Genomic DNA, 56,200 nt, shown 5'->3' with positions numbered 1-56,200 from the left:
GGGCGCTTCGTTTTCGGGCGAAGTTTTGCAAAGCTTTCCGGACGGCCGGGGAACGCCCACAAAAAGCCCGAATAATCTGTTGATGGAAAAAGATAAATTTGTTCCGGGCGATGCCTGTTGACGGGCGTTCCATTGCATGGCTTCCGCCGCCAGAATCGGCTAGAACGAAGCATATCTGGAAGACCCGGTCGCATAGGACCGCGCGTTGTCCGATCGGACGACGCGGCCTTGAAGACAATCCCCGCCACCTTCAGGTCATTCGGCCGGACGGCGGAGTAGTTCAGGAAGTTGAAGCCATTGGCTGACGAGACGAAGACACCAGACGGCCCCGAGCCGACCGACATCAAGCCGGTATCGCTCATCGAAGAAATGAAGCGCAGCTATCTCGATTACGCCATGAGCGTGATCGTCGCTCGCGCGTTGCCGGATGTGCGCGACGGCCTGAAGCCGGTGCACCGCCGCATTCTCTATTCGATGAGCGAGAACGGCTACGACTGGAACAAGCCGTATCGCAAGTCGGCGCGCGTGGTCGGCGACGTCATCGGTAAATACCATCCGCATGGCGACAGCTCGATCTATGATGCGCTGGTGCGTCTGGCCCAGCCGTTCTCGATGCGGTTGCCGCTGGTCGACGGGCAGGGCAACTTCGGCTCCATCGACGGCGACAGCGCCGCGGCCATGCGATACACCGAGGTGCGCCTCGAAAAGGTGGCGCAGGCGCTGACCGACGATCTCGACAAGGATACCGTCGACTTCAATCCCAACTACGACGGCTCCGAGCGGGAGCCGTCGGTGCTGCCGGCGCGCTTCCCCAATCTGCTGGTCAACGGCTCCGGCGGCATCGCCGTGGGCATGGCGACCAATATTCCCTCGCATAACCTCGGCGAGGTGGTCGACGCCACCATCCGCCTGATGGACAACCCGGACATCGACATCGAAGAGCTGATGGAGGTCATTCCCGGTCCGGACTTCCCGACCGGCGCCATGATCCTCGGCCGCTCCGGCATCCGTCAGGCCTTCATGACTGGCCGCGGCTCCGTCATCATGCGCAGCCGCGTCGCCATCGAGCAGATCCGCAAGGATCGCGAGGCGCTGATCGTCACCGAGATTCCCTATCAGGTGAACAAGTCGGTGATGGTCGAGAAGATCGCCGAGCTGGTGCGCGAGAAGCGCGTCGAGGGCATCGCCGACCTCCGGGACGAAAGCTCGCGCGACGGCATCCGCGTCGTCATCGAGCTGAAGCGCGACGCCGTCGCCGACGTGGTGCTCAACCAGCTCTACCGCTTCTCGCAGTTGCAGACGTCGTTCGGCGTCAACATGGTGGCGCTGAACGGCGGCCGGCCGCAGCTGATGAACCTCAAGGACGTGCTCTCCGCCTTCATCGCCTTCCGCGAGGTGGTGGTGACGCGGCGCACCCGCTTCCTGCTCGGCAAGGCGCGCGACCGGGCGCATGTTCTGGTCGGTCTCGCCATCGCCGTGGCCAACATCGACGAGGTGATCTCGGTCATCCGCAACGCGCCCGATCCGGGCGCCGCCCGCGAACAGCTGATGACCCGCCGCTGGGCGGCCGCCGACGTCGAGGCGCTGATCCGTCTCATCGACGATCCGCGCCACGAGATGAACGAGGACGGCACCTACAACCTCTCCGAGGAGCAGGCGCGCGCCATCCTCGACCTTCGTCTACAGCGCCTCACCGCGCTCGGCCGGGACGAGATTTCCGAAGAGCTCAACCAGCTCGCCGAGGAGATCAAGGGCTACCTCGCGATTCTCGCTTCGCGCGACCGGGTGCTGGAAATCATCCGCAACGAGCTGATCGAGATCAAGACGGCCTACGCCACGCCGCGCCGCACCGAGATCGTCGAATCCGACGCCGACATGGAGGACGAGGACCTGATCGCCCGCGAGGAGATGGTGGTCACCGTTTCCCACGAGGGCTACATCAAGCGGGTGCCGCTGTCGCAGTATCGGGCGCAGAACCGCGGCGGCAAGGGGCGTTCCGGCATGGCGACGAAGGAGGAGGACTTCGTCACCCGCCTGTTCATCGCCTCGACGCACGCGCCGGTGCTGTTCTTCTCCTCGCGCGGCATCGCCTACAAGCTGAAGGTCTGGCGCCTGCCGCTCGGCACGCCGCAATCGCGCGGCAAGTTCATCAAGAACATCCTGCCGCTGCAGGACGGCGAGCGCATCACCTCCATCCTGGCGCTGCCGGAGGACGAGGCAAGCTGGGCCGACCTCGACGTGGTCTTCGCCACCCGCCTCGGCACCGTTCGCCGCAACAAGCTTAGCGACTTCGCGCAGGTCAACCGCAACGGCAAGATCGCCATGAAGTTCGACGACGAGGCCGACGGCATCATCGGCGTCGAGACCTGCACGGAGGACGACGACTTCCTGCTGGTGTCGGCGCTCGGGCAGTGCATCCGCTTCCCGGTCGGCGACGTGCGCGTCTTCAAGGGACGCGATTCCACCGGCGTGCGCGGCATCTCGCTGGCCGATGGTGACGAGCTGATCTCCATGACCATCCTCCGCCACTTCAATGCCAGCCCGGCCGAGCGCAGCGCTTTCCAGAAGCAATGGGCGGCCGAGCAGCGACTGGCCGGCGACGAGGAGGCGGATGTCGCCGACGAGGCGGTGGTCGATGACGCGGAGGAGGAGGGTAACGGCAACGGCATCGACGCGCTGCCGCCCGAGCGCTTTGCCGAGATGATGCTGGCCCAGCAGTTCGTGCTGACGGTCAACGAGCAGGGCTATGGCAAGCGCTCGTCGTCCTACGAGTTCCGCACCTCCGGCCGCGGCGGCAAGGGCATCAAGGCCACCGATCAGTCGAAGCTCGACGAGATCGGCAAGCTCGTCGCCGCCTTCCCGGTGGAGGCGACCGACCAGATCATGCTGGTGTCCGATGGCGGCCAGTTGATCCGCGTGCCGGTCGATCAGATCCGCATCGTCTCGCGCGCCTCGAAGGGCGTCCGCATCTTCAATACGGCTGAAGACGAGAAGGTGGTGTCGGTCGAGCACATCTCCGACATCGGCGAGGAAGAGAACGGCGCCGAGGAGTGATCCCGGCGCCGGCACGGCTCTATTCGAAAAAGTTAGGGCGCAAGACGTTGGCCAAACGTCTTGCGCCCTTGCCGCATCTTGAGCGAGGCGCGCGGGAGCCTCGTTTGTCCGCCGCTTTCGGCGTCAGTCGACGATGGTGAGACCGGCCGCCACGGTGGTAACCGTGACGACGGCGCCGGTCTGCGCCTCCCGGGCGCACACCTTGAGGCCGTCGAGCGTTTCGACGGCGCAGTGGCCGATGTCCGACACCTGGTCGCCCCGTCCGACGTCCGGATAGATGGGCTCCGTGGCGCCGATCGACAGAACGGCAGCCGAAAGCCCGGCCATGACGAGGGCCATCTTCCTCAAACGCAGTACACGATGCTTCGTCATGTCAGTCCGCCTTCCTGTGCGAGACCTGCTGTGAGGAACAAGTTTCGGGCGGGATCGTTACGCAGCAGTTAACGTGATCCTGATGATTGGACGCATCGGGGTTAATGCTTAATGACCGGTTAATGCAACCAAATGCCCGGGGTTGCCGGACATTGCCATATCGCGATCGCTCCGGCGCGGCGCGGTTGTTAACGGCGGGCGAAACGGCTATTCAGGTGGCCATGACGACAGCCCTTTATGCCGGCTCCTTCGACCCGGCCACCTATGGCCATCTCGACGTGATCGAGCGCGCCTCGCGCCTGTTCGACAGGCTGGTGGTGGCCGTTGGCGTCCACCATGAGAAGAAGGGAGAGTTCGACGCCGCCGAGCGCGAGGCCATGCTGCGCGAGCTGGTGGTGCCGATCGCCGCCCGCACCGGCGGCCAGATCGAGGTGGTCACCTTCACCTGTCTCGTCGTCGACATCGCCCGCCAGCATGGCGCGCGCGTCATCGTGCGCGGCATCCGCAACAGCTCCGACCTCGACGTCGAGGTGGGCATGGCCGGCATGAACGCGGCGCTAGCGCCGGAGATCGATACCATCTACTTCGGCGCCTCGTCGGGCGTCCGTCACGTGGCGTCGAGCCTCGTCAAGCAGATCGCCCGGCTGGGCGGCGACGTCGCTGCCTTTGTTCCGCCGCAGGTGGCGGAGAAACTCCGCGCCCGCTACCCGATCCGCTGAGCGGTTACGACAACAATAGACAGGGAGATCGATGTGATCCGCAGAACCTTTCTCGCGGCGCTTGCCGCCACCGGCCTCGTATTGGCCAGCGGCGGTCTGTCCACTCGTGTCTGGGCGGCCTCGCCGGACAACACGCTGATCCTCGAGACCAGCAAGGGCAAGGTGACCATCGAGCTCAGGCCCGATCTCGCGCCCAAGCACGTGGCGCAGATCAAGACGCTGGTCGGCAAGCACTTCTACGACGGCATCATCTTCCACCGGGTGATCGACGGCTTCATGGCCCAGACGGGCGACCCCACCGGCACCGGCATGGGCGGCTCCGACCTGCCCGACATTCCCGCCGAGTTCTCCAAGACGCATTTCGGGCGCGGCACCGTCGGCATGGCGCGCGCCCAGGATCCCAACAGCGCCAACTCGCAGTTCTTCATCATGTTCGACGACGGCAGCTTCCTCGACGGCCAGTACACCGTCTGGGGCGAGGTCACCGACGGCATGGAGGTGGTCGACAAGATCAACCGCGGCGAGCCGCCGGCCAATCCGGACAAGATCGTCAAGGCGCGCCTCGCTTCCGATCCGAACTGACCGGTCGAACTTCCCGGCCGGCCGTGATAAGAGCACTGCCGGCAAACAGACCCGAAAGGAGGCCCGCGTGGCCGATATCAAGGATCCCGAGAACACCCTCGTCATGGAAACCACCAAGGGAACCGTCGTCATCGAGATGCGGCCCGACCTGGCGCCCAACCATGTGGCCCACATCAAGAAGCTGGTGCGCGAGAAGTTCTACGACGGCATCGTCTTCCACCGGGTGATCGACGGCTTCATGGCCCAGACCGGCTGCCCGCACGGCACCGGCACCGGCGGCTCGCAGTATCCGGATCTCAAGCAGGAGTTCAACGCCGAGCCGCATGTGCGCGGTACGGTGTCCATGGCCCGCGCCATGAATCCCAATTCGGCCAACTCGCAGTTCTTCATCTGCTTCGACGACGCCCGCTTCCTGGACAAGCAGTACACGGTGTGGGGCAAGGTCATCGAGGGCATGGACAACGTCGACAAGATCAAGCGCGGCGAGCCGGTGCGCGATCCCGACAAGATCGTCTCGATCGTCGTGGCGGCCGACGCGGCCTGATCCTCGCCTTTTTCGAACAGGAAAGCCCGCGCCGGTAAGTCGGCGCGGGCTTTTTCATGCGCGAAGCGGTGTTTCCGGTCAGACGAACAGGTCGACCAGCCAGTAGGCGCAGGCGGCGATGGCGGCGCCGGCCGGCATGGTGATGATCCAGGCGATGACGATGTTGCCGGCGATGCCCCAGCGCACCGCCGACACGCGCCGCGCCGCGCCGACGCCGACGATGGCGCCGGTGATCGTATGGGTGGTCGACACCGGTATGCCGAAGTGCGTGGCGATGAACAGGGTGATGGCGCCGCCGGTCTCGGCGCAGAAGCCCTGCATCGGGTTGAGGCGGGTGATCTTCGAGCCCATGGTGTGGACGATGCGCCAGCCGCCCATCAGCGTGCCGAGCGCCATGGCCGACTGGCAGGCGATCACCACCCAGAAGGGCACGTGGAATTCGCCGCCGAGATAGCCCTGCGAATAGAGCAGCACGGCGATGATGCCCATGGTCTTCTGCGCGTCGTTGCCGCCGTGGCCCAGCGAGTAGAGCGACGCGGAGACGAACTGCAGGTGCCGGAAGGTCTTGTCGACGGCAAAGGGCGTGCGCTTGACGAAGGTCCAGGACACCGCCAGCACCAGCATCAGCGCCAGGAAGAAGCCGAAGGCCGGCGACAGGAAGATGGCGCCCGCCGTCTTGATCAGGCCCGACCAGACGACGGCGCTGAAGCCGGTCTTGGCGAGGCCGGCGCCGACCAGGCCGCCGACGAGGGCGTGCGAGGACGACGAGGGAATGCCGGCCAGCCAGGTGACGACGTTCCAGACGATGGCGCCCATCAAGGCCGCGAACACCACGTGCGGCGTGACGATGGACGGGTCGATGATGCCCTTGCCGAGCGTCGTCGCCACGTGGAGGCCGAAGAACAGGAAGGCGATGAAGTTGAAGAAGGCCGCCCAGAACACCGCGTATTGCGGTCTCAACACGCGCGTCGACACGATGGTGGCGATCGAATTGGCCGCGTCATGCAGGCCGTTCAGGAAATCGAACAGCAACGCGATGCCGACCAGGCCGACGAGCAACGGAAAGGCGAGCGTCTCCATCAGACGTTCTCGATCACGATGCCGCTGATTTCCTTGGCGACATCCTCGAAGCGGTCGAGCACCTTCTCGAGTTCGCCATAGATCTGGCTGCCGATGATGTAGCCCATGGCGTTGCCGGTGCCATGGCGGCGGTAGAGGTCTTTCAGGCCGTTCTCATGCAGGAAGTCGGAATGGCCTTCGACGCGGGTCACTTCTTCGGACAGCGTCGTCAGGCGGGGGGCATTGTTGCCGACGTTCTTCAGCAGCGGTATCGCCTCGGCGACCAGCTTGGCCGCCTGGATGATGTCGAGCCCCATGTCGCGCATGCCGGGATCGAAGGCGCGCTGCTCGAACAGCAGGATGGTCTTCACCACGCGGTTCATGGTGTCGATGGTGTCGTCCATCGACTGGATGAGATCCTTGATGTCGTTGCGGTCGAAGGGCGTGATGAAGCTCCGCCGGACGGCCAGCAGCACTTCGCGGGTGATGCCGTCGGCCTTGTCCTCGAGGGCGACGATCTCGGCGATGCGCGCGTCGCGGTCGTCGCCGGACAGAAGGGCGTTCAGCGAGTGGGCGGCGGCGACCACGGTTTCGGAATGCTGGGCAAACAAATCGAAGAACTGCTCTTCGTGCGGAAGGAGCTTGCGGAACCACTCGAGCATGGTTGGTCCTTGTTTTTGGACTTTTCGGCTCGCGGTTTATCCGATGAGTCCCGCAGGCGCTAGTCGCAGTTCCCGTGGGGGACGAGTTTTTAGCCGGTTATCCTTCGAGTTCTGCGCGCCGGGGCGGGCTGATCTGCATTTTGCGACCGATTGGACGGGCAATCTTCGGCGGCCCTCGCAAAAGCCGACAGCGGCGTTACGCCCGGCCTGTCGTCCGTCAACCGCGCCAGGTTCGGGCTTCTCCGGCAATCGCCGTTGCCTTTCCCGCCTTGTCGTGCCTAAGGGAGGGGCATGCAAGTTTCAGCTTTCGATTTCGATCTGCCGCCCGAGCGGATCGCCCTGCGTCCCGCCGTTCCGCGCGATGCGTCGCGCCTGTTGGTGGTAAAGCCCGGCCAGCCTTTCGAGGACAGGCAGGCGCTCGATCTCGCCGACCTGCTGTCGCCGGGCGACGCGCTGGTGTTCAACGACACCAAGGTGATCCCCGCCCAGCTCGAGGGGCGGCGCGACCGTTACGGCGCCGAACCGGTGCGCTTTTCGGCGACGCTGCACATGCGCGAGGCGCCGGATCGCTGGCGGGCTTTCGTCAAGGGCGCCCGCAAGCTGCGCGCCGGCGACCGCGTGCGGTTTTCCGGTGCCGATCCGGCCGCTGCTGCCCTCGGTGCCGTGGTGGCGGAAAAGGGCGAGGATGGCGAGATTGTGCTGGCCTTCGACCGCGCCGGCCCCGATCTCGACGTGGCCTTGATGACGGTTGGCCACATCCCGCTGCCGCCCTATATCGCGGCCCGCCGGGCCGAGGACGAACACGACCGCGCCGATTACCAGACGGTCTATGCCCGCGAGAGCGGCGCGGTCGCCGCGCCGACCGCCGGGCTCCACTTCACGCCGGAGCTCTTCGAACGCCTCGATGCGCGCGGCATCGGTCGGCATTTCGTGACGCTGCACGTCGGCGCCGGCACCTTCCTGCCGATGAAGGTGGACGATACCGAGGCGCACAAGATGCACGCCGAGATCGGCCATGTGTCGCCGGAGACGGCCGAAGCGCTCAACGCGGTCCGGGCGCGCGGGGGCAGGGTGGTGGCCGTCGGCACGACGTCGCTGCGCCTTCTGGAAAGCGCGGCCGGCGAAGACGGCCTCGTTCGGCCGTTCGCCGGGGCGACCGACATCTTCATCACGCCGGGCTACCGCTTCCGCGCCGTCGACCTGTTGATGACCAACTTCCATCTGCCGAAGTCGACGCTGTTCATGCTGGTGTCGGCCTTTTCCGGCCTCGACACCATGCGCGCCGCCTACGCCCATGCGATTGCCGGCGGCTATCGCTTCTACTCCTATGGCGATACGTCGCTGCTTCACCCGTCGGAGGAAAGCCGGCTGACGAAGAATAGCTGACGCAGCCGGCCGGAAAGATCAGTAGCGGCGCATCAACGCCACCAGGCGGCCCTGGATGCGCACCCGGTCGGGGCCGAAGATGCGCGTCTCGTAGGCCGGATTGGCCGCCTCGAGGGCGACCGAGGCGCCCTTGCGGCGCAGGCGCTTCAGCGTCGCCTCCTCGTCGTCCACCAGCGCCACGATGATGTCGCCGGAATCGGCGGTGTCGGACTTCTTGATGACGACGGTATCGCCGTCGAGGATGCCCGCCTCGATCATCGAGTCGCCGCGCACTTCGAGCGCGTAATGCTCGCCGCCGGCCACGAGGTCGATCGGCACATGCAGGATATGCGACTGGTTCTGGATGGCGGCGATCGGCACGCCGGCGGCGATGCGGCCCATCACCGGCACCGGCACGGTGTCGCGGCTGTCGAGCGACGGCGCGGACACGTTGGCCGGCGGCGCCTTGCGGCCGCCGTCGCCTTCGATGACCGCCGGCGCGAAGCCCTTGCGGCCGCGACCGATGCCCGGCTGCATGGTTTCCGGCAGCTTGATCACTTCGAGCGCCCGCGCCCGGTTGGGCAGGCGGCGGATGAAGCCACGTTCCTCGAGCGCGGTGATCAGGCGGTGGATGCCGGATTTGGACTTGAGATCCAGCGCGTCCTTCATTTCGTCGAAGGACGGTGGCACGCCCGATTCCTTCAGACGCTCATGAATGAACATCAGGAGTTCGAGCTGTTTGCGCGTGAGCATCGTCTGGTCCCCGCTGGTCGGCCGGCGCGTCGGTGGCGCCCAAACGCGATTCGGTACAAATCACGAACAGAGTTAACATGTTCCGTGTGTGTTCCGCAATGGGGGATTGCCGGATCGGATCCCGGATCGGCCGGGAAAGCGCGGAAATCGTAGGGATACTGGGCCGGCAACACCAAAAAGGGTGTCACCGGCGAGGCGCCGGCCGGACAAGCGGAAAACAATGCCGCTGCGGCGGTGGTCAGGCGAGCGTCTTCTTCACCGCGTCGACGACGTCGGTCGCGTAGAGCTTGCAGACGCCACGCTTGGCGACCGGCTCGATCTTCAGCGCCTCGATCGCCTTTTTCACCTTGGCATCGGAAACGCCGAGCTCCTTGGCGATGACGCCGACGGTGACGGTTGCCTGTTCGGTCAAGATGGGTTCTCCGGGCTGCAAGTCCTTGCCGGCGAAGGGTAGGCAGTTGCGCCGGCCCGGTCAACGGCGGCGAGGCTCGAGACGCTCCGGTGAACTGCGTAGGAGGGCGATGTCGCCGTCCTCGCAATCGCCCGTCCGGAAGGGCCGGCGGTTTCGTCCGCCGTGCCGTCAGCCGAAGGTAGAATCCGTCGATGTCTTAAGAGTTTCGTCCATGGAATTCGTGGATGCAGCCATTCCCGCGAGGACATCCGCCACCTAGGCTGTTTTTCGCCGCACACGATCGTCCCTGCTTGTCGGGCGAAAGGCGCGGCGCGACCGGTCCGGCCGGCGGTAGGATGGCCGCCGGAAGGAAGCGTGCCAGCCGAAAAGGCGGCGGGACGGGAGAAGGACGGTATCTGGAGGAGGCTTTCGGCCGGTTCGTCCGGGATCGTCGGACGCGTCCGGCCGCGATCTTTATCCGATTCATCGCCGTTTTCCGAGGCGCATGGCCGCCGTGCGTCCCGCCGGCATGGAAAGTCCAGGCCAGCCCGCGATGGCAAAGGCCGGGAATCGTCCATGGCGGATGTCGGCCGGTTCCGCCGGAAGGTCGCCTAGGGCATCGGACCGAAAAGTGGAATCCGGTTTTCGGAAAAATCCGATGCGATAACAAAAACTAGATCGTCACTCTGCGTCCGCCAGGACGCACGACGATCTAGGTAGCGAAAGGCGCGCCGCATCGGCGAGCGATCGTTGAAGAGAAAATGGAGGAAACGCCATGCTTCGCATTCTGAAGAGCTTCGCCGCCGTCGGCATCGCCGTCGGTGCGCTGACGGCGGCGGCCCACGCGGCCGACGTCAAGATCGGCTTCGTGGTCAAGCAGCCGGAGGAACCCTGGTTCCAGGACGAGTGGAAGTTCGCCGACATCGCCGCCAAGGAGAAGGGCTTCACGCTGGTGAAGATCGGCGCCGAGGACGGCGAGAAGGTTCAGTCGGCCATCGACAACCTCGGCGCCCAGGGCGCGCAGGGCTTCATCATCTGCACGCCGGACGTCAAGCTCGGACCGGGCATCGTCGCCAAGGCGGAAGCCAACGGTCTCAAGCTGATGACCGTCGACGACCGCCTGGTCAACGCCGACGGCTCGCCGATCGACAGCGTGCCGCACATGGGCATCTCGGCGCTGAAGATCGGCGAGGCCGTGGGCACCGCCATCGCCGACGAGATCAAGAAGCGCGGCTGGGACATCGCCACGGTCGGCGCCGTCCGCGTCTCCTACGACCAGCTTCCGACGGCCGTCGACCGCGTCGAGGGCGCCATCACCTCGCTGAAGGCGGCCGGTTTCCCGGAGGCCAACATCTTCGACGCGCCGCAGGCCAAGACCGACACCGAGGCGGCGCTGAACGCCGCCACCGTGGTGCTCAACAAGCATCCGGACGTGAAGCATTGGGTGGCCTTCGGCCTCAACGACGAGGCGGTGCTCGGCGCGGTCCGCGCCTCCGAGACCGTCGGCATCACGCCGGACAACTTCATCGGCGTCGGCATCGGCGGCGCGGATTCGGCGATCAACGAGTTCAAGAAGCCCGCCGCCACCGGCTTCTTCGGCACCGTGATCATCTCGCCGAAGCGCCATGGCTACGAGACGGCGCTCAACATGTACGACTGGGTCGCCAACGGCAAGGAACCGCCGGCGCTGACGCTGACCGCCGGCGAGCTGGCGCTGCGCGACACCTATGTCGACGTCCGCAAGAGCCTCGGCATCGAATAAGCTGCCGAACTAGCTGATGGACCGCTCGACAACCGGCCGGCGGCGGCGAGCCGCCGGTCACCCAAGACGAGGCGCGCGCACTTATGGCCGACTTTCTGAGCTTCTCCCACATGTCCAAGACCTATCCCGGCGTCAAGGCGCTGTCGGATGTCTCCTTCGGGGTGGGAAAGGGCTCCGTGCACGGGCTGATCGGCGAAAACGGCGCCGGCAAGTCGACGCTGATCCGCATCCTCTCCGGCGACACCGCCGCCGACACGGGCGAGATCGCCATCGACGGCGTGACGCAGCATTTTTCCTCCACCCGCGACGCCTTCGCGGCCGGCGTGGTGGTGGTGCACCAGGAACTCCAGCTCGTTCCCGGTCTGACGGTGGCCGAGAACCTGCGCCTCGGCCGCTTTCCCAACCGGGCCGGCATCATCGATTTCCGGTCGCTCAAGGCCGAGGTGAACCGGCGCCTCCAGGAGATCGGCCTTTCCATCGACGCCGACACCAAGGTAGCGAGGCTGTCGCTCGGCGAGCGGCAGATGATCGAGATCGCCAAGGCGATCATGCTCGACGCCCGTATTATTGCTCTCGACGAGCCGACGTCGTCGCTGTCGTCGCAGGAGAGCGAGGTGCTGTTCCGGATCATCGGCGAGCTCAGCGCCGCCGGCAAGGTGATCATCTACATCTCGCATCGCCTCGACGAGATCTTCCGCCTGTGTGACGGCTGCACCGTGCTGCGCGACGGCAAGCTCGCCGCCCACCATCCGTCGATGGCCGAGGTGACGCGCGACAGCCTGGTCGCCGAGATGGTCGGCCGCGAGATCTCGGACATCTGGGGCTGGCGCGGCCGGCCGGCCGGCGAGGTGCGCCTCAAGGTCGAAGGCATCACCGGCGCCAAGCTGCCGCGCCCCATCGATTTCGAGGCGCGGGCCGGCGAGATCGTCGGTTTCTTCGGGCTGGTCGGCTCCGGCCGTTCCGAGCTGATGCGCCTCGTCTACGGCGCCGATCCCCGCCATTCCGGCAAGGTCGCCATCGACGGCGCCGACAGCTCGGGCGCCAGCCCGCGCCGCTCCATCCGCGAGGGGCTGGTGCTCTGCTCGGAGGATCGCAAGTTCGACGGCATCGTCCAGGGCCTTTCGGTGGGCGAGAACATCGTCATCTCGGCCCGCCGGCATTTCTCGCCCTTCGGCGTGCTGAGCCTCAGGCGCGAGGCGGACACCGCCGCCGAGTTCATCAGGCAGTTGAGGATCCGCACGCCGTCGGCCAGGCAGAATATCGTCAACCTCTCCGGCGGCAACCAGCAGAAGGTGCTGCTGGCCCGCTGGCTGGCCGAGACCGGCGTCAAGGTGCTGATCGTCGACGAGCCGACGCGCGGCATCGACGTCGGCGCCAAGGCCGAGATCTACGAGTTGCTCTACCACCTCGCCGAGAAGGGGCTGGCCATCGTCGTGGTCTCCAGCGAATTGCCGGAGGTGATGGGCATTTCCGACCGCATCCTCGTCATGTGCGAGGGGCGGATCGCCGCCCGCTACGACCGCGCCCAATTCAACGAACACGCCATTCTCGCCTCGGCCCTGCCGGACCGGACCGCCGGCGAGCCGAACAAGAAAGCATCGTGATGGCCTTCCTGAAACGTCTCCTGCTCGGCGAGCAGGGTCTCCTCGTCATCTTCGTCGTCGCCTTCGCAGCCGTGTCGATCTTCGTGCCGAGCTTCCTCACCGAGCGCAACATGCTCGGCCTGTTCCAGTCGGTGGTGACCATCGGCATCGTCGCCTGCACGATGATGTTCTGCCTCGCATCGCGCGACTTCGACCTGTCCGTCGGTTCCATCGTCGCCTTTACCGGCATGGTGGCGGTGATGGCCTCCAACGCCTCCGGCTCGATCGTCATCGGCCTGATCACGGCGCTCGCCTGCGGCACGTTCGTCGGCTTCGTCAACGGCGTGATCATCGCCAAGCTCAGGATCAACGCGCTGATCACCACGCTCGCCACCATGCAGATCGTGCGCGGCCTGGCGCTGATCTCGTCGGACGGCCGGGCGGTGGGCATCAACGATCCCGGCTTCTACCAGTTGGCCCTGTCGCGCTTTCTCGGCATACCCACGCCGATCTGGATCATGGTCGCCCTGTTCTGCGTGTTCGGCTTCGTGCTCAACCGCTCGGTGTTCGGCCGCAACACGCTGGCCATCGGCGGCAACCCGGAGGCGTCGCGCCTCGCCGGCGTCAATGTCGACGGCATGCGCATCTGGATCTTCACCATCCAGGGCCTCGTCTGCGCCGTGGCCGGCATCCTGCTCGCCTCGCGCATCACCTCCGGCCAGCCCAACGCGGCGACCGGCCTCGAGCTTTCCGCCATCTCGGCCTGCGTGCTCGGCGGCGTGTCGCTGGCCGGCGGCCGGGCGGCGATGACCGGCGTCATCGTCGGCGTGCTGATCCTCGGCATCGCCGAGAACGCCATGAATCTCCTCAACATCCAGGCCTTCTACCAGTATCTGGTGCGCGGCCTGATCCTGCTGCTCGCCGTGCTGCTCGACAACGTCAGGAGCACCGGGTTGGGCAGGAAGTAAGGACCGCTCAGCGATCCTCCGGCGTCAGGCCGGCGAGGCGCCGCAGCTCATCGGTTTCGGCCGGCACGCCTTCCGCCAGGCGGGCGGCGGCGGTCGGCGGCAGCCAGGCCAGGATGTCGGCGGCCGAAAGGCCGGTCAGCCGGGCATAGGCGTCGACATAGTCGGTGGCGGTGACGGGATCGACGTGGCGGATCAGCACGTAGCTGCGGCAGATGTCGGCCGCCGGAGGGCCGGCGCAGGCGTCGAGCCAGTCGAGGATCATCACCTCGCCGGCCTCGCCGTGGATGTTCCAGGGGTGAAAGTCGCCGTGGCACAGCCGGTCACCGTCCGGCAGCGCGGCGAGCTGCGAGAGAAGCCGGCGGCGGGATAGTTCGTCCAGGTGGTCGGTGCGGCGGATATTGGCGGCGAGCCGCGCCTTCAGCGACGGCAGGCCGCCGACGGACCGTTGGTGAAGGTCGCGGTGCAGCCGCACCATTTCCTCGAGGCAGGCCATGCGGGCGCCGGCCGCCATCCGGTCGGCGAAGCTTGGACCTCGCGCCCGGTCCATCAGCAGGCCCCAGCGGCCGTCGTAGTCGCCGGCGGCGTGGACGCGCGGCGTCGGCAGGGCGAACTGCTCGATGAGGGCGAGATTGGCGGCCTCCCGGAAGACGGCGGCCTTCGATGCCGGCGACGGGTAGAGCTTCAGCGCCAGCTCGCCGTATTCGTAGACCTCGGCCTCCTTGCCGGCGCCGAGCCGGCGGCCGATCTTCTGCATGGCGGATTCCAATCGATCGTTTTCGGGCCGGCGTCTTTGGCGATTACTCGAACAGCGTCGCCATCCGGGCCAGCACCTCGTCCATGATGGCCGCCGGCAGGCTTTCCACCTTGCGGCCGTTGCGGGCGGCGAGGTCGAGCACGCGGGGCTGATCGCAGCGCACCACACCGGTTGTCCTGGTTCCGGCAAGCGGCACGGCGAAGCCGATGCGGCGGGCGAAATCGCCGCCGTTGGTGATCGGCGCGATGACCGGCAGATTGGTCGCCCGATTGAACTCGTCGGGCGAGACGATGACCACCGGGCGATGGCCGCGCTGTTCCCGGCCCTGGGTCGGCTCCAGGTCGACCATATAGACGTCGCCGCGATTCATAGCGGCTCCTTGCCGACGGCCGGCGTGTCCACCCATTCGCGTTCTTCCGGCGGCTGCGGCTCGGAATAGTCGGAGGCGGCCAGCAACTCGGCCATCGTGTAGCGCGGCCGCGCCTGCGGCTCCACCACCAGCCGGCCGTTGTCGACGACCAGCCCGACCTTGGAGCCGGCTGCTAGCTGAAGGACATCGAGCAGCGCCGGCGGAACGGCCAGCATGACCGAGCCGCCGACCTTGCGGAGATTGGTTGTGTGCATGGGGCAAACTCCGAATATTATACAGGAATATAACATCGGGCTGGCTTATCCTCAAGGGACAATCGGTCTCGCCGGCAAACCCTTACTTCACCACCGCCGTCAGCCGCACCGTTCCTTCGATCCTATCCCCCGGGGCGAGAGGCCTCAATCCGCCGAGGTTGTTCCGATGGAAGGCGTCGATGGCGTGCGTCATCGGTTCGAGGCAAAACCATTCGCCGGCGTAGGAAGGATCACGGGCGGTGTCGGGGCGGTAGAGGACGTAGCGGGAAAAGATCGGGTCGGCGTCGATCAGCAGCGTCAGGCCGCGCTCCGGCCAGTCGATGCGGGCGCAGCCGTTCCAGCCTTCGAAGCCGTTGTTGATCCAGCGGTTGGGCAGCGGCGCAGCTTTTCGGAAATCGAGATCGGCGGGCAGCGGCACTTCCTCGGTGGGGAGATGGTCGGGGCCTTCCAGCCAGACGGAGGAGGCCGGCGCCGTCAGCCGTGTGCGCCGGGTCAACGGGAAATAGGGATGCCAGCCGAGACCGAAGGGCAGGGTGTCGCGGCCGGTGTTCTCGACCGATAGCGTCAGCGTCAGTTCGCGACCGTCGAGGGTTATGGTTTGCCGGGCGAGATAGTCCCAGGGGGCGGCTGTGTCGGCCCGATGGCGCAGGACGAGCGTTGCGCTGCTGCCGGTCGCCGCTTCGACGGTCCAGTCGGACAGCCAGCCGTCGCCGTGCAGGCGATAGCGGTCGACGGCGTTGGGCGCGACGCGATACGGATGGCCGGCGAAGGAGAAGGCGTTGCCGCCGATGCGGTTGCCGTAGGGCACCAGCGGGAAGGCGGCCGTCTCGTCGGGCGCGCCGTCGCCGCCATGGCGGGCCGGCCGCAGCAGCGGCACGCCGCCGACGCTGGCCTTGAGGCTCCAGCCGAGGACGGCGGCGCCCCAGGTGGAGAGCGTCAGCTCGGCAAGGTCGGTCCCGAGGCGCAGGACGGTCATTGGGCCCTCCTCAGCGATTGGGAAGATCGCCGAGGAGGTCGGCGGCGAGCGCGTGGTTGGGGTCCAGTTTCAGGGCTGCCTGAAGATGCTCGCGGCCGGTTGCGGGGTCGCCCAGGCCGATGGCCGCCTCGGCGAGCATGACGTGGGCGGAGACGCGCCGGCGCAGTTGCAGGTCGTCGTCGAACAGCAGCATGGTCGGCAGCGAGGTGGCGAAATAGTCGATCTTCGCCGGGCTCGTCATCGTCTCCTCGGCATAGGCGCGGAGTTCGCCGAGCAGCTTCTCCGCCTCCGCCTTGCGGCCGAGCGCAAGGAGCGACAGGGCCGAGAAGAAGGTCTTTTCCGAATAGGCGCGCACTTCCATGCCGAGGAAGTCGCCGGCGAATTCGGCGGCCAGCGTGAACCAGCGCTTGGCCTCGTCGTCCCGGCCGGCCGCCTTGAGCGCCTTGCCGAGCCAGTAATGCACGTCGCTCTGGTTGGCGAGGAGATGGCGCGCCTCGCCAAGGGACTGCGGCGGGTTGAGCGCGGCCTCGAATTCGGCCACCGCCGCGGCGGCGTTGCCGGCGGCGAGCGCCCGGCGGCCGAGGCCGAGATGGCTGCGCACCCACTGGTCGAGGGCAAGCCCCTCGCCGCCTTCCCAGGGCTGGAAGGCGCGGCCGGCGATCAGCGGCGCCGATTTTTCCGGCTGGCCGAGCTGATTGTAGAGGGCGGACAGCTCGACGCTGAGGTCGTCGCGGCTCGCGACGAGGTCGAGCCGGCTTTCCAACTCGGCGAGCCGCTCGGCCGGCGACCGGCCGATGCGCTTCCAGAGCTGGTCGCGCTCGTAGACGAGGCGGGCGTCCTGTGGAGCGGCGGCGAGCGCCTTGTCATAGGCGGCGACGGCCTTTTCCGGCGAGCCCTCGACGTTGAAAGAACCGATGCCGAGGTTGCGCCAGGGGATCGACCACGAGGGATCGACGGCGACCGCCTTTTCCCACAGGACGATCGCCTCGGCATGGCGACGGCGGTCGTAGAGGAGGTTGCCGAGGTAGCAGGGCGCGCGGCCGTCGGCCGGGTTGGCGGCGATCGCCGCTTCCAGCACGGCGATGTCTTCGAGGCGCGATGGGAAGCAGTAATCCGGTAGCGCTTTGGCGGCGGCATCGAGATGCGGCGCGACCGGCTTGCCGAGGCGACCCGCAAGCGCGGCGGCATGGTAGTGGAGGAGCGGCGAGGCGGCGGCGCCGACCGTGGCAATGCGCGTTTCGAGGAGGGCGAGGGCATCCTCGACGAAGCCGCCCCGCGCCGCCTCGATGGCGACGTCGAGGAAAAGCTGGTCGTCGCCGTCGAGCGGCAGGCCCTTCAGCGCGCGGGCGCGGGCGTCGAGCGGGTCGCGGGCCAGCGTCTCGGCGAGGAGGGCATCGGCCTCGGCTTTGCGGCCGAGCCTGATCAGCAGCGCTGCCTTGAGATTGCGGGCGAGCGCGTTCTCGACGTCGTGGCGGAGCGACTCCTCGACATGATCAAGGGCTTCGGCGAAGGCGCCGCGTGTGCCGTCGATCTCGGCCAGCGCCAGGTGTGCCGGGCCACGCCAGGCGGCGTTCCAGGTCGCCTTGTAAAGCGCGTCATAGGCGGCGGCCGGCCGGCCGAGGTAGCGCAGCGCGAGGCCGAGGTGGTAATGCGCCTCGCCGGTCGGCGGATTGGGATTGCGGCGGGTCAGCCGCTCGATCGCCTGGCGGAAGCAGGCTTCGGCCATCGCGAATTCGCCGCGCCGGAGGTGCCAGATGCCGAGGGCGGTGTTGCAGCGGCTGTCGCCCGGATCGCGGCGGATCGCCTCGCGCCAGTAGATATCGGCCGGCCGGGTGGCGTGGCGGTACTGGTCGAGATGGACGCCGGTCATCCAGAGTTCGTCGGCGCTGTCGATCTCCTCGGGCGGCGGCGGCTCGGTGGCCGGCGGCGGGATGGTCATCTCGCCCCGGTCGGCCGGCCGGCGCTCGACCAGCACGGCGCCGTCCTGTTCGACGACGACGCGGACATCGTCGCTTTCGATGCCTTGGGCGAGATCGACGGGGATGAAGAACGGCCTGGCCGGATCGAGATCCGTCCCGGCGTCGGCCAGCAGCCTGCCGCCGGCCGAGACGATGACGCGGGCGCCGGCGACGGCCTCGGTCGCCTGCACGCCGACCGTCAGCCGGGTACCCGCGAGCTTCAGGCCGATGGCCGCCTTGAGGGTGGCCGCGGCGGCGGCGCCGATCTCGCGGATCGGGTACCAGTACTGCGAGAAGGTCTTGGTCTCGCCGGGCGCGAGAAAGGAGAAGTCCGGCTGGTTGTCGGTGTAGACGCCGGCCATGATCTCGACATAGGGCCAATAGACGCCGTTCTCGTCCGGCTCGGTCAGATTGCGGTCCCAGGCGTAACCGAAATCGTGGTTGCCCCAGGTCCACTGCTTCTTGCCGGGGGATATGTGATGGTTGGCGACATGGACGATTCCCGCCTCCACGGCGTGGTCGTAGCCGCCGAAGAAATCGTCGCGCGAGCCGAGGCACATGTAGCTGGTCGGCACGGGAATGTTGGCGTACCAGCGGAGGTCGTTAGGCGCATAGCCGCGCTTCGGCACGAACTGCGCCGGCGCCTCCTCGGGCGGCACGCCGTCCCTGGCGCGAGCGGCATAGTCGACGCCGTAATAGCGGCCCTCGCAGCCGGGAAAGGCGGAGGTGGCGCGCTTGGCATGGTCGGCGATGAAGTGGACATCCTCGGGGAAGAAACTCTGGTAGTCCTCGTGCACCTCGGTGGCGACGTTGGCCCACCAGAGGAACGTCTGGGTCAGCTCGGTGCGGTTGTGCAGGCGCACGGCGAGCTCCAGGCAGGCCTTGCCGGGGCTGAGGCGCACGCCGTGCATGCCCTTCATGCGGTTCATCGGCTCGTGCTCGGAAAGCCAGATGACGCGCGAACCATCTGATTCCCCGACGATTTCCCAGGCCGAGGGCATGTAGGTGCTGGGGCGGTGGTGCTGCGGCCAGTTGAACTCGATGCCGCCGGACAGCCAGGGGCCGGCGAGGCCGACCAGCGCCGGCTTGATGACGCGGTTGCGGTAGACGAGGTCGTAGCCGTTGATCTTGTCGACGACGGCATAGATGCGGCCGCCGAGCTCCGGCAGCACGGTGACGCGCAGGTATTCGTTCTCGATGTGCAGCGCCGCCCAGCTCTTGTCGCGGAGCTCCGGGCCGATGCGGTCGACGACCGGTAGCGGATAGACGCGGCCGCTCGATCCCTGGAAGACGCGCTTTTCCAGGAACATCGGGTTGCGCTCGGCCGGCGCCGGCTCGTAGGTGGGAATGACGAGCGGCGCCGACCATGCCTTGACCGGTCCGGCCAGCGTCGCCGGCGCTGCGGGGAGTTCGACTTGTTTCATGGCGCGTTCCTTCCCATCCCGGAGCCGGGGATTTGTCGTTATCGGAACGCTAGGCGCCGGCCTCTCCGGGGTGAATAGCGGGAACGATGGACATCATGGAGGATCCTCTGATAGCATCGGTGCATGACGGAGGAGGGCGAACAGCGGATCAGGGAGGGCTTTCCGGGGCAGCGGTCGATCGTATTGCCGCGCCCGGTGGTGTCCGGCTGGCTGGATGGCCAGCCGCTGATCGAACTGTTGCCGAGCGACGTCGGCCACTATCCGCGCGCCCAATGGCACTTCGTCGAGCGGCCGGAGGGCATTTCGCAGTCGGTGCTGATCTATTGCACCGACGGCTGCGGCTGGGCGCGGGTGGGCGATGCGACCTTGCGCATCCGGCCCGGCCAGGCGCTGGTGACGCCGGCCGGCGCGCCGCATGCCTATGGCGCCGATCCCGACGACCCATGGACGATCTACTGGGTGCACCTCGACGGCGCCAAGGTGGCGCTGCTGCCGGAACTGCTGGAGCTCGATCCGGAGGAACCGCTGTTGCATCCGGGCCGCGACCCGGCCATCCCGACGCTGTTCGAGAAGATGCTGTCGATCCTCGGCCGCGGCTACACGCCGGATAACCTGCTGTCGGCGTCGATGGCGCTCGGCCAGCTCGTCACCCATCTGGTGGTGCTGCGCCACCGCTCGCCCAACCGCGACGACAATCTCGACCAGCGGATCCGCCGGGTGATCGACGTGATGCAGGGCAACCTCGGCCGGTCGCTGAAAGTCGACGAGCTGGCGCGCGAGGCCAACCTGTCGTCGTCGCATCTCGCCGCGGTGTTCAAGAAGCGCACCGGCTTCACGGTGCTCGACTTCTTCATCCGCCTGAAGATCCAGCGCGCCTGTTTCCTGCTCGATACCACCGACCAGTCGGTGAAGGCGATCGCCGCCGATCTCGGCTTCGACGATCCCCTGTATTTCTCCCGCTGCTTCCGGCGGGTGCACGATAGTTCGCCGACGCAATACCGGGCGCTGCGCAAGGGGTGATGGGGACCGGCATGGCGCTCTCACGCCGGAAGGTTTTCCCGCAGGTAGGCGGACAGTTCGCCGACGAACAGCGACAGCAGGCGAGACTGAGTCCGGCTGACCGGGTGGATGGCGAAGAAGGACGCCGGGTCGGGCTCGAAGGCGTCGAGCACGGTGACAAGCCTGCCGTCGTCAAGCTGGGGCTGCACCTCCCACAGTGATTTCTGCGTCAGCCCCAGCCCGGCTGCCGCCCAGACCACCGGCAATTCGGAATTGGTGGTCGCCAGCCGCGCCGATACCCGCACCATCTGTTCGGCCTCACCGCGGCCGAACCGCCAGTCGGCGTGGAAATGGCCGCCGCCGTTGAACACCAGGCAGGTATGTGCCGCAAGATCCTCGGGCCGCGTGGGCGCGCCATGCCTTGCGACATAGTCCGGGCTGGCGACGACGACGCGGCGGGTCGAGAACAGGTAGCGGCCGGAGAATTCCGATTCCACGGCGGGGCCGCCGCGGATGGCAACGTCGAATCCCTCGCCGACGATGTCGACGTAGCGATCCTCGAGCAGAAGCTGGAGGCGAATGTCCGGGTAGCGCGTGGCGAACTGCCCCACGAACGGGGCGATCCAGCGGCGGCCGACCGGCAGCGGCGCGGAGATCCTGAGGGTGCCCTGCGGCACCGACGACAGGTCGCGGACGCGCGCTTCCACCGCGTTGATGGCCGCGAGGATCGGCTCCATCTCCGCAAGGTAGAGCTTGCCGGCTTCGGTCAGCGATTGGCGGCGAGTGGTGCGGGCGATCAGCCGCACGCCGAGGCGTTTTTCAAGGCCGGCCAGGCGGTCGGCCACAACCGAGACCGACAGGCCGAGATGCCGAGCCGCCGCCGATAGGCCACCATGTCGCACGATGGCGGAAAGCATCGCCGTTTCCTGATCCGTTCGCATCTATCTTCCGCCTTTTCCGAAAGCTCCTTCCGAAACCATATGTTTATCGGCGACGCAATCAAATCTAGGCTGCGGTCGATTTATCGATCCGCGCCGTCGCCCGGATCGCCCCGACGATCGGAGCGCCATGAGCATCGCCGCCAAGCCCTTTCCCTTCAGCGCCGCCACGATCGCCGAATTCGCGCTGGCGATCGGCAGTTTCGCCATCGGCACCGGCGAATTCGCCGCCATGGGCTTCCTTCCCGACGTCGCCTCCGCCTGGCAGGTCACCATGCCCGAGGCCGGCCGGATCATCAGCGCCTACGCCCTCGGCGTGGTGGTCGGGGCGCCGTTGATCGCCGTCGTCGGCGCCCGGCTGTCGCGGCTTCGGCTGTTGCTGGTGCTGATGGGGCTTTTCGCGGCGGGAAACCTTGCCAGTGCAATGGCACCCAGTTTTACCGGTTTGGTGGTGTTGCGTTTCATCACCGCCCTGCCGCACGGTGCTTACTTCGGCGTCGCGGCGCTGGTGGCCGCCGGCATGGCGCCACCGGATGGCCGCGCCCGCGCCATCGGCCGCGTCATGCTGGGCCTGACGGTGGCGACGCTGGTCGGAACGCCGGTCGCCACCTGGGCGGGACAGACGCTTGGCTGGCGCACCGCTTTTGGCGTAGTCGGCTCGCTGGGCCTGTTGACCGTGGCGCTGGTCTTCGTCTGCGTGCCGCGCGATCAGCCGAGGCCCGGCGCCAGCCCGCTCAGGGAACTGGGCGCGTTGCGCGAGCCGCAGGTCTGGCTGACGCTGGCCATCGGCGCCACCGGGTTCGGCGGCATGTTCGCCGTTTTCAGCTATATCACGCCGACGCTGATCGAGGTGTCGGGCATTCCGCAAGGCGGCGTGCCTTTCGTCCTCTGCGTCTTCGGCGCCGGCATGATCGCCGGCAACATCGTCGGGCCGAAGCTGGCCGACCGCGCGCTGCTGCCGACCATTGCCGGCCTGCTCGCCTGGAACGTTGTGGTGTTGGCGCTGTTCACCGTGGCGGCGCGGCACCCCGCCACGTCGGTGGTGGGAGTGTTCCTGATCGGCACCGGCTTTGCCGTGGTGCCGACGCTGCAGACCCGCCTGATGGACGTCGGCAAGGACGCGCAGACGCTGGCCGCCGCCCTCAATCACTCCGCCTTCAACATCGCCAATGCGCTTGGCGCCTGGCTGGGCGGCGTGGCGATCGCCGCCGGCTTCGGCTGGACGTCCACCGGCTGGGTCGGCGTGCTGCTTGGGTTGGTCGGCTCCTGCATGTTCGTCATCTCGCTGCTTCTCGACAGGAAGGGGCGGACCGGCGACGACGACATGCGACCGTGTCAGCCGACGGTCTGAACGGGCTTCCCGCCTTATCTCTTTGTTTTAGTGCGTTCACCCGCCCGCCATTTAGAATGGCTGGCGGCGGGTTGACGCAGTGACTCGCTGAAGGCGGTCGTCGACGCAATACGGGGCGTTGTGCAAGGGGTGAGGTTCCGGGGGAGGGTTTTCGATGACCGACCGATATGCGACCGTTCCCGAGGCAACCCGGTTTCACCTCGATTGCCGCTGGCAACCGGCCGATGCCGATCCGGCAGGCCGCCTGCTGTTCGAGCTCTGGAACCTCGGCGCCACGCCGGTTGAGAGCTTTCGTCTTGCCTTCACGACGCTGCGCTTCGCCGGCCACGATCCGGCCGCCGACAACGCGCGCCTCCTCGACCGGCGCGGCTATTTCCACGAGGTGGCGCCGCCGGACGGCTTGCGGCTGGCGCCCGGCGACGTCTGGCGCTTCTCGCTCGGCGATATCGCCGGCGCGCCGCAGCATCGCGGGGAGGGGATCGTCTCGGCCTATATGACGCTGGCCGACGGGGCGCGGTGGCCGGTGACGGTTGGTGACCTGCGGCACGAAGCGTCCGGGCAAGGCGCGGCGGCAGGGCCGGCCGTCTACGCGCTGACGCCCTGGCCGGCCGAGGCGGAGCTTACGCCGTCCGACCGGCTTCCCGGCTATCTCGTGCCGGCCGACGGCGCGACCGCCGACGAATTGTCCGCCGTCTCGACGATGACGGCGCTGTTTCGGCGGTTGTTTCCGCTGGAGCCGGTCCCCTTTTCGCTGATGGCATTGCCCGGCGACCGTTTGTTGCGCTTTGCCAGCGATGCCGCGCTCGGGCGGGAGGCGTATCGCCTCGATTTCCGCGACGACGATGTCCTGCTCACCGCTGCTGGCCCTGCCGGTCGGCAATACGGGTTGACGGCGCTCGGCCAACTCTCGCGCGGCGCCCGCGCCGGCTGCCGCTTTCCGGCGCACGGCCATATCGCCGACGCCGCGCGCTTTGCCTGGCGCGGCTGCCATCTCGACACCGCCCGCCGCTTCTTTTCCGTGGCCGATGTCGCCCGCTTCCTCGACATCCTCGCCTATCTCCGGCTCAATATTTTCCACTGGCACCTCAGCGACGACGAGGCCTGGCGGCTGGAAATTCGCGGCTATCCGGAACTGACGTCCATCGGCTCGCAGCGCGGGCCTGAGGCGGCGCTGCCGCCGCAGCTCGGCGACGGCCACCATTCGAGCGGCGGCTTCTACAGTCATGCCGACGTCCGAGCATTGGTCGCCCAAGCCGCGCGTCTCAATATCGGGATCGTGCCGGAGATCGACATTCCCGGTCACGGCACTGCCGCGCTGGCCGCCCTGCCGGCGCTCGCCGACCCCGACGAGCCGGCCGGCGCCTATGCCTCGGTGCAGGGCTTCGCCAACAATGCCCTCAACCCGGCCGTCGGCCTTACCTGGACGGTGCTCGGCGCGGTGTTCGACGACCTCGCCGAGCTGTTCCCGTCGCCTTACCTGCACGTCGGCGGCGACGAGGTGGCCGAGGGAGCCTGGCTGTTCTCGCCGCTGGCGCGCCGGCTGATGGCCGATCTCGGCGTCGACGGCGCCGAGGCGCTGCAGTCGCATTTCATGCGCAAGGTGCAGGCGATGCTTGGGCAACGCGGCCGCAAGCTCGCCGGCTGGAACGAGGTGGGCAACGGCGATGGCGTCGAGACGGAGGGCACGCTCCTCACCGTCTGGCAGAAGGCGGCGATCGGCGCCGGCCTTGCCCGGCGCGGCTACGACATCGTCATGGCGCCGGCCGAAGCCTACTATCTCGACATGGCCCGCTCATCCGATTGGGACGAGGCCGGCATGAGCTGGGCTGGGGCCACCTCGCTGGAAGCGGCCTACGCCTACGAGGTGGGCGACGACATTCCGGCCGACCTGCTGCCGAAGCTGAAGGGCATCCAGGCCTGCATCTGGACCGAGCTGATCGCCAGCCGCGCCCACTTCAATCATCTGGTATTCCCTCGGCTCGCCGCCGTCGCCGAGGCGGGCTGGACGCCAACCGCGCGCAAGGATTGGTCACGGTTTCAAGGGCTGGTCCGATTCTGCCCGACCTTGTGACGTTCTATCCGGTCGGCACGTGTACCAGCGGATCGAGCAGGCCGGCGTAGACGCTTTTCTCCGAACCGGGGATCGGCATGGCGCCGACGGCGCGGGCGTAGAACTCCACCGGGCCGGCCCAGCCGATGGCGGCGTAGCCGTAGCCGCGCTCGCGCATGGCGAGCAGCGTGCGGATGAGCAGCGCCTTGCCGATGCCGAGGCCGCGCGCCGCCTCGTCGACGCCGGTCGGCCCGAAGAAGCCGAGGGCGACGGCGTCGTAGCAGGCAAAGCCCAGCAGCTTGCCGTCCCTGACGGCAATCAGGCAGGCGTTGGGATCGCGCGAAAAGGCGACCTGCGCCTCGCTCACCCAGCCGGCGCTGAAGCGGGTCGCGATGAAGGCGCGGATGGTGTCGAGCTCGGGCGCCAGCGCCCGGCGGATGACGACGCCGCTTTCCTTCAGCCGGCGATCGAGATCGGCATCGGGCTCGACGTCGTAAAGCTTCACCAGAAGGTCCATTGGGAAAACCCGTCTCGCTGGCCGCCTGCTCTTTGCATGACACACTAAACTCAAAGCTGCGCTTCGGATAGGCTGCGGCGGCATCTTCAGAATCGCCCCGATGTCCGAGAGTCCGTTCATGGTCACCAGCCAAGCGTTCACCATCCGCCACGCCGTTCTCGCGGCGGTTCTGCTGCTTGCCGCTATCATCGCCTTGTGGTCGCCGGCGGCGCTCGGTCCGTCCGGCGGCATCACGCTCGCCATCGTGCTCGTCACGCTCGGGCTGTGGGCGACGGCTCTGGTGCCGGGATATTTCGCCAGCCTGCTCTTGTTTGCATCGGTGCTGATCGCCGGCCTGCAGCCGGCGCCGCTGGTGTTCTCCGGCTTTGCCTCGGCGGCGGTGTGGCTGATCATCTCCGGCTTCGTGATCGGCGCGGCGGTCAGCGCCACCGGTCTCGATGGCCGTCTCGCCGGTTTCATCGCGCCGCTTTTGACGCGAAGCTATCCGCGCCTGATCGGCGGGCTGATGCTCGCCTGCATGATCCTCGGCTTCCTGATGCCGTCGTCGGTGGGGCGTGCCGTGGTGATGGTGCCGATCGGCATGGCGCTCGCCGACCGCTGCGGCTTCGGCAAGGGCTCGAACGGCCGCATCGGCATCGCCGCCATCCTGGCCATCGGCTGCAACATGCCGAGCTTCGCCATCCTGCCGGCCAACATCCCGAACATGGTGCTGGCCGGCTCGGCCGAAACCATCCTCGGCATCCATTTCACCTATACCGACTATCTCCTCCTGCACTATCCGGTGCTCGGCATCGTCAAGTCGGTCCTTACCGTGGCGCTGGTGCTCGCGCTGTTTCCGGCCAAGGTCGGCGAGCCGCTCGGCACGACGGCGGCGGCCGCCGCGACCGGCAAGGCGGGGCAGGGCAAGGTGATCGCCATCCTGCTGTTGACGCTGGCGTTCTGGATGACCGACAGCCTGCACGGCATCAACGCCGCCTGGGTCGGCCTCGGCGCCGCCGTGCTGCTGCTGGCTCCCCGCATCGGCGTGGTGAGCCCGCCGGCCTTCCGGCAATCGGTCGATTTCGGCCTGTTGCTGTTCGTTGCCGGCGCGCTGGCGCTCGGCGCGGTGGTGGGCGCCTCCGGCCTCGGTAGCAAGCTCGGCGCCTTTCTCACCTCGGTGCTGCCGCTGGCGCCGGGGCATGACGCCGCCAACTTCTTCTCGCTGACCTTCCTGTCCTTCGTCACCGGCATGTTCACGACGGTGCCGAGCGCGCCGGCCGTATTGACGCCGATGACCGGCGACCTCGCGGCGCTCACCGGCTACGGCGCCATGACCGTGCTGATGACCCAGGTGGTCGGCTTCTCGACGGTGCTGTTTCCCTACCAGGTCGGGCCGCTGGTGGTGGCGATGCAGCTTTCCGGCGAAAAGCTCGACCATCTCGTCAGGGTGACGGTGCCGCTGGCGCTGATCACGCTCGTCCTGCTGGTGCCGATCGACTTCCTGTGGTGGAAGCTGCTCGGCTGGTTGTAGGCCTTCGCCCCTTGAGAACAGGTGACGGCTTCCCAAATCTTCCAGAGGTGCCGGCATGCCGGCTCAGCCGGAGGAGACACGGACATGCCCGCCTTTTTCCGACAGACCATGCTCGCGGCGGCCGCTATCGCCGCCGTTGCCGCAACGCCGGCCGCCGCCGCGCCGGAAAACGCCGGCCCCAACAAGGCGACGACCAAGCTGCCTTTCCAGGCCCAGACGGTGGCGCGCTTCGATTTGCCGTGGGCGATCGCCGTCATCGATGCCGACCGACTGATCGTCACCACCAAGCCCGGCGAGATATTCCTCGTCAATCGCCAGGGCGGCGATCCGGTCGAAGTGTCGGGCGTGCCGAAAGTCGAGCATGCCGGCCAGAACGGCCTGCTCGACGTGGCGCTCGCCCCGGATTTCGCCGACAGCCGGCGCATCTACTTCACCTATGTCGAGCCGGGCGACGGCGGCAGCTCGCTGGCGCTCGCCCGCGCGACGCTGGCCGAACAGCAGGGCGCGGCGCGGCTCGACGGCCTCGAGGTGATCTGGCGGCAGATGCCGAAGGGCAAGGGCGGCCAGCCGGGCGGCATCATCGCCTTCGCGCCGGACGGCAAGTCGCTGTTCCTCACCTCCGGCGACCGCATGCGGCCGAATACGGCGCAGGATCCCGATCTCGCGCTCGGCAAGGTGCTGCACCTGACGCTCGACGGCAAGCCGGCGCCGGGCAATCCGGAGGCGGGCGCCGGCGGTGTGCGCGCCGAGACCTGGACCACCGGCCACCGCAACCCCTACGGCCTGGCGTTTGCCCCCGACGGTCGCCTCTGGCTGCACGAGATGGGGCCGAAGGGCGGCGACGAACTGAACCTGATCGAGCCGGGCGTCAACTACGGCTGGCCGGAGGTGTCCTACGGCGACAATTACAACGGAACGCCGATCCCCAAGCCGCCGACCCGGCCGGAATTCCGCGAGCCGGCGCTTTACTGGAACCCGGTGATCGCGCCGGCCGGCCTTGCCTTCTACGAGGGCGACCTGTTCCCCGCCTGGAAGGGATCGCTGCTGATCGGCGGCCTCAAGACCCAGTCGCTGTCGCGGGTGACCGTTCATGGCGACAGCGCGCACGAGGACGAGCGCTTTTCCATGGAAGGACGCATCCGCGACGTGGCGGTGGCGCCCGACGGCGCGGTGTGGGTCATCGAGGACGCGAGCCCGGGGCGGCTGCTGCGGCTCAGCCCGCGTTGAGGCTTGTCGCCTCGCGCAGGTAGCGCCCCGGCGTCGCGCCGGTCATGCGCTTGAACATGGTCGAAAAGGCCGACGAGCTGTCGTAGCCGAGGTCGAGCGCGACGCTGGTGACGCTTTCGCCGCCGGCAAGGCGCGGCAATGCGGCGAACAGGCAGGCCTGCTGGCGCCATTCGGACAGGCTGAGCCCGGTCTCGCGGCGGAAGGCCCGAGTGAAGGTGCGGCGGCTCATGGCCAGGCCGTCCGCCCAATCGTCGATGTTCGCCCGGGGCGTCGGCGCTTCCAGGAAACGGTGGCACAGGGCGGCCATGCGGGGATCGGCGGGAAACGGCAGGCCGAGCGGACGCACCGGCAGGCGAGGAATTTCCTCCAGAATCAGCGCCATCACCAGGCCCGCCCGGCTGGTCGGCTCGTAGCACTGCGGCAGGGTCACCGCTTCCAGCATCAGGCTGCGCATCAGGCCGGTCAGCTCCACAACCCGGCCGCGGGTCGGCAGGTCGGCGACGGCGCCGGGCTTCACGTAGATCGAGCGCATACTGACGTGGCCGCTGGCGGTGACCGAATGCTGGGTGCCGGCCGGCACCCAGAGGGCGTGGTCGGGCGGCACCATCCAGCGCTCGCCGGGCATCGCCACCGTCACCACGCCGGACAGCGCGTAGATCATCTGGGCGCGGCTGTGCCGATGGGGTGGAACGACGTGCCCGTCGGCATATTCGCTGGCCTTGGCGACGATCGGTCCGACCGCCCGCTCCAGCCATTCGACGCATTTTGCCTGCGGCTCCTCCGACCACGGGGCGACCGAGCGGTTCGCCTGCTCGGCTATGGCTGGAGAGAAGTTGAGATCCATGGTGAAGTTGGCCCAGTCGAAGAAGAATTGGACCATATCACGAAGGCAGGAAGCGCCGAAACCGGTATTGTCGCAGCCTGCCGGCGTCCGAGCACACCGCCGGCTGCGCCATGGAGTGCCAGTTGACCGATACCACAGCACCGGCCGCCGTTCCGTCCGCGACGACAACCGCCTTTTCCGTGATCTTCGCCATCAGCTTCTGCCACATGCTCAACGACATGATGCAGTCGCTGCTGACCGGCCTCTATCCGATGCTGAAAGAGAATTATGCGCTCGATTTCGGCCAGATCGGCCTGATGACGCTGACCTTCCAGTTCACCGCCTCGCTGCTTCAGCCCTTGGTCGGCAGCTACACCGACCGGCATCCGCAGCCCTATTCGCTGGCGATCGGCATGGGCTTCACCCTTCTCGGCCTGCTGCTGCTCGCCAACGTCCACAGCTACCATCTGCTGCTCGTCGCCTGCGCGCTGATCGGCATGGGCTCGTCGGTGTTCCATCCGGAATCGTCGCGCGTCGCCCGCATGGCGTCGGGCGGCCGCTATGGCTTGGCACAGTCGCTGTTCCAGGTCGGCGGCAATTTCGGCTCGGCGCTGGGGCCGCTGCTCGCCGCCTTCATCGTGCTGCCGCACGGGCAGAAGAGCGTCGCCTGGTTCTCGGCCGCCGCGCTGCTGGCGATGATCGTGCTATGGCAGGTCGGCAACTGGTATGGCCGCCACCGCAAGACGGCCGCCAGGCGCGCGATCGCGACGCCCCATGTCTCGCTGCCGCGCTGGCGCGTCATCACCGCGCTGGCCGTGCTCGGCTGTCTGGTGTTCTCGAAATATATCTATCTCGCCAGCCTTTCGAGCTACTACACCTTCTATCTGATGCACAAATTCGGCGTCAGCGTCCAACAGTCGCAGATGCTGCTGTTCGTGTTCCTCGGCGCGGTGGCGGCCGGCACGGTCATCGGCGGGCCGATCGGCGATCGCATCGGTCGCAAGCCGGTCATCTGGGTGTCGATCCTCGGCGTGCTGCCCTTTTCGCTGGCGCTGCCCTATGTCGGCCTGGTCTGGACCGTGGTGCTCACCGTGATCATCGGCCTGGTGCTCGCCTCGGCCTTCTCGGCGATCATCGTGTTCGCCCAGGAGCTGGTGCCCGGCAAGGTCGGCATGATCGCCGGCTTTTTCTTCGGATTTTCCTTCGGCATCGGCGGCATCGGCGCCGCCGTGCTCGGCCAGGTCGCCGACGTCAAGGGCATCGACTTCGTCTATCACGTCTGCGCGTTCCTGCCGGCTTTCGGCCTGCTGACGGTATTCCTGCCGAATATCGAACGGTCGCGGCTGAAGTAGCCGAAAGGCCGTCAGACGGTCTCGATGCGCTTGCCGGTCTCGCCGTCGAAAACGTGCAGCGCCTCGACGTCGAGCGACAGCGTCACGTCGCTGCCGACGGCGGCGCGGATGCGCGGCGGCAGGGTGGCGACGAGGCGCTGGCCGCCGATGCTGCCGGAGAGGATCAGCTCGGGGCCGGTGAGTTCGGTCACGTCGCAGCGAAGCGTCAGCGGCAGGCCGCCGGCCTCGGCACGGAAAGATTCGGGCCGGATGCCGAGCTTGAGGCCGCCGGCCGGCAGACCGGCCAGAAGCGAGGCGGGAGCCGGGATCACCGTGTCGCTGCCGGCGATCAGCAGGCCATGGCCGGTGGCGACTACGTCGAGCAGGTTCATCGGCGGCGCGCCGACGAAGGTGGCGACGTAGAGCGTGGCCGGCCGGTTGTAGATTTCCTCCGGCGTGCCGAACTGCTCGATCTGGCCGTTGCGCATCACGGCGATGCGGGTGGCCAGCGTCATCGCCTCGATCTGATCGTGGGTGACGTGGACCACGGTGGTCTTCATCATCTGGTGCAGCCGCTTCAGCTCGGTGCGCATCTCCATGCGGAGCTTGGCGTCGAGGTTGGATAGCGGCTCGTCGAACAGGAACAGCTTGGGATGGCGCACCAGCGCCCGGCCGATGGCGACGCGCTGGCGCTGGCCGCCGGAGAGCTGGCTCGGCCGGCGGTCGAGCAGCGGCTCGATCTGCAACAGCCGCGCCGCCTCGGCGACGGCCTTTTCCCGCTCGGCAACCGGAACTTTTCGCATTTCCAGGCCGAAGCCGATGTTCCGCCGCACCGAAAGGTTGGGATAGAGCGCATAGGACTGGAACACCATGGCGATGTCGCGGTCCTTGGGATGGACGCCGATCAGCGAGCGGCCATCGAGCCGGACATCGCCGCCCGAGGGCTCGGCGAGGCCGGCGATGATGTTGAGCAGCGTCGACTTGCCGCAGCCGGAGGCGCCCAGCAGCACCAGGAATTCGCCGCTTTCCAGGGAGATGTCGATGCCCTTCAGCGTCTCGACGTCGCCGAAGGACTTGCGGATGTTGTCGACGACGAGGGCGCTCATGAACGGGACTCCGGCGGGGCGTAGCGGCGCGGATAGGTGGAGACGGCGAGCGAGGCGGTGGCCGTGCCGGCCGCGAGGCTTGCCTCGAGCGGCTTGCCGGCGGCCAGCGCCGCCAGGAAGCCGGCATTGAACACGTCGCCGGCGCCGATGGTGTCGATCACCTCGACCTTCGGGGCCGCCACCTCGACGAGGCCGCCGCCCGACGCCGCCAGGGCGCCGTGCGGGCCGCGCTTGACGACGGCGACGGCGCCCTCGGGCATAAAATCGAGCATGGTGCGGGCGGCGTCGCGCACGTCGGCCCGGCCGGTGATCGAGGTGGTTTCCACCTCGTTGAACAGGGCGACGGCGGAGCGGGCGAGCCAGCCCCTGGCCGCCGCGACGACATCCGGCGTCCAGCCGGCCGGCGGCCAGCCGGTGTCGAGGGCGACGCGGATGCCGAACCTGTCGGCCCAGTCGTAGAGCTGGCCGTATTCGCTCGACAGCCGCGGCATCAGGAACGGGCCGGCGAACAGCGCGTAACCGCCGCGATGCGCCTCGCCGTCGAGGGCCGCCAGCACGTCGGCGGCGCCATAATGCGGCAGGTGGCCGAGCGTGGTGAAGAAGGTGCGTTCGCCGTCGGGATGGGTGATGCCGACGGAAATGGTGGTGTTCTCCTCATGAACCCGCCAATGCCCGGACTGTTCGCCGAATTCGCTCGCCAGCCAGGCGCCGAAGCGATCGTTGCCGATGCTGGCGGCCAGCGCGAAAGGCACGCCGAGCGCCTTCAACGTCAGCGCCGAATTGCCGGCGCAGCCGCCGACCCGCAGTTCGTCGTGGTCGACGATGATCTCGGTGCCCGGCTGCGGCCAGGGCGCGGCCGGACCGAGGATCAGGTCGACGTTGACGTTTCCAATGACGGCGATCGGCTTCACTTATTCGCTCCGGGTGATCTTGTTCGAACGGACGGGCGTGCCGGCGTTCTCGACACGCTCGGCGGCGAAGGCGACCATCAGCGTCTGGGCGGCCGGCAGCAACGCGAAGACGGCGGCCATGCCGGCGGCCGGCCTGACGGCGATGGTGACGGCGCCATTGATCGGCGCCTCGCCGGAGGCGTCGAAGATCACCACCGGCGCGCCGGCGGCGAGGATCTCGCCGGCCATGCCGGCGATCAGCGGCGACGTCGGGTCCTTGGCGCGGAACAGTACGGCGCCGATCTCCGGCGACAGCATCTCCATCGGTCCATGCCTAAGCTGGCCGCCCTCGTGCGAGAAGCAGGGCCGGCGCGACAGCTCGGTGAAGCCGAGGGCGATGGCCTCGGCGACGCCCTGCAGGCTGCGGCCGGAGGTGACGACGTTGCGGACGCCCTTCAGGGCGGCCAGCGCGGCGGATACGTCGGGCGCCTCCGGCGCCTGCAGCACGGCCAGCGCCGGTTCGGGATCGGCGCCGAGCGCGGCGAGGATGGCGAGATGCAGGGCAAAGGTCAGCGTCAGGCTGCGCGTCGCGGCGAAGGCCAGTTCCGAGCCGCCGGCGGCGACCAGCGCCGGGGCGGCCTTGCCGAGGAAGGAGCCGCCTTCCAGCGTCAGGGCGAAGGTGTCGGCATTGCCGCCGGTCTCCTTGAACCAGCGGACCACCTCGACGCTTTCTCCCGACTGGGAGGTGACGAAGACGGTGCGGCCGGCGAGCGGCAGCGGCGCGGCCAACTGCTCGGACACCGGCAGCGACACCGCGTCGATGCCGAGGGCGCGGTAATAGGGCTCGACGGCGCGGGCGACGGCGTGGCTGCCGCCCATGCCGAGCATCAACAGGCGGCCGGTCTTCTTCAGAGAGGCGGCGGCGCGGGCGGCCACCTCGCGGTTGGCCGTAAAGGAGGCGAGGGCGTCGGCGTGCTGGCGGGCCATCTCGCGGTCGATGGCGAGCAGGCTTTCGGGGCGGGAAGCGGTCATGTCGTTATCCTTTCGGGTTCAGCCCTTGACGCCGCCGGCGGTGAGGCCGGAGATCAGCGCCCGCTGCATGACGAGGCCGATGAGCACCGGCGGCAGCGCGGCGAGCACGCCGGCCGTGGCGATCAGGCCGTAGTCGGAGACGCGGCCGCCGGCGAGGTCGGCGATGGCGACGGTCAGCGTCTTGGCCCGCTGGTCGGAGGTGAACAGCAGGGCGTAGAAGAATTCGTCCCAGCCCAGCAGGAAGGCGAACAGCGCCGACGTCGCCACCACCGGCATGGCAAGCGGCAGCGTGATGATCCTCAGCGTCTGCCACAGGCTGGCGCCGTCGATGACCGCCGCCTGCTCGATCTCGCGCGGAATGCCGTCGAAGCCGGATTTCATCAGCCAGGTGGTGAACGGGGCGAGAATGGTGAGGTAGACGAGCGCCAGGCCGAACACGTTGTTGAGCAGGCCGAATTTGGCGAGCGCCATGTAGAGCGGCACGGCCAGCGCCACCGGCGGCAGCATGTAGGTGGCGATGACTAGCGACAGCGACCAGCCGACGGACGGCGTGCGCGATACCGCCCAGCCGGCCGGCACGGCGAGCGCCACGGCGGCGACCGTGGCCATGCCCGCCACCATCAGCGAGTTCCGGAGGCTGGCCGTGAAGGCGGCGCCGGCGCTGTTCTCCAGCGTGGAGAGGAGGGTGGCGTAGCGGGAGAAGTCCATTGTGGCCGGCCACCAGCGGAGCGGCTTGGCGGCGAGGTCGGCGGCCGGCGAGATGCTCATGACGAACAGCCAGAGAAGCGGCGCCAGGATGACGGCGGCCAGCAGCAGCGCTGCGACGTGCAGGAACAGGCGGAACAGGGGATTCTGACGTTCCATCAGGCAGCGCTCCCGGCAACCTTCTTCACCATGGTGCCGTAGGCGACGGCGAGCACCGTGATGATCAACGTGACGATCAGGGCAAGCGAGGCGCCCGAGCCGGCCCGCTGGAAGGAAAAGGCTTCCTGGTAGACGAGGATCGACATGGTGCGCGTCGAGTTGGCGGGGCCGCCGCGCGTCATCACCCAGATGATGTCGAACACCTTGAAGGCCTCGATGGTGCGCAGCACCAGCGCCACCATCAAGGGGCCGGCGAGATAGGGCAGCGTCACGAAGCGGAAGCGGGCGAAGGCGCCGGCGCCGTCGACGAAGGAGGCGGCGACGACGTCGCGCGGCACCGCCTGCAGGGCGGCCAGCGCGATCAGCGCAACCAGCGGGAAATTCTTCCAGCAGTCGGCGACGATCAGCGCCGCCAGGGCGGTGCCGGGCTCACCGAGCCAGGAGCGATAGCCGGAGATGAGGCCGAGCTGGGTCAGGGCGGCGTTGAGCGCGCCGTATTCGGGATTGTAGATCAGCCGCCACAGCGTGGCGTTGACGACGGTCGGCAGCGCCCAGGGCAGGATCATCAAGGCCCTGAGCAGGGTGCGGCCGCGGAACTGCTGGTTCAGGAGCAGGGCGGCGAGCACGCCGAACACCATTTCCGTCGTTACCACCACCAGGGCGAAAAAGGTGGTCGTGAACAGCGTGCGGCCGAAGGCATTGCCGGAGACGAGGCGGACGTAGTTGTCGAAGCCGACGTAGCTGCCGGAGGTGCCGACCAGCCTGGCGTCGGTGAAGGAGAGCTGCACGGTGTCGGCCAGAGGCCAGCCGATGACGGCCACCATGACGATGAGGAGCGGCAGCATGAGCAGCCACGCCCGGGTGGTGATCCAGGTGCCGGACATGCGGTGTCCTCGTCGGATGATCACGAAGCGGGGGACCGGGCGCCGCAGGGCGCCCGGCATGGTCGGGCGCTCAGAGGCCGCTGTTGTCGGCGGCGGTCTTCAGCGCGTCCTCGGGGCTCGACTGGCCGAGCAGGGCTTCCTGGATCGCCTGCTGCAGGGCGACCGAGATCTCCTGATACTTCGGCGTGGTCGGGCGCGGATACATGGCGGCGAGACCGACCTTGGCGGCGGCGATCAGCTCTTCCTGGCCGGTGGTGACGGCCGGATCCTCGTAGGACGACGCCCAGATCGGCAGGCTGAGCTTGGCATAGGCGTTCTGCGTCGCCTGCGACGTCATGAACACGATGTACTTCCACGCCTCGTCCTGGTGCTTGCTGGCGGTGGTGATGCCGAGGCCCATCGAGCCGTTGACGGCCGACGCCTCGCTCTTGCCGGCAACGCCCGGCGCCGGCACCACGCCGACCTTGCCGGCGACCTTCGAATCCTTCGGGTCGTTGGCCATGTTGTACATGTAGGTCCAGTTGAGGGCGAAGGCGGCGTCGCCGTTCTCGAACACCTTGCGGACGTCTTCCTCCAGGAATTCCTTGGAATTCGGGTTGGTGACGCCGGAGGTGTAGGTGTCGACCATGTACTTCAGCGCGTCGAGGCCGCCGCCCTCCTGGAAGGCCGGCTTGCCGTCCTTCAGGAAGTCGCCGCCGAAGGCGCTGACCAGCGTGGTGTAGTCGCAGATGGCGGCCTCCGCCTGCGCCCAGCTCCAGGCGATCGGCGAGGCGAGGATGCCCTTGTCCTTGATGATCTTGGCGTCGGCGGCCAGTTCCTCCCAGGTCCTGGGCGGATTGGCGATGCCGGCCTTCTCCAGGATTTCCTTGTTGTAGAACAGGTACTTGGTGTCGAGAATCCACGGCATGCCGTAGAACTTGTCGTCATACTTGACGGTGGTCCAGGCGCCGGGCAGCACGCCGGCCTTCATCTCGTCGGTGATCTTGGAGGTGACGTCGACCAGCACGTTGTTGGCGGCGAATTCGGCCGGCCAGATCACGTCGAACAGCACGACGTCATAGGCGTTGCCGGCGCCCTGCGCGAGCACGGTCTTGTCGTGCAGGCCCTCGTAGGGAACGAACTCCAGATTGACCTTGATGTCCGGATTGGCCTTGGTGAAGGCCTCGGTCATGGCGCGAACGTCGGCTTCGCTATAGGCGGCCTGGGCCATGAACAGCGCATTGATCTGGGTTTCGGCGAAGGCCGGAACGGCGAGCGGTGCCGTCAGCAGCGTCGCCGAGAGAAGTGTCCTGCTGAAAAACCTGTTCATCGTGGGCTCCCTTTGGTCGGTGACTACGCGGAAGGGATCGCGGCGGCAGACTGCCGCCACGACCGGTCATTTGGTGGCCCGGAAGGGCCGCTGGATGGAGCGTCGTCACACCTTTGGGGCGGACTAGCGTTCCCCGGAACTCTGTCGGTTCCTTATTAAGTCAAATTGCTTGACTTATTCGTGGGGGAAATATCAAGTGCTGTCAAGATGGATTTGGGCATGAACGAACAGCGGCCGATCCGCGCCAAGAGCGGCGCCAACCAGGAGGGGACCAGCGCCCACAACCGGCGCGTCATCATCGACGCGCTGCGGGTGAACGGCGCCCTGTCGCGTGCCGATCTCGCCCGCGCCACCGGCCTCACCAAGCAGGCGGTGTCCAATCTTATCGAAACGCTGGAGAGCGAGGGCCTGGTCGCGTCCGAAGACCTGGTGCGCAAGGGCAGGGGGCAGCCGTCCACGCCCTATCGCCTGGTGGCGAACGGCGCCTATGCCATCGGCTTGCAGATCGACCGCCACGTCAGCCGCGTCATCGTGGTGGACCTCGTCGGCAATATCCTGGCCCGCGCCACCGCCAGGGTGCCGCCGCGTTCCCCGGAGGAAGGCGCCGAGGTGGTGCTCGACCTTCTGGCCGGCGTCAGGACGGAATTTTCCGCCAGGCGACCGGACGCCGAGGCGCGCATCGCCGGCATCGGCGTCGCCATGCCCGGCCCGTTCGGCGTCGAGATCGCCGACGACAGCCTCTGGCTGATGCAGGCCTGGCAGAGCTTTCCCCTGCTCGACCGGCTGGCCGCCGGCACCGGCCTTGCCGTCAGCCTGCAGAACGACGCCGCCGCCTGCGCCACCGCCGAGCGCATGGTCGGCGCCGCCCATGGCCTCGATCACGTCGTCTGCATCTACGTCGGCTACGGCATCGGCGCCGGGCTGATCCTCGGCGGCGAACTCTATGGCGGCGCCAATGGCAACGCCGGCGAGATCGGCATGGTGTTGCTCGGCGGGCCGGACGATCCGACGCCGCTCGAGCATCGCGCATCCATCGCCTCGCTCTATGCCATGGTCGATATCGACCCGGCCGATCCCGGGCAGTTCGCCAAGCTGGAAACCCTCGTCCAGACCGGCGACCGGCGCGTCGCCGCCTGGATCGACCGGGCGGCGCACGATCTCAGGCTGGCCGTTCACACGGCGGAGACGCTGTTCGATCCGCAGACCGTCATCCTGTCGAGCAGCGTGCCCGGTTCGCTGATGCCCAGGCTGATGGCGGCCATCGAGCCGCTGCGCCCCTCCCTGTCGCCGACGGCCGGCCGCGCCATTCCCCGCCTCCGGCTCGGCATGACCGACCCCTGGGCGGTGGCGATCGGCGCCGCCGCCGATCCCATCCGGCGTGCCTTCGATCCCAGCTTCTCGGCGATCCTGAAGCGGCAGGGAGAATGATGGGGCGTCGGGCCAACAAATTTCCTGACAGAGAATTGTCATCCCCTGTTGTTTGCCGCTAATCTTTCAGCGTTACGGGCATAGAGAAAAACCGGCCCATCGCACTTCCAGGGGAACCAAGCACCATGACCAACCGCATCCTCCGCGGCCTTGCCGCCGCCGCGCTTCTCGCTGCCTCGGCTGTCGCCGTCCATGCCGAGGAGACGCTGAAGATCGGCACCGAGGGCGCCTATCCGCCCTTCAACTACGTGGACACCGACGGCTCCATCAAGGGCTTCGACGTCGAGATCGGCCTTGCCCTCTGCGAGAAGATGAAGGTCAAGTGCGAGGTGGTGGCCCAGGACTGGGACGGCATCATCCCGGCGCTGCTCGCCAAGAAATACGACATGATCATCGCCTCGATGTTCATCACCGAGGAGCGCAAGAAGGTCGTCGACTTCACCAAGCCCTACTACAAGGCGGCGATGACTCACGTCATCCCGAAGGACAGCGACATCACCGAGTTCTCCGACGCGGCGCTGTCCGGCAAGATTATCGGCGCGCAGGCCGGCACGACGCAGGCCGAGTACATCGAGAAGACCTACCCGAGCGCCACGCTGAAGACCTATCCGACGCAGGACGAGGCCAATCTCGACCTCGCCGCCGGCCGCCTCGACCTGCAGGTCGGCGACTTCCTGCCGATGTTCGACTGGGTGGGCAAGGAGGCGGGCGCCTGCTGCAAGCTGGCCGGCGAGCCGATCACCGATCCCGCCTTCGTCGGCGAGGGCGTCGGCATCGCCGTCCGCAAGGAGGATGGCGTGCTCAAGGAGGCGATCAACAAGGCGATCGACGAGGTGGTGGCCGACGGCACCTACAAGACGATCAACGACAAGTATTTCAAGATCAACCTCTACTCTCTGAAGTGAGGTTCGGGCAGGCCGTTTGCCGCCTGCACCGACCGATCCCACGCCGGCCGGGATGGCTTTCCGGCCGGTATCCGTCTTCTCACGAAGGACATTGCCCCATCCGGTTGTTGCACCTTGACGGACGGTTCGTCTATGAAAGCGCTTTCCATCAAGGTGTCCGAATGGCCAGCACATATCCCGTCTATCGTTTCGATTCCTTCATCGTCCGTACGCCGTCGTCCTCGGTGGTGAACGGCCTCCGTGCCGACGACCGCGGCAATCCGACCTATGCCGGCGTTCTTGCCGAGCATGCCGCCTATATTCACGCGGTGAGTCGCGCCGGCGTCGAGGTGACGGTGCTGCCGCCGCTCGAAGCCTTCCCCGATTCCATCTTCGTCGAGGACCCGGCGCTGGTGTTTCCCGAGGGCGCCATCCTGCTGCGTCCGGGCGCGCCGACCCGCGCCGGCGAGACCGCCGAGATCGCCCCGGTGCTGAAGCGCCTGTTTTCGAGCGTGCTCGACCTGCCGCGCGGCTACGCCGACGGCGGCGACGTGCTGACCACGCAGAACAGCGTGATGATCGGCCTCTCCGCCCGCACCAACCGCGAGGGCGCCGAGGCGCTGATCGAAAGTCTCGCCAGGCTCGGCCGCAAGGGCGAGATCGTCGAGACGCCCAAGGACGTGCTGCACTTCAAGACCGATTGCTCGCTCCTCGACGAGGAGACGGTGCTGACCACCGAGCGGCTGGAGCGCTCCGGCGTGTTCAAGGGCTTCAGGACGCTCCTGGTGCCGGCCGGCGAGGAAGCCGCCGCCAACGCGCTGCGCGTCAACGACGTGGTTTTCGTCGGCTCCGACTACCCGCGCACCGCCGAACTGCTGGCGGCCAAGGGCTATGACGTGGTGCCGCTCAGGACGACGGAAATCGGCAAGATCGACGCCGGCCTCTCCTGCATGTCGTTGCGCTGGCGGCGCGGCTGAGCCCCGCGGGCTCACGACCGGATAATTGATGTCAAGGAAAAGGGAAACGTCCCAAATGACGAATATCGTTGTCAAAACGGCGCTGGCGTTCGCCATCGCCTCGTCGGTGGCGCTGCCGGCGCTGGCCGAGGATGTGCTGAGGATCGGCATGACGCCGGAGCCCTATCTGCCGTTCGGCCAGGTCAATGCCGCCGGCGAGTGGGAAGGCATCGAGGCCGATATCACCCACGCCCTCTGCGAGCGCATGCAGGTGAAGTGCGAGATTTCCGCCATGGCCTTCGACGGCCTGCTGCCGGCCCTCAAGGAGAACAAGCTCGACGTGGCGGTCGGCGCCTTCTCGATCACCGACGAGCGCAAGCAGACGGTGGACTTCAGCGCCTCCTACTACACCGAGGGCACGTCGCTGGTCGGCCCGAAGTCGGAGGCGGTCACGGTCGGCACGGCCGACGCGCCGGACGGCAGCAAGATCCTCGATCCCAAGACCTTCGAGGGCAAGATCGTCGGCGTGCAGGCGTCGACCGTCCAGCACCAGTATCTGACCAAGTATTATCCCGATGCCGAGGTGAAGGCCTACGACACCGCCGACAACTCGATGGCCGACCTCGCCGCCGGCCGCATCGACTTCGTGCTGTCGCCGGATCTCTACCTCCATACCTTCCTGGCGACGCCGCAGGGCGCCGACTTCGACATCAAGGCCGCGGCGCCGGACAACAAGGTGCTCGGCGAGGGCGTCGGCTATGTGGTCAAGAAGGGCGACGCGGCGACGCTGAAGAAGGTCGACGACGCGCTCGCCTCGATCAAGGCCGACGGCACGCTCGACAAGAGCATCGCCCGCTGGGTCGACGGGGTGAAGTGATCCTCTCCCGCCGCCGCTCCTGACCGGGCCGGCGGCGGTTTTCATTTTCGGAACGGACGCCGATGAACGGCACTCTCTCATTGCTCGCCTGGGGCGACACGGGCTGGAGCGACGATCTCTTCTGGGGCATCGTCACCACGCTCAAGGTGTCGGTGTCGGCCTATCTGATCGCGCTGGTGTTCGGCGCCGTCTGCGCCATCGGCAAGCGGTCGCGCTGGCGCGCCGTCCGCTTCGTCGCCGGCGTCTACACCACGGTGGTGCGGGCGCTGCCGGAGCTGTTGGTCATCCTGCTGCTCTATTTCTCGATCGCCTCGGGCATCGAACGGCTGGTGAAGGGCCTCGGCCTTGCCGGCGACACGTTCCAGGTCAGCCCGTTCTGGGCGGCCGTGGTGGCGCTGGCCTTCGTCTCCGGCGCCTTCATGGCCGAGGTGCTGCGCGCCGCCTATCTCGCCGTGCCGCTCGGTCAGATCGAGGCGGGGCTGGCGCTCGGCATGCACCGGGGGCTCATTCTCGTCCGCATCGTCGCGCCGCAGATGATCCGCCACGCCATTCCCGGCATGGGCAATCTCTGGCTGGAGATGACCAAGGAAAGCGCCATCATCTCGGTGCTGGGCGCCTTCAACGACCTGCTCTACGTCGGCTACCGGGCGGCGGCCGGCACGCGGCAATACATCTTCTTCTACGGTCTCACCGCCGTGCTGTTCCTGATGATCACCGCGGTGTCCGTCTGGGCGATCTCCCGCATCGAGCGGCGCTTCTCGCGGGGCTATCGCTGATGGAGTCGCTCGCCCACCTCGTCGCCTTCCTGCCGCCGCTGGTGGCCGCCATGCCGCTGACGCTGTTCCTGACGGTGACCGGCGTCGTCTTCGGCCTGCTGATGGGAACGGCGACGGCCGTCGCCATGGTCTACGGCCGGCGGATCTCGGCCTGGCCGGCCAAGGCGTTCACCTTCGCCTTTCGCGGCACGCCACTGCTGGTCCAGCTCTACCTCATCTACTACGGGCTCGGGCAGGTGCTGCCGGGCACTTTCATCCGCCATTCCTTCCTGTGGCCCTATCTGCGCGACGGTCTCTGGTACGCGGTGTTCGCGCTGTCGCTCAACCAGGCGGCCTACAATGCCGAGGTGATCCGCGGCGCCATTCTCGCCGTGCCCAAGGGGCAGACCGAAGCGGCGATGGCGGTGGGCATGCGGCCTTTCACCATTTTGAGGCGCATCACGCTGCCGCAGGCGCTGCGGCTGTGCCTGCCGGTGCTGACGTCCGACGTCATCATCCTCCTGAAGTCGACCTCGCTGGCGTCGACCATCACCATCATGGAGATGATGGGCACGGCGCGCATGCTGCAACGCCAGTCGCTGCTGATCTTCGAGCCGCTGATCGCCGCCGGCCTGCTCTATTTCGCCGTCGTCGTGGTGCTGACGCGCGTCATGGCCGAGGTCGAGCGCCGCCTGACGCTCTATCGCCAGCCGGCGCGGCCGCAACAGGGCTAGAGCAATTTCAGCAAAAGTGGGAACCGGTTTTGCGTCCGAAATTGCGCCTACTCAAAGAGATAGAGTATTTCCGGCGAACCTGTTTTCGCCGGAAATACTCTAGATCATGACCGAGACCGTCTTCCGCGCCTTCCTGCCCGAGCTCGTCGACATCCGCCGTCGCCTGCACCAGATGCCGGAGACCGGCTACGAGGAGCGGCAGACCTCGGCCTTCGTCGCCGACCTGCTGTCGGGCTGGGGCCTCGAGGTGACGCGAGACCTTGCCGCCACCGGCCTCGTGGCGACGCTCGACCGGGGCGGCGACGGCCGGGCGATCGGCCTCAGGGCCGACATGGACGGCCTGCCGATCGTCGAGGAAACCGGCGCCGCCTATGCGAGCCGCACGCCGGGCATGATGCATGCCTGCGGCCACGACGGCCACACGACCATTCTGATCGGCGCCGCCTTTCGTCTTCTTCACGACGACGATTTCCGCGGCAGGGTGCACTTCATCTTCCAGCCGGCCGAGGAGACGGCCGGCGGCGCGGCGCGGATGATTGGCGACGGGCTGTTCGAGCGCTTTCCCTGCGATGCCGTCTTCGCGCTGCACAACTATCCAGGCCTCGCAGCCGGCCGCTTTTCGGCGCGGCCCGGCGCCATGATGGCGGCGATCGATGCGGCGACGCTGACGGTGCGCGGCGCCGGCGGCCATGGCGCCCGGCCCGAGGATACCGTCGATCCGGTGGTGGCGGCGGCGAGCATCGTCATGGCCCTGCAGACGGCGGTGTCGCGCAACGTGCCGCCGCAGGAGGCCGGCGTGATCACCGTCGGCGCCTTCCACGCCGGCTCGGCCTGCAACGTCATTCCCGACGAGGCGGTGCTGGAGGTGAGCCTGCGCGCCACCGATCCGGCCGTCCGGACGCGGCTTTGCCGGCGGTTCGAGGAGATTGTCCGCTTGCAGGCGGCAAGCTACGGTGCCGAGGCGCGCATCGACTGGCAGGTCGGCTATCCGGTGACCATGAATGACGCGGCGTCGGTCGAGCTGGCGGCGGCGGTGATCCGCGACACCTTCGGCGACGACGCCTTCGCGCCGCTCGACCGGCCGATGATGGGCAGCGAGGACTTCGCCTTCATGCTGGAGAAGGTGAAGGGCGCCTATCTGTTCCTCGGCAACGGCGACAGCGCGGGACTGCACAGCAGCCGCTACGACTTCAACGACGCGCTGCTCGAACGCGGCCCCGCCTTCCTGCACGCCCTGGCGCGGCGTTTCTTCGCCTGATCCTACTGATCCTACTTGATGAGGGCGATCAGCTCGTCGGTGGTGCCGGTCTCGGCGATCCAGGGGAAGGTGAGGCCGACGCTGCGCCGATGTGCTTCCGGATCGATATCGGCCATGGCGTCGACGGGCAGGGCGACGTTGTAGCCGAGCTCATGGGCGAAGCGGGCGGTCGATTCGACGCCCCGGCTGGTGGCGATGCCCGAGACGACGACGCCGGTGACGCCGAGATCGCGAAGGCGGGCGTCGAGGCCGGTGCCGGTGAAGGCACCCCAGGTCTTCTTGCTGAGGCGGATGTCGTCGGGCGCGAAACCGAGTTCGGGAAGCAGCTCGGCCCAATCGGCCGGCCGGTCGCCGCTCGACGTCCTGTCGATACGGCCCGGCGCGCCGCCGACGACGTTGACCAGCACCACCGGCCGCCTGTTGGCCCGGAAGGTCTCTATCAGCTTGACGGCATTGGCGATGGCCGGGCGCGCCAGCTCCTGCGGCGGCAGCGTGGCGATGCCTTTCTGAAGGTCGATGACGATCAGGGCGGTGCGGGGATCTATGGTCGTAAATGGCATGGTGGAGTTCCCTCCATAATTGAATAACGGCGGAGGCAATAGTGTACCGGCAATTGCGGCGTGTCGATGACGGGCTTTTCGGGAATGGTGGATGGTCCTCGCTTAGGTCGAAATGCCCTTAATTCGACGAGAACGCAGATTTCGTTTCTCTACGGACTGGAAACTTTTCAGCGATATTCTAGTTAAGTCACATTGAGTCGGGCTTTCGGCCCTATTCGCCGTCGAGTCGCCATGGGTAAGAGCATCGCCAAGGGAAAGGTCCAGCATCAGGTCGCCGCGCTGCCGTTTCGACGGACAGCGGGTGGCGACGTGTCGGTGCTGCTCGTTTCCTCGCGCGACACCCACCGGCCGCTGATCCCCAAGGGCTGGCGCATGAAGGGCAAGAGCGACCGCAAGGCCGCCGCCATCGAGGCGATGGAGGAGGCCGGCGTCATCGGCAAGCCCTCCAAGGCGCCGATCGGCCGCTACCGCTACTGGAAGCGCCTCGAGGACTGCTTTGCGCTGGTCGACGTCGACGTCTACAGCCTGGAAGTAACGGAAAACCTCGCCGACTGGCCGGAGTGCGACGAGCGGCAGCGCAAGTGGATGAGCCGGGAAGACGCGGCCATCATCGTCGACGAGCCCGGCCTCGCCTTCATCCTGCAATCGTTCCGCGCCTGAGCGTTCTATTTCGAGCGTTAAAGTCCTGATGGAAACCATGCGGTCGACGTGACGTGGCGTTCCGCGGTCGTGGAACGCGTATCCGACGTCGATTTTGCCTACCTGCTCAGGACCAATGATGGACGAACGTTTTTCGCATCGTGGCCTATCGGCCCTGATCGCTACCGGCCGCCTGACGGACTGGGCCGGGTCGGAAGTCGTGACCGTCGAACTTGCCGAGGAAATGGCGGCGCAGGGCGTCCGCGTGACGGTCTACGCGCATTGCATGGACGCCGTCCGGCAGGAGGCGCTGCTCGCCGCGGGGGCTTGGCGGGTGACGTCCAATCCCAACGAGGTCAGCGTCGCCGATTTCGATGTCGTCTATTCCCAGCAGAATGCGCTGACGCGGCTGATCACGCCCGGCGTCGTCGACGCGATGCAGCAGGTCGGATTGCCGTTCTTCGTATTCGGTCATCTTTCCTCGTTCATCGAGATGGAAGCGCCGCTATCCCGGCTCGAATGGGAACTGGCCGACGTCTTCGTCGCCAATAGCGAGGAGACCCGCGCACATCTGCGGGCGTTCGGCGCGGCTTATGACGCGACGATCGTGGTGCCCAATCCAGTGCCGCGTGGCTTTCTTGCGCCGTTGCCGCCGCCTTCCGAAGGCCGGCGGGCGCTGATCGTCTCCAATCATGTTCCGGCAGAGCTCGCCGGAGCGCGGCGAATGCTCATCCAGCGGGGCTGGACCGTCGATATCCTGGGGCGGGATGGCGTTCAGGCCATGATCCAGCCGCATATGCTGGCGCCCTATGCCGCTGTGATCTCGATCGGCAAGACGGTGCAGATGGCGCTCATGGCCGGACGGGCCGTCTACTGTTACGACCACTTCGGCGGGCCGGGCTGGCTGACGCCGGAAAACGTCGAGGCGGCAGCGCAGCGCAATTTTTCCGGCCGTTGCACGCCGACCCGCAAGACGTCGGCCGAGATCGTACGCGACATCGAGGCGGGGCCGCCGGCCGCGCCGATAGCGGTGCGGCGTTCGCGCTATTCCTTGCGGGCCTGGGTGCGATTGCTTCTGCGGACTGTCGGCGTTCGTCCAAAGCCCGTACCGGGCGAGGAGATGACCGCGGAATTGCGCCGGCTTGCCGCGCTCGACAAGGCTCTGTCGACAATTTGCGTGCAGGCCTTCGACAGCTTTTACCACTGGCGCCGGGCGGAAGAGATGGGTCGTGAGCTCGCCGCCCTGAAAAACCTCTGCCTGCAACAGCGGCAGCTCATCGACAGGCTGACCCAGGGCGCCGCAGGCAGCGGGGACTGACGATCAGGGCAGTCGCTCCGCTGCCTTATCCCTATCTGCCTGCTCGGACGACGAGATGGGCAGCGTCAAGCCGGGCCGAACACATCCAAGTCGCCAGACCGATTATATGACGATGCCATCGAGCGATGGCCATGCGGCGGGCGCGTGGTCGGCATTGTCCATGGCCAGCGACATCGGGCGTCCTTCGGTGAGCGGGCTCAGCAGCACGGAGACGATGCCGTATTTCGCCTCGAGCGGCGGCAGCATGATCACGAGCTTGCCGTCGGCCTCGGCGGCGAACAGCTCGCCGTCGAACCTGATATCGACGGCGTGCAGGCGCTCGGCACCAAGGCGCTCGACGTCCGCTTCCTTGTGCTGGAGCAATAGCTTGTCGTGCTGTTGGAGCGTTACCCCGCGCAGCAGGCCACGCGGGGCGATCTGCCCCAGGGGAATGGCAACCGCCTCGATGCCCTGTTGAACGGACAGGGGAATATGCAGGCGCAGGTCGTTGTTGCCGGTTCGCCGGCAGGTGATCTTGGCAAGGCTCGCCGCCGTCTTGTCCACCAGCGTCACCTCGACCTGACCGCAGGGAATGTCGTCGTGGATTTCGCGCGACAGCAGTCCGCATCCCTTCAGGAGATAGGAGAAGCCGTCGGCGGGGGCGATGGCGCTGAAGCTGCCGGCCGGCCACATCGGCGGGACGGGCATGCCGGCCGCTTCCGAGAAGGTCCAGGCGACCATCCAGTCGGCCGCCTTGGTCGGGTCGGCGAGCGGTACGACCGCCTTGGTGCCGAGGTTGATGTCGTGCCGGGTGCTGCCGAGCAGCATCAGTTCGTCGTCGGTCGGCATCAACAGCAGGCGGGCCAAGAGGGTGGCGGCCCAGGCGGCTCGCGTTCCGGCGTTGGCGAACGGATCGAGGCCGCCCGCCTTGAAGGCGCCGAGTTGCTGGACGAAGTGGATGGCGCCGGCCTGCGCCTGGCGGCTGAGCTCGATCTGGCCGGCGTCGCGGACGTCCGGCTCGCGGATCGGCTCGCCGTTTCGATAGCTCCGCACGCTGCCGGCGGCAGCCGAGCAAAGCTGCTCCAGCACGGCGATATTGGAAAGCATCGTCAGCTTGGTCTGTGGCGAGACGACCAGATCGTCGATGAAGCCGCGGGCCGTGTCGCCGTCGTCGGCTTCGAGGCTGTCGTCCTTGGTCAGGAGATAAAGTCCGTGCAGCCGCGTCCGGAGACCCGCCGCCTTCATCGCCTGGCGCAATCCCTTCTGCACGGAACCGCGGTAGCCCAGATCGACCAGCACCAGGTCGGTCGCGCTATCGAAACCGGGAATGGTCTGCCGCATGTGCTCGAGAAGGCCGGTCCGCATCGATCGCGCCAGCTTTCCGATCGCTTCCTTGCCGAGCAACGTCGGCAGTTTCAGGCAAAGCGCTTCGCCATCGACGATGCCGCCGGGCTGGCGGGCAAAGAAAGCGCGCAGACCCGGGCTGTCGGCCCCGATCATCTCGATGGTTGCCGCGTGGTCGATCTGCTCGATCCCGGCGAAAAGCGGCGTGAAGCCTGTGGTATTGTCGACAGCGGCCAGCGCCGCCGCGCGGCGGTTGATTTCGGCGTAGCCGACGGGCTGCTGACTATGGGCCGTCCAGACCCGGTAGGGCAGGAAGCCGTCGCGGGCAAGAAAGGCGACCGCCACCTGCCGGCCGTCGACGGACAGTTTCTCGATCTCTTCGGAGACGAAGCAGTCGAAGGCGGCCATCACCGGACCGAGGATGGTGGCACCGAGGGCGAAAGCGTCGGCTTCGGTCGCAAGGCGGTTGGCGACGCAGCGGCGCAGCGACCTGAGGCCGTCGTCGAGCCGCTGTCCGTGGGCGGCGGTGGGCGAGAGGAGGGCGAAGGTCGATCCCTCGCGTTGCAGCAGGCCGGCGAAGTAGGTGGAGGCCTGGCGGTGATGATGGGTCTCGATGCCCAGGCGCCGCGGGGCCTCGATGTCGGCGGCGGGGTTGTCGCCGACGTGCAGCATGCGATGGCTGAGCGGCTTCTCGGCGGCGATGACCTTGCGAAACAGGTTTTCGCTCTTCGATGAGCCGTGGTCGCAGGACGCGTACAGGAAATCCCAGGCAAGGCCGGGAATGGCGGCTCTCAGAAGCCGGCCCAGCCGTTCTCCGTTCCAATAGGTGTCCGACACGAAGCCGGTGCGCTTTCCGGCCTCGCGCGCCGACCGGTAAAACGACAGGATATCCGGGTTGGCGACGCAGAGGTTCAGTTCGGCCTGAAATTCGGCCTCCGCCAACGCCTCGGGAGAGATATCGCCGAGCCCGAACAACTGGCGGGGAAAGCGGGCATAGATCTGTTCGATGGACACCTCGCCGTTGCCGGTCTTTTTGAAGGCGGCTTTTCGCGCCTTGGCTTCGGCAAGACTGCGGTGCTGGGTGAAGCTTTCCACCAGTCCGGGACGGGCGGTGTCGCAGCCGGCCAACCGGCAGGCCAGCTCGAAGACTCCCGATGGCGTGGTGCATCGGCGCAGGAGCATGGTGTCGAACACGTCGAAGCTGACGATTGCGAGCGGCATGCGATCAGCCGTGGTTGGGGCCATCCGGTCGGTTTCGATGAACATGTCTGCTCCTTGCCAGTCTCCGAAGTAAAACGGACGAGCCGGCGCTTTCAGGCGCAGCTCAGGCGCGTCGATCGGGAAATCTTCGCGCCTTCCGGCGCCGGGATTTCAACGAGTCCTGCCAAATGTTTCTGTCGGATACATATTGTTTCAGGCGCCGCGGCAGGCGGACGAGCGCTTCCGAGGAATAGCGCCCGGGAAACCGGCATTTTTTTCGTAATGGCCGCCGGCATTTTTTTCCGCGTGTTTCGTCTATTTGCAACGAGCGCCTAACGAAGTGTTTCTATTGCGAAAAACAGAAAACTAGCACGCCATTTGCAGCTCTTTGCGGTGAATGCTGGGATCAATTTTTGCCCAGAGAGCTTCGTGGGGCTGGAATCATGGCAAATGGCGGGAATTCTGCGGCATTGGCGGGTCGTGGCGCGGGATGTGCGGTAGGCAGGTTTTGCCGGCAGGTAAAACTTGCCCCATGTGCCACGGAATTATTTGCCTATACTTATATTATTCTTATTATTGGTCGATTTTCTGCGCCTGGTTTGTCGGGTTGCTTCGTTTCAGTGTCGTAAGGGGCGTTCTGGTCGGTTGACGACGGCGTGTTGGGGTATGTGATGATGGCTGCTGCTGCGAGTTCATTCCGTGTCGATGCATCTGTCTCCCTCGTTTCGCCCGTGGAGGGCGAGGGGGCCGCGGTCCGGCGCGCGAGGGACGAGGACGACAGGCTTCTCGAACGGATCGCCAACGACGATCGGGACGCCTTCGCCCGGCTGGTCGAGCGGCACGCCGACCGGGGCTTCGCCCTGGCGCTCCGCATCCTGAAGAACGCCGACGACGCCGACGACGTGGTGCAGGACAGCTTCCTGAAGCTCTGGACGCATCGCAAGCGCATGGAGATCGGGCGGGCCAAGTTCTCGACCTGGCTCTACCGCGTCATCACCAACCGCTGCATCGATCTCCGGCGCAAGCCGGTGATGGACGATCTCGACGCGACGCCGGAAGTGGCCGACGGCCAGGAAGACGCTCCCACCCAGATGCACCGGGCGTCGATGAACAGCCTGCTTGAATCGGCCCTGGCCAAGCTGCCCGACCAGCAGCGCATCGCGGTGATCCTCAGCTATCACGAATCCATGTCGAACGCCGAGATCGCCGAGGTCATGGAGACCACGGTGATGGCGGTGGAGTCGCTATTGAAGCGTGGCCGGCAGCATCTGCGCCGTCATTTGGCGCAGGCGGAAGACGATATCCGTCAGTCGTTTACCCGGGATTAACCAAAAAAACGCGGCACGGCGCACGAATTTCGCCGGGTTGGCTCTTGCTCGTCCGTTGAAGGGGTGAAGCGAGGGGCGATGACGCCTCGCGCTGACGTCTTCCCGGCAGACGGGCGACGTCGTTCAACGATTGGGAGAGTTCCGAAATGCCCGTCATCGCGACCAACACCGCCGCCAATTCCGCCGTCCGCTACCTCAACATCAATGCCGCGGCCCAGTCCTCGTCCCTGTCCAAGCTGGCGTCCGGCTCCCGGATCGCCCAGGCCTCGGACGACGCCGCCGGCCTCGCCATCTCGACCCGCGTCCAGTCCGATGTCGCGACGCTCGGCCAGGCGGCGACCAACGCCACCAACGCCATCGCCGTGTTGCAGACGGCCGACGGCGGCGCCTCCAACATCTCCGATATCCTGCAGCGCATGAAGGTGCTGGCCACCGAGTCGGCCTCCGGTACGGTGACCGATACCGAGCGTACCTATATCGACGAGGAATTCGGCGCTCTGGTCGATCAGATCGACACCATCGCCAGCGGCACCCGCTTCAACTCGGAGAGCCTGCTGACCGCCAACAACATGTTCTCCAGCGGCGTCACGGTCATGGTCGGCTCGTCGAGCTCCGATACCATCTCGATCACCCTGTCGGCCCTCGACTCCACGACGCTCGGCGTCAACAGCCTCGATGTCACGAGCCAGTCCAACGCCAACGACGCGCTGACGGCGCTCGATACGGCCATCAGCACCGTGTCGCAGGCACGCGCCAGCATCGGCGCCCAGGAAAGCCAGTTCCAGTTCAGCTCGGAATCGATCGCAACGCAGATCGAAAACCTCGAGGCGGCCAATTCGGCCATCGCCGACGTCGATGTCGCGGCGGAAGAAGCCAAGCTCGCCTCGTCGCAGGTGATGGTGCAGGCCGCCGTGGCGGCGGCGTCGTCGGCCAACAGCCTGACGCAGAACCTCCTGAAGCTGATGCAGTAATTTCGAACGGCGCCGGCGGAAAGAACGCCGCCGGCGCACCTCCGCGGCCAGCGTCGAGGGTAGGGACATGACGACGACTTCAAGCACCTCCTCTACGACGACGACAAGTTCGACCTCCGCGTCGAGCTATGCGTCCTCCGACGTCACGTCCATCGACTGGGACGGGCTGATCGAGGAGCTCTACGAAGCCAAGCTTGCCGCCGCGGACACCTACGAGACCAAGATATCGACCAACGAGTCCAAGATATCGGCCTATAACGACGCGGCCGATCTGCTCGAAACCCTCCAGGATGCGGCGGACGCCCTCAGGGCCGTCACCGATTCCTCGGCAAGCGACACCGACGTCTTCCTGGAACGCGAAGCGTATTTGACCGGTGTCGGCGGCGTCACCGCAAGTTCCGTCCTTACCGTATCGGCCGAGGCCGGCACCGACACGGGCAGCTATTCCATCACGATCAGCCAGCTCGCCACGGCGCAGAAGGTGGCGAGCGGCAACTATGCCTCGTCGTCGGCGGCGCTCTCGCTGTCGGGCACATTCAGCATCGGCACCGAAGACGGCGACAGCGTCTCCATCGACGTCACCGAGGATATGTCGCTTTCGGATATCGCGAGCGCCATCAACGAGGAGAGCGACACCAGCGGCGTCAAGGCCACCGTGCTGAAGGTGTCCGATTCCTCCTACGAGCTCATCCTGACGACGGTGGATACCGGCCAGACCATTTCGGTCGGCGACGATGACGGCATCCTGCAGAGCCTCGGCATCGTCGACGACGACGGCGGCTTCGCCGACGAGCTGCAAGCCTCGCAGCAGGCGATCTTCACCATCGACGGCGTCACCATCACCCGGTCGTCCAATGAAGTCGACGATGTGATCGACGGGCTGACCTTCTACCTTACCGGCACGACGGACGACGACCAGTCCGTCACGGTCGAGATCGATCAGAATCTGACCGACATCAAGAGCGCGGTGGTCGCCTTCGTCGACGCCTACAACGCCTACCGGGAATGGGCGCTGTCGGAACAGGAGACGTCATCGAGCGGCGGCGCTTCCGCCGACGCGGTGCTGTTCGGCGACAGCACCATCCGCACCATCAATCAGCAGATCGCCTCGGCGCTGACCTTCTCGCTCGACGACGTCTCGATGTCGGCGATCGGCCTCAGCTTCGACGAGAGCAATTACCTCGAGTATGACGAGGACACGTTGAACGATGTCCTGAACAGCGATCCGGACATCATCCAGCAACTGTTTTCCTATTCGTTCGAGAGCTCGTCGAGCGACCTCGGCATCCTCTATCGCGGCACCAGCGCGCCGTCGACCTTCACGCTCGACATCACCGTCGACGACGACGGCAACATCACCGGCGTGACCGTCGACGGCGAGAGCGGGCTGTTCACCGTCACCAGCACCGGCCACGGCATCAAGGGCGTGGCCGGCACCGCCTACGAGGGCTACACCTTCGTGTTCACCGGCAGCACCAGCCAGTCGGTCACCGTGACGCAGGCCGCCGGCATCGCCGAGCAGATCTACAACGCCACCGAAGCCGCCATCGACGACGACGACGGCTCGATTACCAACGTCGTGGCGAGTCTTGAGGAAAAGAACGACGAATACCAGGACCAGATCGACACCATCACCGATCGGGCGGAGACCTACAAGGACAACCTGACGGCGCGCTACGCCAACATCCAGGCCAAGATCAGCGAGGCCCAGTCGGTGCTCAGCTATCTCGAGGCCCTGCTCGACGCCCAGAATAGCGATTCATGACACATCCAGGAGGTCGGCCTATGAATTCTCGCATGGGCTTTGCCGCTGCCGCCTATCGTCAGGCCGCAGCGTCCGTGCATCCCACCGTCGCCGTCGTCAAACTCTATGATGCCACGCTGCTGGCCATTCTGCAGGCGGTGCGGGCTCGCGAACAGAAGCAGGTCGAGGAGTGCTTCAACAAGGTGATGCGGGCGGCCACCATTTTGCGGGGGCTCGACCAGGCGCTCGACTACGACAAGGGCGGAGCGGTGGCCGAGCAACTGCACCGCGTCTACCGGAGCTACATCCTGTCGCTTCACCTCAGCTTCGGCAAGCCGGACGTCCTGAAGCGCTATCGCAAGCTCTACGACAGCCTGATCGGCCTGCGCGACGCCTGGGCGCGCATTGCCGGCATGGATCCTCACCAGGAAACGTCCGAGGCCGCCCAGGCCGCGCCAACCGCCGAGGCGCCGTCGCCCGCGCCCATGGTGCCGCCGCCCGCCGCCGCCTTCGACAGCAACCTGTTCCTCGGGTTGATGGCGGAGCCGCCGCCGGCGGTCCGCGAGGCGCCTTCGCGGGGCGTGCCGGTCCGCCGCGCCCGCCGCTCCGCCGAACGGCAGCCGGCCGCCGGCTGAGGCGGTTCTTCCCCGGACCATACGAAATCGCCGCCCCGGAAGCCTCGTGCCTCCGGGGCTTTCTTATCGGCGCATCCCTTCCACACATGACATTTTATTGGCTTTTTTTATCTGTTGATTGTGTTTGCCCCCCGAGGGATACTTTGAGAAACAGAAGTCGATCGGATTGCCCAGAATGGACGAAGCCCAGTTTCAGGATCTCGTCGATCGCCAAGGCGAGGACTTGACGCGTTGGCCGGAAGCGGTCCGTGCCGAGGCGGAGCGGCTGCTCGTCGTCTCGGAACCCGCCCGCCGCATTCTGAGCGATGCGCTCGCCCTGAGGGCCGCTTTTGCCTCGGCCCGTCCGATCCGCGCCCCCCGCGATTTGGCGGCGCGCATCCTGGCGCTCGCCAGCGACGACGACGGCGCGTCGTCGTAAACCAATCTCCCTCACCGCCCTTGCAAAATGCGAATGCCCCCATAGCGGCGCTTTCGTCGCCGACGGCTGCCGCGACGAAGCGGCGACCGCCGGAGGCGTCATTCCCGGAGGCTTCCCCGCCGGCAAGGCCGGGCTTGGTGTCCGGCAGAGGTTTCCAGAACTTCAAATATTAACAGCCATTAACAAATAGAATTTCGATTTTTCGTTAAGTTCTCGCGCCTGATTTTCCTCGCCCGCTCGTCTAAATATCGAAGCCAATCAAGACGGCAGTTCAAATTCATCAAGTCTGGTCCTTGGAAACAAGAACCGGAGGCGCGTGAGGTTTATCATGACCACAACGACTTCCGTGACGTCTTCGTCGACTGCGACGACGACTAGTACCTCGTCGTCCTCTTCTTCTTCGACCATCGATACGTCGCAGTTTCTGCAACTGCTCGTCCAGGAGATCCAGAACCAGAATCCGCTCAACCCGACGGACACTTCGGACTTCATGAATCAGATGATGTCCTACGCGAGCTATTCGCAGCTCAGCGAGATGAACTCGACGCTTCTGTCGCTTCAGGAGTCGGTCGACACGATCACCTCCGCCTTGACCACCACGTCTGCCTAAGGAGCGCAACCATGTCTCTGACGGGTGCGATGAATGCTGCCGTTTCGGCAATGCAGGCCCAGTCGACGGCGCTGTCGATCATCTCCAACAACCTCGCGAATGTCTCGACCACCGGCTACAAGGCCAGTTCGGCGAGCTTCGCCTCGTTGCTGACGTCCGGCTCGACGACCAGCTCGAGCGGCGGCGTGACCGCCAGCAAGTCGCAGAACATCCTGGCCAGCGGCACGCTCGTATCGTCTTCGGTCAGCACCAATATCGCCGTCGATGGCGATGGCTTCTTTGCGGTGACGTCCGGTGACGGCAGCGAGGTCTACTACACCCGCAATGGTGCGTTCACCGTCGATGACGATACCGGCTATCTCACCAACAACGGCTATTCCCTGCTCGGCTGGCCGACCGATGCCGACGGCAACGTGGTCGGCGGCACCACCGAGACCAATCTCGAGATCATCGATACCGACAAGCTCGCCGGCTATGCCGCCGCCACGACGAGCATCTCGCTGGACGGCACGCTGCCGGCCAATGCCGCGGTAGGAGACGAATACACCAGCGAGCTCGAGCTCTACGACAGTCTCGGCACGGCCTATACGATGAACGTGACCTGGACGAAGACCGACGTGAATACCTGGACGATGTCGTTCGGCGACCTGACGACGGGCGACGGCACTGTCGACTCCAGCGCATCGGTAACGACCACTCCCTCGACGGTCACCATCACCTTCAACAGCGATGGAACGCTTGCCAGCCCCGAAGCGGCGACCCTGTCGATCTCCGGAATGTCGGATGGCGCCAGCACCATGTCGGTCAGCCTCGATTTCGGCACGGCCAATGCCTCGGACGGTCTTTCGCAGTATACGCCCGACGACAGCAGCAGCAGTACGACGGTCGATATTGCCTGCACCGGCAACGGCTGCGCCTACGGCACGCTGTCCGGCGTCACCATCGACGAGGACGGCACGGTCTACGCCAACTACAGCAACGGCAAGGCCATTTCGATCTACAAGATCCCGCTTGCCACCTTCTCCAACGCCAACGGACTGACGGAAATGAGTAATTCGGTTTACTCCGCTTCCAGCAATTCGTCCGGCGCGTCCTATCACTTCGCCAATTCGGACGGTGTCGGATCGATCCAGTCTTCCGAACTGGAAGAATCCACCACCGACACGAATACCGAGTTTTCGTCGATGATCGCCGCCCAGCAGGCCTATTCGGCGGCCTCGCAGGTCATTTCCACGGCCAAGGACATGTTCGATTCCCTGCTGTCGGCGGTGCGTTGAAATGGCGAAGAAAACCGACAGGGACGAAATCCAGGACGCCATCGAGCTGCTGACCCGGCGCCTCGATCGCATTCGGCTCGACATCCAGCGGCAGGAAGAGGGATGCGATCCGCGCCTCCTCGGCCTGTTCAAAGGCGAGGTGTCCGAAGTGATCGCCGATCTGGAGCGCTATCGCGCCGAGACGGCGGCGGCGATCGCCAACGCCAATACCGGCTACGCGGTCAGCCGCGCCTATCTCGCGGTCGGCAAGCTGGCCGCGTCGACCGAGTCCGCCAAAATCCTCTCCTTCGACAAGAACAGGAACAAGAGCCATGCGCGCCGAAGCAACCATTGAGCGCCGGCCCTCGGGCAATCCGAACATCGACGAGCTCGATGCGCTCATCGACGAACTGATCGCCGTCATCGACGACGAGAACGCCCTGTTGGCCAGCGGCATGCCGGCCTCGCTCGCCGCCACGACCGGCAGGAAGAGCAATCTTGCCGCCGGCATCGAGGCTTCGCTGAAGGCGATCGGCGCCGCGGGGCCGGTCACCGAGGCCGAGCGCGCCTACCTCGACAAGCGGGTCGGGCTCGTCCAGCGCCTCGCCCAGGAGAATTTGTCGCGGCTCGCCGGCGCCATCGGAGCGTCCCGCCGGCGCATTGCGGCGGTCGTCGCCGCTGTCCGCGACGATGGGCTGTCGGCGGCGCCGGTCTACGGGCGTACCGGTTCCCGCTCTTCGGGGGGCTCGAAGTCCCCGGCCTCGCTCCTTCCCGATCGCCTCGCCTAGGGGAAACGGCTCATGTCGGTGTCGGTCGCCAGTTCCATCGCCCTGTCGGCGCTCCGGGCGGCGCAGGTCGGCCTCAGCGTGTCGTCGGCCAACATCGCCAACGCCGACGTCGACGGCTACACGGTGAAGACCGCCAA

General features: G+C 66.7%; 54 protein-coding genes. 33 read left to right on the top strand and 21 right to left on the bottom strand.

The window, feature by feature from the left end; all coding sequences use genetic code 11:
• Positions 1-297: 297 nt before the first annotated feature.
• On the top strand, positions 298-3,054 hold the full coding sequence (gyrA, locus tag CJ014_RS16215) for a DNA gyrase subunit A (RefSeq protein WP_100081530.1): 2,757 nt from the start codon (positions 298-300) through the stop codon (positions 3,052-3,054).
• 123 nt (positions 3,055-3,177) lie between these two features.
• On the opposite strand, the gene CJ014_RS16210 is transcribed toward gyrA, so the two are convergent.
• Positions 3,178-3,426: a hypothetical protein gene (locus CJ014_RS16210; RefSeq protein ID WP_133121869.1), complete on the bottom strand. Its 249-nt coding sequence runs from the start codon at positions 3,424-3,426 to the stop codon at positions 3,178-3,180.
• Positions 3,427-3,647: 221 nt separating this feature from the next.
• On the opposite strand from CJ014_RS16210, the gene coaD reads away from it, so the two are divergent.
• The 3 genes from coaD (at position 3,648) to CJ014_RS16195 (ending at position 5,271) form a co-directional block, all read left to right on the top strand.
• Positions 3,648-4,145, top strand: coding sequence for a pantetheine-phosphate adenylyltransferase (gene coaD, locus CJ014_RS16205; protein WP_100081528.1), 498 nt, complete (start codon positions 3,648-3,650; stop codon positions 4,143-4,145).
• Positions 4,146-4,181: 36 nt separating this feature from the next.
• Positions 4,182-4,727 (top strand): peptidylprolyl isomerase, encoded by a 546-nt coding sequence (locus CJ014_RS16200; protein WP_100081622.1) that lies wholly within the window; start codon positions 4,182-4,184, stop codon positions 4,725-4,727.
• Positions 4,728-4,803: 76 nt separating this feature from the next.
• Complete coding sequence (locus CJ014_RS16195) at positions 4,804-5,271, top strand: peptidylprolyl isomerase (RefSeq protein ID WP_100081621.1); 468 nt, start codon at positions 4,804-4,806, stop codon at positions 5,269-5,271.
• A 78-nt stretch (positions 5,272-5,349) separates the two neighbouring features.
• Here the strand turns inward: CJ014_RS16195 and CJ014_RS16190 are convergent, their stop codons facing one another.
• Both CJ014_RS16190 and CJ014_RS16185 read right to left on the bottom strand, forming a co-directional pair.
• Positions 5,350-6,354: an inorganic phosphate transporter gene (locus CJ014_RS16190; protein WP_100081527.1), complete on the bottom strand. Its 1,005-nt coding sequence runs from the start codon at positions 6,352-6,354 to the stop codon at positions 5,350-5,352.
• Positions 6,351-6,992, bottom strand: a complete 642-nt coding sequence (locus tag CJ014_RS16185) for a DUF47 domain-containing protein (RefSeq protein ID WP_100081526.1) — start codon at positions 6,990-6,992, stop codon at positions 6,351-6,353. Before CJ014_RS16185 ends, CJ014_RS16190 begins: the two co-directional genes overlap by 4 nt.
• Positions 6,993-7,283: 291 nt before the next feature.
• On the opposite strand from CJ014_RS16185, the gene queA reads away from it, so the two are divergent.
• Complete coding sequence (gene queA, locus CJ014_RS16180) at positions 7,284-8,378, top strand: tRNA preQ1(34) S-adenosylmethionine ribosyltransferase-isomerase QueA (protein ID WP_100081525.1); 1,095 nt, start codon at positions 7,284-7,286, stop codon at positions 8,376-8,378.
• A gap of 18 nt (positions 8,379-8,396) precedes the next feature.
• Here the strand turns inward: queA and lexA are convergent, their stop codons facing one another.
• Both lexA and CJ014_RS16170 read right to left on the bottom strand, forming a co-directional pair.
• Positions 8,397-9,110 (bottom strand): transcriptional repressor LexA, encoded by a 714-nt coding sequence (lexA, locus tag CJ014_RS16175; protein WP_100081524.1) that lies wholly within the window; start codon positions 9,108-9,110, stop codon positions 8,397-8,399.
• A 238-nt stretch (positions 9,111-9,348) separates the two neighbouring features.
• Positions 9,349-9,522 carry a hypothetical protein gene (locus CJ014_RS16170; protein ID WP_207765773.1) on the bottom strand — a complete coding sequence of 58 codons (174 nt, stop codon included), beginning with the start codon at positions 9,520-9,522 and terminating at the stop codon, positions 9,349-9,351.
• Between the two features lie 754 nt (positions 9,523-10,276).
• On the opposite strand from CJ014_RS16170, the gene CJ014_RS16165 reads away from it, so the two are divergent.
• The 3 genes from CJ014_RS16165 (at position 10,277) to araH (ending at position 13,814) form a co-directional block, all read left to right on the top strand.
• A complete protein-coding gene (locus tag CJ014_RS16165; protein ID WP_100081522.1) occupies positions 10,277-11,263 on the top strand; it encodes an arabinose ABC transporter substrate-binding protein in 987 nt (328 codons plus the stop codon).
• An 83-nt stretch (positions 11,264-11,346) separates the two neighbouring features.
• On the top strand, positions 11,347-12,867 hold the full coding sequence (gene araG, locus CJ014_RS16160) for an L-arabinose ABC transporter ATP-binding protein AraG (RefSeq protein ID WP_100081521.1): 1,521 nt from the start codon (positions 11,347-11,349) through the stop codon (positions 12,865-12,867).
• Positions 12,867-13,814, top strand: a complete 948-nt coding sequence (gene araH / locus CJ014_RS16155) for an L-arabinose ABC transporter permease AraH (RefSeq protein WP_100081520.1) — start codon at positions 12,867-12,869, stop codon at positions 13,812-13,814. Before araG ends, araH begins: the two co-directional genes overlap by 1 nt.
• Before the next feature lie 7 nt (positions 13,815-13,821).
• Here the strand turns inward: araH and CJ014_RS16150 are convergent, their stop codons facing one another.
• From CJ014_RS16150 to CJ014_RS16130, 5 genes are all read right to left on the bottom strand, one after another.
• The gene (locus CJ014_RS16150) at positions 13,822-14,568 is read right to left on the bottom strand and encodes a phosphotransferase family protein (protein ID WP_100081620.1); all 747 of its coding nucleotides are present in this window, start codon (positions 14,566-14,568) and stop codon (positions 13,822-13,824) included.
• Between the two features lie 43 nt (positions 14,569-14,611).
• The gene (locus CJ014_RS16145; protein WP_100081519.1) at positions 14,612-14,938 is read right to left on the bottom strand and encodes a type II toxin-antitoxin system PemK/MazF family toxin; all 327 of its coding nucleotides are present in this window, start codon (positions 14,936-14,938) and stop codon (positions 14,612-14,614) included.
• On the bottom strand, positions 14,935-15,192 hold the full coding sequence (locus CJ014_RS16140; protein WP_100081518.1) for an AbrB/MazE/SpoVT family DNA-binding domain-containing protein: 258 nt from the start codon (positions 15,190-15,192) through the stop codon (positions 14,935-14,937). The genes CJ014_RS16145 and CJ014_RS16140 overlap by 4 nt, the downstream gene beginning before the upstream one ends.
• 82 nt (positions 15,193-15,274) lie before the next feature.
• Complete coding sequence (locus CJ014_RS16135; RefSeq protein ID WP_100081517.1) at positions 15,275-16,168, bottom strand: aldose 1-epimerase; 894 nt, start codon at positions 16,166-16,168, stop codon at positions 15,275-15,277.
• A 10-nt stretch (positions 16,169-16,178) separates the two neighbouring features.
• On the bottom strand, positions 16,179-19,550 hold the full coding sequence (locus tag CJ014_RS16130; RefSeq protein ID WP_100081516.1) for a DUF5107 domain-containing protein: 3,372 nt from the start codon (positions 19,548-19,550) through the stop codon (positions 16,179-16,181).
• A 123-nt stretch (positions 19,551-19,673) separates the two neighbouring features.
• Here CJ014_RS16130 and CJ014_RS16125 point away from each other — a divergent pair, with 123 nt between their 5' ends.
• Entirely contained in the window at positions 19,674-20,570 is an 897-nt protein-coding gene (locus tag CJ014_RS16125; RefSeq protein ID WP_100081515.1) for a helix-turn-helix domain-containing protein, read from the top strand.
• A gap of 20 nt (positions 20,571-20,590) precedes the next feature.
• On the opposite strand, the gene CJ014_RS16120 is transcribed toward CJ014_RS16125, so the two are convergent.
• The gene (locus CJ014_RS16120; RefSeq protein ID WP_207765772.1) at positions 20,591-21,466 is read right to left on the bottom strand and encodes a LysR family transcriptional regulator; all 876 of its coding nucleotides are present in this window, start codon (positions 21,464-21,466) and stop codon (positions 20,591-20,593) included.
• A 151-nt stretch (positions 21,467-21,617) separates the two neighbouring features.
• On the opposite strand from CJ014_RS16120, the gene CJ014_RS16115 reads away from it, so the two are divergent.
• Both CJ014_RS16115 and CJ014_RS16110 read left to right on the top strand, forming a co-directional pair.
• Complete coding sequence (locus CJ014_RS16115; RefSeq protein WP_100081513.1) at positions 21,618-22,838, top strand: MFS transporter; 1,221 nt, start codon at positions 21,618-21,620, stop codon at positions 22,836-22,838.
• A 154-nt stretch (positions 22,839-22,992) separates the two neighbouring features.
• Positions 22,993-24,909, top strand: a complete 1,917-nt coding sequence (locus CJ014_RS16110; protein WP_100081512.1) for a beta-N-acetylhexosaminidase — start codon at positions 22,993-22,995, stop codon at positions 24,907-24,909.
• Between the two features lie 4 nt (positions 24,910-24,913).
• Here the strand turns inward: CJ014_RS16110 and CJ014_RS16105 are convergent, their stop codons facing one another.
• The gene (locus tag CJ014_RS16105; protein ID WP_100081511.1) at positions 24,914-25,405 is read right to left on the bottom strand and encodes a GNAT family N-acetyltransferase; all 492 of its coding nucleotides are present in this window, start codon (positions 25,403-25,405) and stop codon (positions 24,914-24,916) included.
• 118 nt (positions 25,406-25,523) lie between these two features.
• Between CJ014_RS16105 and CJ014_RS16100 the strand changes: the two genes are divergently transcribed.
• Positions 25,524-26,915, top strand: coding sequence for an SLC13 family permease (locus CJ014_RS16100; RefSeq protein WP_100081510.1), 1,392 nt, complete (start codon positions 25,524-25,526; stop codon positions 26,913-26,915).
• 84 nt (positions 26,916-26,999) lie between these two features.
• Complete coding sequence (locus CJ014_RS16095) at positions 27,000-28,142, top strand: PQQ-dependent sugar dehydrogenase (RefSeq protein WP_100081509.1); 1,143 nt, start codon at positions 27,000-27,002, stop codon at positions 28,140-28,142.
• Here the strand turns inward: CJ014_RS16095 and CJ014_RS16090 are convergent.
• Positions 28,129-29,022, bottom strand: coding sequence for an AraC family transcriptional regulator (locus CJ014_RS16090; protein ID WP_245427396.1), 894 nt, complete (start codon positions 29,020-29,022; stop codon positions 28,129-28,131). The two genes, CJ014_RS16095 and CJ014_RS16090, sit on opposite strands and share 14 nt — an antisense overlap.
• 86 nt (positions 29,023-29,108) lie before the next feature.
• Here CJ014_RS16090 and CJ014_RS16085 point away from each other — a divergent pair, with 86 nt between their 5' ends.
• Positions 29,109-30,317, top strand: coding sequence for an MFS transporter (locus CJ014_RS16085; RefSeq protein ID WP_245427395.1), 1,209 nt, complete (start codon positions 29,109-29,111; stop codon positions 30,315-30,317).
• An 11-nt stretch (positions 30,318-30,328) separates the two neighbouring features.
• Here the strand turns inward: CJ014_RS16085 and CJ014_RS16080 are convergent, their stop codons facing one another.
• The 6 genes from CJ014_RS16080 to CJ014_RS16055 form a co-directional block, all read right to left on the bottom strand.
• Complete coding sequence (locus tag CJ014_RS16080) at positions 30,329-31,402, bottom strand: ABC transporter ATP-binding protein (protein ID WP_100081507.1); 1,074 nt, start codon at positions 31,400-31,402, stop codon at positions 30,329-30,331.
• Positions 31,399-32,313: a carbohydrate kinase family protein gene (locus CJ014_RS16075; protein ID WP_100081506.1), complete on the bottom strand. Its 915-nt coding sequence runs from the start codon at positions 32,311-32,313 to the stop codon at positions 31,399-31,401. Before CJ014_RS16075 ends, CJ014_RS16080 begins: the two co-directional genes overlap by 4 nt.
• Positions 32,314-33,324: an SIS domain-containing protein gene (locus CJ014_RS16070; protein ID WP_100081505.1), complete on the bottom strand. Its 1,011-nt coding sequence runs from the start codon at positions 33,322-33,324 to the stop codon at positions 32,314-32,316.
• An 18-nt stretch (positions 33,325-33,342) separates the two neighbouring features.
• Positions 33,343-34,188 carry a carbohydrate ABC transporter permease gene (locus tag CJ014_RS16065; RefSeq protein ID WP_100081504.1) on the bottom strand — a complete coding sequence of 282 codons (846 nt, stop codon included), beginning with the start codon at positions 34,186-34,188 and terminating at the stop codon, positions 33,343-33,345.
• Positions 34,188-35,072 (bottom strand): carbohydrate ABC transporter permease, encoded by an 885-nt coding sequence (locus CJ014_RS16060; RefSeq protein WP_100081503.1) that lies wholly within the window; start codon positions 35,070-35,072, stop codon positions 34,188-34,190. Before CJ014_RS16060 ends, CJ014_RS16065 begins: the two co-directional genes overlap by 1 nt.
• A gap of 70 nt (positions 35,073-35,142) precedes the next feature.
• On the bottom strand, positions 35,143-36,381 hold the full coding sequence (locus CJ014_RS16055) for an extracellular solute-binding protein (RefSeq protein WP_100081502.1): 1,239 nt from the start codon (positions 36,379-36,381) through the stop codon (positions 35,143-35,145).
• Positions 36,382-36,600: 219 nt separating this feature from the next.
• On the opposite strand from CJ014_RS16055, the gene CJ014_RS16050 reads away from it, so the two are divergent.
• From CJ014_RS16050 to CJ014_RS16020, 7 genes are all read left to right on the top strand, one after another.
• Positions 36,601-37,809: an ROK family transcriptional regulator gene (locus CJ014_RS16050; protein ID WP_100081618.1), complete on the top strand. Its 1,209-nt coding sequence runs from the start codon at positions 36,601-36,603 to the stop codon at positions 37,807-37,809.
• Between the two features lie 125 nt (positions 37,810-37,934).
• Complete coding sequence (locus CJ014_RS16045) at positions 37,935-38,714, top strand: ABC transporter substrate-binding protein (RefSeq protein WP_100081501.1); 780 nt, start codon at positions 37,935-37,937, stop codon at positions 38,712-38,714.
• Between the two features lie 161 nt (positions 38,715-38,875).
• The gene (locus CJ014_RS16040) at positions 38,876-39,670 is read left to right on the top strand and encodes a dimethylarginine dimethylaminohydrolase family protein (RefSeq protein WP_100081500.1); all 795 of its coding nucleotides are present in this window, start codon (positions 38,876-38,878) and stop codon (positions 39,668-39,670) included.
• Between the two features lie 55 nt (positions 39,671-39,725).
• Positions 39,726-40,526 carry a transporter substrate-binding domain-containing protein gene (locus tag CJ014_RS16035; protein ID WP_165790864.1) on the top strand — a complete coding sequence of 267 codons (801 nt, stop codon included), beginning with the start codon at positions 39,726-39,728 and terminating at the stop codon, positions 40,524-40,526.
• A 62-nt stretch (positions 40,527-40,588) separates the two neighbouring features.
• Positions 40,589-41,302, top strand: a complete 714-nt coding sequence (locus tag CJ014_RS16030) for an ABC transporter permease (RefSeq protein ID WP_100081498.1) — start codon at positions 40,589-40,591, stop codon at positions 41,300-41,302.
• On the top strand, positions 41,302-42,015 hold the full coding sequence (locus CJ014_RS16025; RefSeq protein ID WP_100081497.1) for an ABC transporter permease: 714 nt from the start codon (positions 41,302-41,304) through the stop codon (positions 42,013-42,015). The genes CJ014_RS16030 and CJ014_RS16025 overlap by 1 nt, the downstream gene beginning before the upstream one ends.
• Positions 42,016-42,121: 106 nt before the next feature.
• Entirely contained in the window at positions 42,122-43,273 is a 1,152-nt protein-coding gene (locus CJ014_RS16020) for a M20 aminoacylase family protein (RefSeq protein ID WP_100081496.1), read from the top strand.
• 11 nt (positions 43,274-43,284) lie between these two features.
• Here CJ014_RS16020 and CJ014_RS16015 read toward each other — a convergent pair whose 3' ends face one another.
• Positions 43,285-43,833, bottom strand: coding sequence for a cysteine hydrolase family protein (locus CJ014_RS16015; RefSeq protein ID WP_100081495.1), 549 nt, complete (start codon positions 43,831-43,833; stop codon positions 43,285-43,287).
• A gap of 231 nt (positions 43,834-44,064) precedes the next feature.
• Between CJ014_RS16015 and CJ014_RS16010 the strand changes: the two genes are divergently transcribed.
• The gene (locus CJ014_RS16010; protein ID WP_100081494.1) at positions 44,065-44,493 is read left to right on the top strand and encodes an NUDIX hydrolase; all 429 of its coding nucleotides are present in this window, start codon (positions 44,065-44,067) and stop codon (positions 44,491-44,493) included.
• Positions 44,494-44,692: 199 nt separating this feature from the next.
• Positions 44,693-45,790, top strand: a complete 1,098-nt coding sequence (locus tag CJ014_RS16005) for a glycosyltransferase family 4 protein (RefSeq protein WP_165790863.1) — start codon at positions 44,693-44,695, stop codon at positions 45,788-45,790.
• 102 nt (positions 45,791-45,892) lie between these two features.
• Here the strand turns inward: CJ014_RS16005 and CJ014_RS16000 are convergent, their stop codons facing one another.
• On the bottom strand, positions 45,893-48,379 hold the full coding sequence (locus tag CJ014_RS16000) for an HAD family hydrolase (protein ID WP_100081492.1): 2,487 nt from the start codon (positions 48,377-48,379) through the stop codon (positions 45,893-45,895).
• 665 nt (positions 48,380-49,044) lie between these two features.
• Between CJ014_RS16000 and CJ014_RS15995 the strand changes: the two genes are divergently transcribed.
• The 10 genes from CJ014_RS15995 to CJ014_RS28315 all read left to right on the top strand — a co-directional run.
• A complete protein-coding gene (locus CJ014_RS15995; RefSeq protein ID WP_245427393.1) occupies positions 49,045-49,641 on the top strand; it encodes a sigma-70 family RNA polymerase sigma factor in 597 nt (198 codons plus the stop codon).
• Positions 49,642-49,787: 146 nt separating this feature from the next.
• The gene (locus tag CJ014_RS15990) at positions 49,788-50,612 is read left to right on the top strand and encodes a flagellin (protein ID WP_100081491.1); all 825 of its coding nucleotides are present in this window, start codon (positions 49,788-49,790) and stop codon (positions 50,610-50,612) included.
• Between the two features lie 67 nt (positions 50,613-50,679).
• Entirely contained in the window at positions 50,680-52,377 is a 1,698-nt protein-coding gene (fliD, locus tag CJ014_RS15985; protein ID WP_100081490.1) for a flagellar filament capping protein FliD, read from the top strand.
• Between the two features lie 20 nt (positions 52,378-52,397).
• Positions 52,398-52,991 carry a flagellar export chaperone FliS gene (locus CJ014_RS15980; protein ID WP_165790862.1) on the top strand — a complete coding sequence of 198 codons (594 nt, stop codon included), beginning with the start codon at positions 52,398-52,400 and terminating at the stop codon, positions 52,989-52,991.
• Positions 52,992-53,166: 175 nt separating this feature from the next.
• Complete coding sequence (locus tag CJ014_RS15975; RefSeq protein WP_100081488.1) at positions 53,167-53,409, top strand: hypothetical protein; 243 nt, start codon at positions 53,167-53,169, stop codon at positions 53,407-53,409.
• Between the two features lie 328 nt (positions 53,410-53,737).
• A complete protein-coding gene (locus tag CJ014_RS15970; protein ID WP_100081487.1) occupies positions 53,738-54,019 on the top strand; it encodes a flagellar hook capping FlgD N-terminal domain-containing protein in 282 nt (93 codons plus the stop codon).
• 11 nt (positions 54,020-54,030) lie between these two features.
• Positions 54,031-55,296 carry a flagellar hook protein FlgE gene (gene flgE / locus CJ014_RS15965; protein WP_100081486.1) on the top strand — a complete coding sequence of 422 codons (1,266 nt, stop codon included), beginning with the start codon at positions 54,031-54,033 and terminating at the stop codon, positions 55,294-55,296.
• 1 nt (position 55,297) lies between these two features.
• A complete protein-coding gene (locus CJ014_RS15960; RefSeq protein ID WP_100081485.1) occupies positions 55,298-55,630 on the top strand; it encodes a hypothetical protein in 333 nt (110 codons plus the stop codon).
• The gene (locus CJ014_RS15955; RefSeq protein ID WP_100081484.1) at positions 55,608-56,063 is read left to right on the top strand and encodes a flagellar protein FlgN; all 456 of its coding nucleotides are present in this window, start codon (positions 55,608-55,610) and stop codon (positions 56,061-56,063) included. Before CJ014_RS15960 ends, CJ014_RS15955 begins: the two co-directional genes overlap by 23 nt.
• Before the next feature lie 12 nt (positions 56,064-56,075).
• On the top strand, positions 56,076-56,200 hold a 125-nt coding region (locus tag CJ014_RS28315), incomplete at its 3' end, for a flagellar basal body protein (RefSeq protein WP_133121868.1).

Source organism: Pleomorphomonas carboxyditropha, assembly GCF_002770725.1.
In the GTDB taxonomy this organism is placed as follows: Bacteria; Pseudomonadota; Alphaproteobacteria; order Rhizobiales; family Pleomorphomonadaceae; genus Pleomorphomonas; species Pleomorphomonas carboxyditropha.
Note: the sequence above shows the minus strand (reverse complement) of the source record. Positions and strands in the feature narration are given on the sequence as shown.

Coding starts and splice junctions, on each gene's coding strand:
- CJ014_RS16140 (WP_100081518.1), bottom strand. CDS start 15,192: ATGCACACAACCAATCTCCGCAAGGTCGGCGGCTCGGTCATGCTGGCC.
- CJ014_RS16055 (WP_100081502.1), bottom strand. CDS start 36,381: ATGAACAGGTTTTTCAGCAGGACACTTCTCTCGGCGACGCTGCTGACG.
- araH (WP_100081520.1), top strand. CDS start 12,867: ATGGCCTTCCTGAAACGTCTCCTGCTCGGCGAGCAGGGTCTCCTCGTC.
- coaD (WP_100081528.1), top strand. CDS start 3,648: ATGACGACAGCCCTTTATGCCGGCTCCTTCGACCCGGCCACCTATGGC.
- CJ014_RS15975 (WP_100081488.1), top strand. CDS start 53,167: ATGGACGAAGCCCAGTTTCAGGATCTCGTCGATCGCCAAGGCGAGGAC.
- CJ014_RS16185 (WP_100081526.1), bottom strand. CDS start 6,992: ATGCTCGAGTGGTTCCGCAAGCTCCTTCCGCACGAAGAGCAGTTCTTC.
- CJ014_RS16125 (WP_100081515.1), top strand. CDS start 19,674: ATGACGGAGGAGGGCGAACAGCGGATCAGGGAGGGCTTTCCGGGGCAG.
- CJ014_RS16100 (WP_100081510.1), top strand. CDS start 25,524: ATGGTCACCAGCCAAGCGTTCACCATCCGCCACGCCGTTCTCGCGGCG.
- CJ014_RS16025 (WP_100081497.1), top strand. CDS start 41,302: ATGGAGTCGCTCGCCCACCTCGTCGCCTTCCTGCCGCCGCTGGTGGCC.
- CJ014_RS16010 (WP_100081494.1), top strand. CDS start 44,065: ATGGGTAAGAGCATCGCCAAGGGAAAGGTCCAGCATCAGGTCGCCGCG.
- CJ014_RS16040 (WP_100081500.1), top strand. CDS start 38,876: ATGGCCAGCACATATCCCGTCTATCGTTTCGATTCCTTCATCGTCCGT.
- CJ014_RS16060 (WP_100081503.1), bottom strand. CDS start 35,072: ATGTCCGGCACCTGGATCACCACCCGGGCGTGGCTGCTCATGCTGCCG.
- CJ014_RS16080 (WP_100081507.1), bottom strand. CDS start 31,402: ATGAGCGCCCTCGTCGTCGACAACATCCGCAAGTCCTTCGGCGACGTC.
- CJ014_RS16135 (WP_100081517.1), bottom strand. CDS start 16,168: ATGACCGTCCTGCGCCTCGGGACCGACCTTGCCGAGCTGACGCTCTCC.
- CJ014_RS16030 (WP_100081498.1), top strand. CDS start 40,589: ATGAACGGCACTCTCTCATTGCTCGCCTGGGGCGACACGGGCTGGAGC.
- CJ014_RS16065 (WP_100081504.1), bottom strand. CDS start 34,188: ATGGAACGTCAGAATCCCCTGTTCCGCCTGTTCCTGCACGTCGCAGCG.
- CJ014_RS16000 (WP_100081492.1), bottom strand. CDS start 48,379: ATGTTCATCGAAACCGACCGGATGGCCCCAACCACGGCTGATCGCATG.
- CJ014_RS16145 (WP_100081519.1), bottom strand. CDS start 14,938: ATGAATCGCGGCGACGTCTATATGGTCGACCTGGAGCCGACCCAGGGC.
- CJ014_RS16210 (WP_133121869.1), bottom strand. CDS start 3,426: ATGACGAAGCATCGTGTACTGCGTTTGAGGAAGATGGCCCTCGTCATG.
- CJ014_RS16050 (WP_100081618.1), top strand. CDS start 36,601: ATGAACGAACAGCGGCCGATCCGCGCCAAGAGCGGCGCCAACCAGGAG.
- CJ014_RS16165 (WP_100081522.1), top strand. CDS start 10,277: ATGCTTCGCATTCTGAAGAGCTTCGCCGCCGTCGGCATCGCCGTCGGT.
- CJ014_RS16120 (WP_207765772.1), bottom strand. CDS start 21,466: ATGCTTTCCGCCATCGTGCGACATGGTGGCCTATCGGCGGCGGCTCGG.
- CJ014_RS16115 (WP_100081513.1), top strand. CDS start 21,618: ATGAGCATCGCCGCCAAGCCCTTTCCCTTCAGCGCCGCCACGATCGCC.
- CJ014_RS16015 (WP_100081495.1), bottom strand. CDS start 43,833: ATGCCATTTACGACCATAGATCCCCGCACCGCCCTGATCGTCATCGAC.
- fliD (WP_100081490.1), top strand. CDS start 50,680: ATGACGACGACTTCAAGCACCTCCTCTACGACGACGACAAGTTCGACC.
- araG (WP_100081521.1), top strand. CDS start 11,347: ATGGCCGACTTTCTGAGCTTCTCCCACATGTCCAAGACCTATCCCGGC.
- CJ014_RS15955 (WP_100081484.1), top strand. CDS start 55,608: ATGCGCGCCGAAGCAACCATTGAGCGCCGGCCCTCGGGCAATCCGAAC.
- CJ014_RS16090 (WP_245427396.1), bottom strand. CDS start 29,022: ATGGTCCAATTCTTCTTCGACTGGGCCAACTTCACCATGGATCTCAAC.
- lexA (WP_100081524.1), bottom strand. CDS start 9,110: ATGCTCACGCGCAAACAGCTCGAACTCCTGATGTTCATTCATGAGCGT.
- CJ014_RS15960 (WP_100081485.1), top strand. CDS start 55,298: ATGGCGAAGAAAACCGACAGGGACGAAATCCAGGACGCCATCGAGCTG.
- CJ014_RS16110 (WP_100081512.1), top strand. CDS start 22,993: ATGACCGACCGATATGCGACCGTTCCCGAGGCAACCCGGTTTCACCTC.
- queA (WP_100081525.1), top strand. CDS start 7,284: ATGCAAGTTTCAGCTTTCGATTTCGATCTGCCGCCCGAGCGGATCGCC.
- CJ014_RS16020 (WP_100081496.1), top strand. CDS start 42,122: ATGACCGAGACCGTCTTCCGCGCCTTCCTGCCCGAGCTCGTCGACATC.
- CJ014_RS16095 (WP_100081509.1), top strand. CDS start 27,000: ATGCCCGCCTTTTTCCGACAGACCATGCTCGCGGCGGCCGCTATCGCC.
- CJ014_RS15980 (WP_165790862.1), top strand. CDS start 52,398: ATGAATTCTCGCATGGGCTTTGCCGCTGCCGCCTATCGTCAGGCCGCA.
- CJ014_RS16150 (WP_100081620.1), bottom strand. CDS start 14,568: ATGCAGAAGATCGGCCGCCGGCTCGGCGCCGGCAAGGAGGCCGAGGTC.
- CJ014_RS16105 (WP_100081511.1), bottom strand. CDS start 25,405: ATGGACCTTCTGGTGAAGCTTTACGACGTCGAGCCCGATGCCGATCTC.
- CJ014_RS15990 (WP_100081491.1), top strand. CDS start 49,788: ATGCCCGTCATCGCGACCAACACCGCCGCCAATTCCGCCGTCCGCTAC.
- CJ014_RS16070 (WP_100081505.1), bottom strand. CDS start 33,324: ATGACCGCTTCCCGCCCCGAAAGCCTGCTCGCCATCGACCGCGAGATG.
- CJ014_RS16035 (WP_165790864.1), top strand. CDS start 39,726: ATGACGAATATCGTTGTCAAAACGGCGCTGGCGTTCGCCATCGCCTCG.
- CJ014_RS15970 (WP_100081487.1), top strand. CDS start 53,738: ATGACCACAACGACTTCCGTGACGTCTTCGTCGACTGCGACGACGACT.
- flgE (WP_100081486.1), top strand. CDS start 54,031: ATGTCTCTGACGGGTGCGATGAATGCTGCCGTTTCGGCAATGCAGGCC.
- CJ014_RS16045 (WP_100081501.1), top strand. CDS start 37,935: ATGACCAACCGCATCCTCCGCGGCCTTGCCGCCGCCGCGCTTCTCGCT.
- CJ014_RS16130 (WP_100081516.1), bottom strand. CDS start 19,550: ATGAAACAAGTCGAACTCCCCGCAGCGCCGGCGACGCTGGCCGGACCG.